Source organism: Microbacterium sp. LMI12-1-1.1 (assembly GCF_040676455.1).
Lineage (GTDB): Bacteria > Actinomycetota > Actinomycetes > Actinomycetales > Microbacteriaceae > Microbacterium.
Genome location: NZ_JBEGIA010000001.1, coordinates 1605786 through 1661974 on the forward strand (window position 1 = coordinate 1605786; position 56189 = coordinate 1661974).

The window sequence follows — 56189 nt, forward strand, 5'->3', positions numbered from 1 at the left end:
GCCTGGTCATTCGTGGGCGCGAAATTGATGAGGGGGGCGATGACCGGGGTCGCGCCCTGACGACGGAGAGTGGCCGCGACACCGTCGCCCCAGGGGCCGCCCCGAGGGACGAGAACGCGCCAGCCGGTCAATGGTTTGAGGGACTGGTGCTGAGCTGCGGCGGTGTTCATAAGGGGGTCGACTCTCGATGGTGCTCAGTCGGCCGCTCACCACGTTCGAGCAGCCGATGCGCGATTCGAATCGGGTTCGCGCGATCGGCAGCATACGCACCGTTGCACTGCCTTGCCTCCCGAGCATACCCCTCATCCCGGAAGCAGTGCCCCTCACCTGTGGAGAGCGCGGGAAGCGGCGGGATCAGCGCGTGTACAGGCGGACGAAACCCCAGACGGCGGCGCCGATCGCAACGGCACCCACGATGACCGCTGCGGCGGCGAGCGTAGGGTTGCTGCGCTGGAAGGCGCGAGCCTGCTCGACACCGTCGTCCACGGCCCGGCCGACGCGCCGTGGCACGTTGGCCTTCTCTTCGATCGCGGCGAGCGCGGCCTTCAGCTCGGTGCGCGCCTGCACGACGGGATCGCCGATGCCGAGCGGGACGGCGGTGCGGGGCACGGGCACGGGCACGACGGCGTCAGAGCTCATCGCGCACCTCCTTCACATCCAGGGCGATCGACTGCACGGGGTTCTGACGCTCGCCGATCTTCTTGAAGCGGAGGATGCCGAGCCAGGCCAGCACCGCCGTGATGACGAGCATCGCGAAGAAGACGACGAGCGCCGAGAGCCATACCGGCCACCACGACGACAGCCCTGCGATCACGAAGGTGCCGAGGACGGGCACCGACCAGAAGAGCACGAACAGGGCGGCGAACACCCACAGCGCACCCCACCCGCCGTCCTTCGCGGTGCGGGAGAGCCACGCCTTGGCGGCGTCGATCTCCGCGATGACGAGGTTGCGGATCAGCTCCGGGATCTCGCCGATCAGCGTGAGCAGGCTGTCGTCCGCGCGGTCGCGGAAGCCACGCGGCGTGGTCATCACGTCAGGCCCCGCCGCGGCCGTTCTGCGACGCGTCGTCGATCGCATCCTCGACGGCGTCCTTCACCGCCTTCGCCGAGGTCTGCGCCGCCTTCTCCACGTCGTCGGCCGAGTCCTGGCCGACCTTGAGGGCGGCGTCGAGCTTCTGCCCGGGCGTGCCCTTCGCTCCGGCGGCCTGGGTGACCTTGACCGCAGACTCCCACAGCGTGGACGGCAGCGCCATCGCCTGCGACTTGGCAAAGTCCTTCACCTTGTCGACCTGCGCCTTCACGGGCTCGGCGTTCCACACCTTCAGCCACTGCGCCTTGATCTGCTCGTACCGCTCTCGGCCCGCCCGCGTACCGAGGACGTACCCGATCGCAAGTCCGACGACCAGTCCTGCCTTGCCCTTCATGAGGTCTCCTCACGCTTCGGTGTGCACCTGACGACCCTCCCAGGGTAGCCCTGTATGCCGATTCCGGCATCCACCCTTGACACCGGTCGTCACGGCGTGCTCATTCCGTTGCGGCTGCGCCCCACAGCACCCGGCGGCGCAGCCGGTCGGTCTCCTCGCGCGCGTCGGCGACCACCTGGGCCAGCCCGCTTCCCGAGAGCCACGCACCGACCGTCGCCAGGCCGTGCGCACGCTCGACCGCAGCGCGCACGCCGGCCGCGCGATCGCGGTGTCCGAGGGCCGACGCGGGCGGGGCGAGGGTGAACGCGCCACGGTGCGCGCCGACGGTCCGGTCCACGTCGAGAGCCACACCGAGGAGGGCGGATGCCTCTGCCACGGCGAGAGCGGCCGCATCGGCGTCGTCCAGTCCCGCGGTGGCGGGCACGACTCCCGGTGCGCCGAAGGCGACGCGGAGGACGTGGCGGCCGGGCCCGACCTCACGGGCGAGCCACTCCCAGCGCGCGGTCTCCTGGACGAGCCCCGTCGCTCCGCGCCCACGGGGCACGGCGTGCACGTGCGCGCCGCGCGGAGCCGCGTCGAGCTCGGGGGCGTCGACGACCAGCGTCACCACCTCCCGTGCGATGCCTGCCGGCGGCACGTCGGCGAACTCAGGGGCGCCGAGCGCAGGAGCCACGAGGGCGCGCGCGGCGGCTTCGCCGGTCGCGATGACGACGGCGTCGGCCGGGAGGTCTCCCGGGAGTGCCGGGTCCGGCTCGGCGGACGTCGCGGCCGAGCTCGTCGGCGCCGCGGCCGTCTGCGCTGCGAGGCCGACTGTCCAGGTCTCGCCGCTGCGCACGAGGCTCGCCGCCCGCGCGTTCGTGTGCAGCACGACCCCGCGCTCCGCCAGCCGTTCCGCCAGAGCGGCCACGAGCTGCGGCATCCCGCCGTCCAGCCCTTCGATCGCGGCACCCGAGGCACCCACGCGGACGTCGGCGACGGCGCCGCCCAGCCAGCCGGTGCGGGTGAGCGCGTTGCTCAGTCCCGGCGCCGCGATCTCGACGTCGACGTCGTCGGGGTCGAGGCCGAAGCGGTCCACGGTGAGCGGTGCGACGAGACGGTCGCGCACCTTGGCGCCCATGCGGCTCTGCACAAGGCGGCCGAGGCTGCGCTGGGCGCCGATGGTCAGCGGCGGACGCAGCCGGTCGAGGTAGGCGCGCCACGTGCCGTCCCAGCCGATCAGCCGGCGCACGTCCTCGTCCCACGGATTCGCCGGGATGCCGAGCACCTGCTCCGTCGGCAGCGGCGCGGCGCCGCCTTTCACGAGGCCGGCGATCCACTCGCGCTCGTCGCGCGGCGTCACGATGGTGGCCTCCGGCAGCACCTCGTCGACCAGCCGTCGCACGGCGCCGCCGCGAGTGGACCAGCAGGTGACGCCGGTCTCGAGATCGTGGTCCCCGATGCGGGCCGAGCCGATCGTGCCGCCGAGGCGATCGGATGCCTCCACGAGCGTGACGCCCATGCCGACCTTGGCGCACTCCCAGGCGGCGACCAGCCCGGCGATGCCGCCGCCGATCACCACCACGCGTGTGTGGCGGGCATGGTCGACGAGGTCCTGGAGCGGTTCGGCGGCCGGGCCTACCCGCCCGGCGGCTCGAGGTGACGCGCCGGCGGCGTCGGGAGAGGGCGTGGGGACGGTCACGGCATCCATCCTCCCATTCGCGCCCTGCCGCGCCGGGGGCCGCGGGTGCGAGACTGGGGCCATGACGCTCCACATCACGGGCGACGACGACGCCGATCGCCTGCTGACCGACGACCCGCTCGCCCTGCTCATCGGCATGCTGCTCGATCAGCAGGTCGCGATGGAGACCGCGTTCGCCGGTCCGCTGAAGATCTCGGAACGAGCGGGAACCCTGGATCCCGCAGCGCTGGCGAGCTTCGATCCGGAGGCGTTCGCCGCACTGTTCTCGGCAACGCCCGCCGTGCACCGGTTCCCGGGATCGATGGCCGCACGGGTGCAGGCGCTGTGCGCGGCCGTCGGCCAGGACTGGGGCGGCGACGCCTCGGCGATCTGGACGCGCGACGAGCCGGACGGCGCCACGGTCCTCAAGCGGCTCAAGGCCCTGCCGGGATTCGGGGAGCAGAAGGCGAAGATCTTCCTCGCGCTGCTGGGCAAGCAGTACGGGTACACCGGCGACGGATGGCGAGAGGCGTCCGCGCCCTACGGCGAGAACGATTCGTTCCGCAGCGTCGCCGACATCGTCTCGCCGGAGTCGCTGACGAAGGTGCGCGAGCACAAGCGCGCCATGAAAGCAGCCGCGAAGTCGGGTGGCGGGGGCGTGTGATGAAGAAGACCGGTGGTGATGTCGACGAGTTCCTCGCGGCCGTGAGCTCCCCCAAGCGGCGCCGGGATGCCGCGACGATGGTCGCTCTCATGCGCGATGTCACCGGGCGCGAGCCCGAGCTGTGGGGCACGATCATCGGCTTCGGGTCGTGCCACTACCACTACCCGACCGGCACGGAAGGCGACGCCCCCATCAGCGCGTTCGCCCCGCGCCGCCAGGCGACGACGGTCTACCTGCTCGACGCCGGGGCGCACGGCGAGCGGCTGGCGAGACTGGGCCCCCACGAGATCGGTGTCGGCTGCCTGTACCTCAAGGACCTCCAGTCGATCGACGCCGAGGTGCTGCGAGAGATCGTGGCCGAGGACTACCGGCGTGTGATCGTCGGAGACACGGGCTCCGCGACGCTCACCGTCACCGACTGACGCGCCCGACGCGCCGTCACGGCGCTGTCAGGCACTGTGCGGGCGCGCGGTCCGCTCATCTGCGGCATCCCACCGGTCGGTTCAGCGCAGCACGCTCCCGCTGACCGTCAGCGTGAGCCGCCGCGGCATCAGACCGGCGAGCTTCGCGCTCACCGCATTCGCCCAGCCCGACACCACGCTCGGGCGCCGACCGCGATCGAGCTCGCGCACCGCGAGGCCGACCACCTGCGCCGGCGTCTGGAAGCTTCCCACCGCGGCGTCCTCCGTGCCGACCACGTCGAAGAACTCGGTGCGCGTGGCGCCCGGGCTGACCGCCAGCACGCGCAGCCCGCTCTCGCGGGTCTCGTACGCGAGCGCCTCGGTGAAGCTCAGGACGAAGGCCTTCGTGGCGCCGTACACCGCCATGTTCGGGCACGGCTGGTAGGCGGCCGTGCTCGCGATGTTCACCAGAGCGCCCCGACCGTCGGCGACGAGATCCGGCAGGAGCTCGCGCGTCACCCCGACCAGGTTCGCGACGTTGACCTGCACCATCTCCGCGATGCGGCCGGGATCGGCGTCGGCGAACGCGCCCTTCATGCCGAAGCCGGCGTTGTTGACGAGAGTCTGGACGCGGATGCCGCGCTCGTCGAGTGCCGCCCGGAGGGCGGCGGCGGCATCCATCCGCGAGAGGTCGAGCGGGATCACCGTCGCCGTGATGCCGTGCGCCGCCTCGAGCCGCTCCGAGAGTTCGCGGAGGCGCTCCTCGCGCCGGGCGACGAGAACGAGATCGGCGCCGCGGGCGGCGAGCTGCTCGGCGAACTCGGTGCCGAGCCCGGCGCTGGCTCCGGTGATGAGGGCGGTCGTGCCGCGGTACGTGATGTCCATGTCGCCAATGTAGACACTGACAGCATTGTTGTCAATGCCAACATCACGCTAAGGTGGTGACCGTGACGGAGCGTTCGTACCACCACGGCAATCTGCGCGCGGCGCTGCTGGACCGTGCGTGGGACGTCGTCGACGCCGAGGGCGCCGACGCCCTGTCGCTGCGGCAGCTGGCCCGCGACCTGGACGTCAGCCACGGGGCATCCGGCCGGCACTTCCGCGACAAGCAGGCCCTGCTCGACGCCGTCGCGGTGCTGGGGTTCACGCGCCTGAATGCGGCGCTGTCGGATGCGGTCGAGACCGCGGGGCCGTTCGCCGACCGCTTCCGCGCCGCCGGCGACTCCTATGTGGGCTTCGCGGTGCGGCATCCCGCGATCCTCCGCACGATGTACTCGGCCAAGCACCACCCGGCGGTGTCGCCCGAGCTCGTCGACGTGAGCCACGTCGCGATGCCCGCGCTGGTCGCCCTCTTCCGCGCCGCCCAGAACGCCGGCGAGCTGCCGCCCCGCCCGCCCGAGGAGGCCGCGCTCGTCGCGTTCGCCGCGGTGCACGGCGTCGCGACGCTCGCGACCGACGACCTCCTCGACGGCGTGCCGTGGGAGGACGCCACCGCCGCGACCATCGCCGCCGTGTGGCGCGGCCTCGCCTCTCCGCCGCTCCACTGAAGGCCGCGGTCGGCGACGACATCAGGTGATCTCACGAGCGCAGGACGATCCGCTCGGAATCGGCCTGCGCTCGTCACATCACCTGTTCCGAACACCCACACCGGAGACGACGGATGCCGCGACCCGGCCAGGTCGCCGCATCCCGGCGGTCGGCGACGACATCAGGTGATCTCACCAGAACAGGACGATTCCGCCAGGATCAGCCTGCGCTCACCACATCACCTGTTCCGGCCACACCCGTCCAGGCGCCGGAGACGACGGATGCCGCGACCCGGCCAGGTCGCGGCATCCGATGTACTGCCGGTCAGGCGCCGGCGAGGCGCTCCGCGAGGTAGGCGTGCAGGCCCTCGAGCGGCACGCGCTCCTGGCCCATCGTGTCGCGGTCGCGCACCGTGACGGCGCGGTCGTCGAGCGAGTCGAAGTCGACCGTCACGCAGAACGGCGTGCCGATCTCGTCCTGCCGACGGTACCGGCGGCCGATCGCACCGGCGTCGTCGAAGTCGATGTTCCACTCGCCGCGGAGCACCTCCGCCACCTCGCGGGCGATGGGCGAGAGCTGCTCGTTGCGCGACAGCGGCAGCACGGCGGCCTTGACGGGTGCGATGCGCGGGTCGAGCTTGAGCACCGTGCGGGTGTCGGTGCCGCCCTTCGCGTTCGGCGCCTCCTCCTCGTGATATGCGTCGACGAGGAACGCCATCATGGCGCGCGTCAGACCGAACGAGGGCTCGATGACGTAGGGGATGTACTTCTCGCCCGACGCCTGGTCGAAGTACGACAGGCTCTGGCCCGACGCCTCGCTGTGGCTGCCGAGGTCGTAGTCGGTGCGGTTGGCGACGCCCATGAGCTCGCCCCACTCCTTGCCGGCGAACCCGAAGCGGTACTCGACGTCGATCGTGCCGTCGGAGTAGTGCGCGCGGTCCTCTTCGGGCACATCGAACCGACGCATGTTGGCCGGGTCGATGCCGAGGTCGACGAACCAGTCCCAGCACGCCTCGACCCAGTGGTCGAACCACTCCTGCGCATCGGCGGGCGGCACGAAGAACTCGATCTCCATCTGCTCGAATTCGCGCGTGCGGAAGATGAAGTTGCCCGGCGTGATCTCGTTGCGGAACGCCTTGCCCACCTGGCCGATCCCGAACGGCGGCTTCTTGCGGCTCGCGGTGAGCACGTTCGCGAAGTTCACGAAGATGCCCTGCGCCGTCTCGGGGCGGAGGTAATACAGGCCGCTCTCGTCGTCGACGACGCCGAGGTAGGTCTTCACGAGGCCCGAGAACGCCTTGGGCTCGGTGTACTGGCCCTTGGTGCCGCAGTTCGGGCACGGCACGTCGGCGAGGCCGTTCTCGGCCTTGCGGCCCTTGCGGGCCTCGAAGTCCTCGATGAGGTTGTCGGCGCGGAACCGCTTGTGGCACTGCAGGCACTCGACCAGCGGGTCGGTGAAGGTCGCGACGTGACCGGATGCCTCCCACACGCGCTTGGGCAGGATGATCGACGAGTCGAGGCCGACCATGTCGCCGCGGCCGCGCACGAACGTCTGCCACCACTGGCGGCGGATGTTCTCCTTGAGCTCGGTTCCGAGGGGACCGTAATCCCACGCCGACCGGGATCCGCCGTAGATCTCACCCGCCTGGAACACGAACCCGCGATGACGGGCGAGGGCGATGACTTTGTCGAGGCGAGACTGCTCGGCCACGGTGGCTCCAATGGTCGGGAGGGGGGATGCACGAAGGTGCGGATGCCACGAATCGCGGCATCCGTCGATTCTAGTCGCCGTGCGGCAGGGGGCCGGTCTCGCCGTCCGCCCGCTCGAACGCGCGATCCCAGTCCTGCAGCTCCTTGCGCCGGCCCATCAGCCCGTCGAGCGAGACCTGGAAGTGCAGGCCGCGGCGGGCGTTGACCTGCTTGATGTTCTCGACCAGCTCGGTCGAGAACGACGAGAGCGCGGTGCGGACCTCGCGGACGCGCTCGACCGGGTCGTCCCACAGGTCGGGGTGGATGAGGATGTCGAGCAGATAGTCGCGGTCGAGCGCCCCGGTCAGCTTGCGCAGGGTCTCGCCGTACTCCACCGCCGCGATGGGGCGCTGGCCCTCTTCGCCCTTGCGATCCAGGCGTCCGAACAGCTCCGTCGTGTTCTGGGCGATGAGTCCGACCTGCGCGGCGACCTCGCCCGCCTGGGCGACGCCGGCCGCGCCGGCGCGCGCGTACTCGGCGGTCAGCGCCTGCAGTGTCTGCACGTGGGTGCGCACCGGCTCGGGGAGCGCGTGACGGCCGACGGCAGGTCGGTTTCGACGGCGGGAGCGGGAACGGACGATGCCGAAGACCGCACCGCCAGCGGCGACGAGCACCGCCAGGCCGATGGCGATGCCGACGAACGGCCCGGCGTCGGTCGAGCCCGCGGGCGATTCCGGCGTCGCCGCGATCACGCCCTGGATCGTCTCGGTGAGCGCAGCGTCGACGTCATCCGCCTGCCCCTCCGCCTGATTGGCGATCCGCATGGCCTCGCCCTGCTCGAGCACGCGCGATCCGGCCGACAGGTCGTCGCCTACCGCCACGATGATCGTCTGGCACTCGGGATGCGCCGCGGCGAGCTGCGCCACGATCTCCGGACCGGATGCCTCGATCCCGGCGTTGTCGGAGAACACCGCGACGCCGATCGACTCATCGCCGATCTGCGCCTCCAGCTGGTCTTCCAGCGCCGCCGCGTCCGGCACCTCGGACGAGACGTAGACGCCGTCCTCTCCGATGCCCTGGACGGCATCGTCCACGTACCCCTGCCCGTCGGTCGCCACGATCATCCGGGTCACGCCTAGAAGTTGTTGATCACGGATGCGAACACGAGGTCGATCTTCGCGGCATCCGACGCGTCGAACCACTGCCCGCCGGTCGCCTCGGCGATGCGCTGCAGCGCGGCCGTGTCGGCGCCCTCGCCGTACGCGATCGGGAAGATCCGCACGGGCGCCTCGTCGCCGCCTTCGCGCGCGGACGCCCCGATCCGGGCGACGAGGGAGTCGAGCGAGATCGACGAGTCGGTGTCCTGGCCGTCCGACAGCAGGACGATCGCATTGATGCGGCCGGGCTCGGCGCGCGCGATCATCTCGTCGTAGGCCGCGGCGATGGCGTCGTAGAGCGGGGTGCCGTCGCGATGCGCGAACCGCAGGTCGTCGAGCGAGGCATCCACCGATTCGCGGTCCGACGCGAGCGGCTCGACATCGCGGAGCACCACGATGTTCTGGCCCGCCTCGGACTCCACGCCCGTCGTGAATGCCCAGACCCCGACCTCGTCGGAGGCGCGGAAGTGCCCGAGCGTGGACTGCGCGCCCTCGATGGCCCCGTCGAGCTTCGAGCGGCCGTCGCCGATCGCCTCGTCCATCGAGCCCGAGATGTCGATGACCTCGAGCACCGACGACGGCTTGCGGATCTGGGTCCACTGATCGATCGCCGCCGACACCACGTCGACCGCAGGCTTCGGGAGCGTCACCGCGGGGCCGGCCGGGTCGACGCCGTACTCGGTCGTGAAGAGCTCGCCGAGGGGTGCTGCGCCATCCAGCGGGCGGAAGCCGTAGTCGGGCAGGATCTCCTGCGCGGCGTCGGTCTGCAGGAAGGCTGCGAAGGCGGCGCCCGCGGTGGCCTGCACGTCGGTCACCCAGTCGGCGCCGAGCACCGTGATCGGGTTGTCGGACCACATCGAGCCGCCCGAGGGATACACCGCGACGAGCTTCTCCTTCGGCGGCGTCAGCGTCTCGCCCGGCTGCACCGTGTGCGAGTCGGGGTTGCCCTGGTTGTAGTTCAAGAGCGAGGTCTCTTCGAGCGCCACGGCCGACACGTAGCCCGAGCCGCCGGCACCGTTCTGGGTCTCGTCGTACAGCCGCGTCAGCACCTTGCCGGTCGTGTCGCCGTAGTGGATGACGCACTCCTCGAACACCCGCGAGAACTCGGCCGCGGCGGCCACATCCTCGGCGGTCAGGTCGGAGGTCTTGCCGGATGCCTCGTAGGACTGCATCAGGATCGCCGAGAGCCCGGTCGTCGAGGTGTTGGGGTTGGTCTTCGAAATCTTGAACGAGCCCCAGAGCGGCTTGCCGACGCTGGCCCAGCCCTGCGGGTCCTGGCAGAGCGCCTCGAAGTCGGCGATGCCGATCTCGGTGCCGGGCCAGCCGAGGGCCTTGGCCATGGTCTCTGGCACCCCGAACACGACGGGCGTGTGGGTGAACGACTCGGGCTCGCCGACGAGGGACGGAGATGCCGCCGCCGCGACCCGGTCGGTCCAGACCGTCGATGCGGGCGACCACATCGTGGGCCAGCGCCGGGTGTCGTCGTCGGGCCAGTCGCCGCCTGCCGTGAGGAAGCGCGTCGCGTCGCCCGAGGAGACGTTGATGGGCCGCACCGTCGCGCACTCGTCGAGCTGCTCGTGCTGCGGCGACTCCTTGAACGCGTCGGCCAGCGCGTCGAGCATGTTGACCTTCTCGGACGAGGTGGCGACGACCACGCTCGTGCAGCCGTCGTCGGCGAAGTCGCCGTCGCCGAGTTCGCCGCCGTCGGGAGTCGGGCCGAAGCAGCCGGTGAGCATCACGGCCACCGCGATCAGCGCGGCTCCCATCCCCGTCGCGCGGGCGGCACGACGGCCGCTCGCGGTCGGCGTCGACGGAGCGGAAGGGGCGGACGGTCGCGGAAGGCGAGGGACCATGGGTACAGAGTAAGTCCCCGGGCCGACGCGGTGCACGACAGAGCGGACGGGCTCTAGATCGCGCGCAGCGCCTCGCGCCCGACCTCGGCGATCGAGGTGTGCCCCGACAGCCCCAGCGTGATGTCGAACTCGGCCAGCACGTTGCGCGTCGCCTCGCGCACCCCCGCCTCGCCGGCGATTCCGAGGCCGTACGCGTACGGCCGGCCGAGCGCGACGGCGGTCGCACCCAGCGCGAGCGCGATGAAGACGTCGGAGCCCTGTCGCACGCCCGAGTCGAAGATGATCGGCGCGCGGCCCGCCACCCGCTCGGCGATGGTCGGCAGCACGTCGAGCGTCGGCACGGACTGGTCGATCTGCCGCCCGCCGTGGTTCGAGATCCAGATGCCGTCCATGCCCGCGTCGAGGGCGCGGATCGCGTCGTCGGGGTGCACGACGCCCTTGAGGATGACGGGCAGCGACGTCCACTGCCGTACCTTGGCGAGGTCGTCCCACGTGAGCGCGGGCGTCGAGAACACGTCGAGGAAGGTCTCGACCGCGGCGCGCGGCAGCGGTGAGCGCAGGTTCTCGCGGACGCTCTTCGAGCCCGTCAGCGCCGCGCCCTTGCGGGCGATGCGCACGCCGGCGGCGACCGCCTGGGGCGTCAGCCGCACCGGCGGCGCGGGCTCGGCCGCGGCATACGCTCCCCCGGCGGACGACGCCGCCGACGCGCGCGACCGCTCGCGCACGAGCTGCTGGAAGACGGGGTCGCTCGTGTACTGCGCGATGCCCATGGCGCGCGTGAACGGCAGGTACGCGAGGTCGAGATCCCGGGTGCGCCAGCCCAGCAGGTGGGTGTCGAGCGTCACCACGATCGCTTCGCAGCCGGATGCCTCGGCCCGCCGCAGCAGCGATGCGTTCAGCTCGTCGGAGGCCGACCAGTAGAGCTGGAACAGGTGCGATCCGCTCGGCGCGGCATCCCGCACCGCCTCCATGGGGACGGATGCCTGGTTCGAGAGGGTGTACGGGACGCCGAGGGATGCCGCGGCCCGCGCGACCGCGAGGTCGGCGTCGGGGTGCGCCATCTCCATCACGCCGAGCGGGGCGAGCAGGAGCGGCGTCGGATGGCGCACGCCGAGGAAGTCGATCGACAGGTCGCGCGACGACACGTCGCGCAGCGGTCTCGGCCACACCTGCCATCGGCCGAACGCGGCGCGGTTGGCGGCGACGGTGCGCTCGGCGCCCGCTCCCCCGGCGATGTACGCGAAGGCCTCGGCGCTGAGCGCCTTGCGTGCGGCCGTCTCGAGCCTCGCGACGTCGACGGGGACGCGCGGGCGGGTGCCGCTGATGCCGGCGCGATAGATGTCGGACTGGGTCCGGCGCGAGATGCCGCGGGATGCCGCGGCGGGGTCTTCGGGAGCGGCGCCACTGTGAGCCATGGCGCCAGCCTAACCACGGTCCTCCGCGGGCTCCGGGGATGCACGAAGGTGCGGATGCCACGTATCGCGGCATCCGTCGATGCTAGTGATCGAGCAGCCGGTCCAGGTTCACGGCCGCGTTGATGAGCGACAGGTGACTGAACGCCTGGGGGAAGTTGCCGAGCTGCTCACCGGTCAGCCCGATCTCCTCGGCGTAGAGCCCCAGGTGGTTGGCATACGTGAGCATCTTCTCGAACGTCAGGCGTGCTTCCTCGGTGCGTCCCGTGCGCGTGAGCGCGTCGACGTACCAGAACGAGCAGAGCGTGAAGGTGCCCTCCGAGCCGCGCAGCCCGTCGGGCGACGCGGCCGGGTTGTAGCGGTACACGAGGCTGTCCGACACGAGCTCCGCCTCCATCGCCTCGAGCGTCGAGAGCCACTTCGGGTCGCGCGGTGAGACGACACCCATGACCGGCATGATGAGGTTCGCGGAGTCCAGCACGTCGCTCCCCTCGTGCTGCACGAAGGCGCCGCGATCGGCATCCCACGACGTGGCCATGAGCTTCCGGTAGACCTCATCGCGCTGGCCGCGCCATCGCACGATGTCGGCCGGTCGGCCGCCGGATTCGGCGAGACGGATGCCTCGGTCCAGCGCCACCCAGCACATGAAGCGCCCGAAGGTGAACTTCTTCCGTCCCCCGCGGGTCTCCCAGACCCCCTCCTCGGGCCGATCCCAGTTGTCGCAGACCCAGTCGAGCATGCGGCTGACGTCGGACCATTCCCCGTCACTGAGCTGGAAGCCGTGCTCGGCGGCGAGCCGGATGGAGTCCATCGCCTCGCCGTAGATGTCGAGCTGCAGCTGGTCGGCCGCACCGTTGCCGATGCGCACCGGCGACGAGTCGCGGTAGCCGCGCCAGTCCGGCAGTGTCGTCTCTGCGAGATCGGACGATCCGTCGACGCGGTACATGATCTTGAGCGGGCCGGACTCGTCGCCGGCGCTCTCCTGCACCCGGTCGGTGAGCCACTGCACGAAGGCCTCCGCCTCGTCGCGGTAACCCAGGCCGAGCAGTGCCTGCACCGAGAACGATGCGTCACGGATCCAGGTGTAGCGGTAATCCCAGTTGCGCTCGCCCCCGACCTGCTCGGGCAGGCCCGCCGTGGGAGCGGCGACCAGGGCGCCGGAGGGCGCGTAGGTGAGGAGCTTCAGCGTGATGGCCGATCGGTGCACCATCTCGCGCCAGCGGCCCCGGTACGTCGAGCGTCCCACCCAGTCCCGCCAGAACCGCTGGGTCTCGAGGTACATCCGCTCGAGCTCATCGATCGAGACGCGACGCGGCGCAGCGCCGCCCGTCTCGATGAGCACGCCGGTGCGCTCGCCGGCGTGCAGCGTGCCGTGGACGCGCAGGCCGCCTTCGATCAGTTCGATCGTGCCCGCCTGCTGCTCGCCGCGGCGGATGATCTCGCCGACGCGGTGCACAGTGAGCGCCTGATCCCCGCCCCGGAACAGCACACCGTCGCCGAGCGCCGGTTCGACGCCGGTGTGGGCGACGGTCCCGTACGTGAACGCCGGCCTGATCTCGCCGACGAACGTCATGGAACCCCGGACGACGCGGATGAGACGGGCGATGCGGTGCCGGTCGGTCGGTTCGTCGCCCGCGATCGGCATGAAGTCGAGGACCTCGCCGACGCCCTCCTGAGTCATGAACCGAGTGAGCAGGATGGCCGTGTCAGGAAGATACAGCTGCCGCGTCACGTAGTCGTCGGTCTCGGGGCGCACGCGGCAGAAGCCGCCGCGCTGCGCGTCCAGGAGCGACCCGAACACGCTCGGCGAGTCGAACCGCGGCGCGCAGAACCAGTCGATCGACCCCTCGGTGTCGACGAGCGCGGCGGTCTGCAGGTCGCCGATCAGCCCGTGGTCCGAGATGTCGGGATACTCGCTCATCGGTCCGCCCCCTGCTCGTGCCCGCCGTCCGCCGTCGGTGGCGCCGGCACGATGTCGAGCACGTGCGCGGACATGGCGCCAGCCTAGTGGCGCGCGTCCAGCCGGCAGCGGAGCGAGTGCCAGCGAGACGAAACGGGACCTCCAGGCGCGTTTCGTCTCGGTCGCTGGCGCTCCCTCGCTCAACGACCGGGGCTCCCCGCCACCCACACAGCCACCGGTCGCGGAGCGAGCGCCAGCGAGACGCGGCGGCACCTCCAGGCGCGTTTCGTCTCGGTCGCTGGCGCTCCCTCGCTCAACGACCGGGGGCTCCCCCGCCACCCACACAGCCACCGAAGCGTGCGCTCAGCCGGCGAAGCCGCACCAGCCGGCGACCCAGGTGAGGATCCGGCCGCGCAGCTCGTCGCCCACGAAGAGCTCGAACTCGCCGGGCTCCCCCTGGAGCTCGATCCGGACGTCGAAGATGGTGCCGCGCTTGTCCTCCTGCACCGCGTGGGGGTCGCAGCGGAACGGAACGAGCGGGATCTCCACCACCACGGGCTCCACTTCCGCCGCCGCCGCTGACACGTCGATGTCGAGGGGGAACACCTCGTCCTCCGCGGGCGTGCCGGCGAAGTCCAGCAGATTCGTGCGCTCCAGCCCGACGACGGTGCCCGCACCGGTGCCGGTGGGAGTCACCGTCAGCTCGAGGGTCGCAGGCTCCCCGGGAGCCGACGGCCGGAAGCCGGTGAATGCCAGCGTCGCGGCATCCGCCATCCGCTCCTGCAGGCATTCGCGGGCGTGCAGCGGCGCGAGGAAGCCCAGCGCATCCGGAGCGGATGCCGTCACCTCGGCCGACCCGGACTCGCCCACGAGCTCGAGCACCGCGTCGGAATCGCCGTCATCCGGCGTCGAACAGGCCACCGGCGGCAGCTGCACGCGGATGTCGACGGAGCCTCCCGCCGGGATCGTGCTCACGCGGTCGGGCACGACACGCGTCGCCGGGCCGTCGAGTCGCTGATCTTCGACGCGCACCTCCCCCACCGTGATGGCGGCGTCGGACCCGTTCCTCACCCGCAGCTGGGCCTGCCTCGGTGCGACGTCGGCCCGCAGCTGCGCGAGCTCGACGGTCACCCCGGCCGGCAGTGTGGGGACGGGCGCCGCGGTGGTCGCGACGGTCGGCGAGGGCGAGCAGCCGACGAGCCCCAGCGCAACGGCGATCGCCGCAGCCGCCGCGATCCCGGCCTGCACCGACAGCGACCCATGGCGGGAACGGTGGGCAGGCGACGTCCGCACGAGACCTACCGCGTCAGCGTCTCGCGCGCGACGGTGACCTCGTCGAGCGCCACCTGGTCGATCTCGACGCCGAGGCCGTGACCCGTCGGCACGCGCACATGGCCGTCCTCGAGCACCGCCGGCTCGGTCACGATGTCGCGCGTGTAGAACCGGCTCGACGCCGAGACGTCTCCGGGCAGCGTGAAGCCCGGCAGGGCGGCGAGCGCGGCGTTCGCCGCGCGGCCGATGCCGGTCTCGAGCATGCCGCCGCACCACACCGGCACGCCCGCGGCGAGGCATCGGTCGTGGATCCGCACGGCTTCGAGGTATCCGCCGACGCGCCCGGCCTTGATGTTGACGACGGATGCCGAGCCCAGCGCGAGCGCGTCGGCAGCCGCCTTGTCCGAGACGATGGACTCGTCCAGGCAGACCGGGGTGCGCAGCCGCCGGGCGAGCGTGGCATGGTCGACGAGGTCGTCCTCCTGCAGCGGCTGCTCGATCAGCAGCAGGTCGAAGCGGTCGAGCTCGGCCAGGATGTCGGCATCCGCCAGGGTGTAGGCCGAGTTCGCGTCCACCTGCAGCGGGATCGTGCCGAAGGCGTCGCGCACCGCGGCCGTGTCGCCGACGTCGCGGCCGGGCTTGATCTTGATCTTGATCCGGACGTACCCCTCGTCGAGGTAGCCGCGCACGGTGTCGACGAGGGCCGCGGGGTCGCGCTGGATGCCGACGGACACTCCGCTGGGAACGCGGTCGCGCACAGCGCCGACGTACTCGCCGAAGCTGCGCCCCTCGGATCGCAGCGCGGCGTCGAGCACCGCGAGCTCGAGCCCGGCCTTCGCCATGCGGTGGCCCTTGAACGGCTCGAGCGCACCCGCGACCTCCTCCGGCGCCGCACTCCCCCGATCCAGCAGCGCGGGCACGAGGAAGCGCAGCGCGACATCCCACGCGCCCTGCGTGTACTCGCTGGAGTACAGCGGGTCGGCCTGCGTGACGATCTCGCCCCAGCCGTCGCCGTCGCCGGTCAGCGCGCGGACCAGGATGACCTCTCGCACGGTCTCGGTGCCGAACGACGTCGTGAACGGGGCGACGAGCGGCAGGTGCAGCACCCGCAGCTCGAATCCTTCGAGGGCGACGGATGCCGCCGGCCGGGCGATGGGCATGCGCTCAGCGTACGCCCGGCCGCCGTCAGGAGGCGGGTCAGTGGGCGAGGCGCGTGGTAGCGATCTCGCGACGTACCGCGACGTACGTCGACCGTGCACGCCGCGGGCGGCGGCTGCGTGGTTCTGCGGGGGCGGCGTGCTGTGGTGGGTTCCGCACCAAGTCGCCTAGGGCGACGATCAGGGTCTCGATGTGCTCGCGCATGATCTCTCCTCGTTCGAAGAAGAAGAGATGGCGAGGGTGCCGCTGATACAACGCGTGCCTGGTCGCGGCTACAAGGTCGTCGACGACCGGCGCCGCTCCCACGCCGTCGACAACCCCTCCCTCGAACGCGTCCATGACCTCACGGTAGGCGCAGGTTCCGACATCTGAATCGGTGGCAGCCCCCCGGCGGACTCCATGTTCGGTAGGGACTGTCCCGCGGCGATCCCGGACTGCGGTGGGGGGACGGACGCCGTCGCCGCCTCTGCCGCGCCGCGTCAGGCGGGGATCTCGGCGAAGGCGCGCACGGGGAACGTGCCGAAGCCCTCGACGGCGGGCGGCGCCGCCGTGAAACGCGCGCCGCGCGGTGGCAGCTCGCCGAGGTTCGTGAGGTGCTCGACGACATGCACGCCCGCATCGAGCAGCAGGCTGTGCGCGGGCCGCTCGCCGCCCGACTCGGTGTCGTCGATGTTGAGCGAGTCGATCCCCACCAGCACCGCACCGGCGTCGATGAGCCACTGCGCGGCCTCGCCCGTCAGGAACGGCGCGCCGACGCCGTACTCCGGGCGACCGAACCAGCGGTCCCATCCGGTGTGCAGCAGCACGGCGGCGCCGCGCACATCGCGATCGGCGAGCGTGGCCGAACGGATGCCGCGCCGTGAGCCGTCCCACGCGTCCTCGAGGTGGAAGACCTCCGCGCGGAGGCCGACCAGCGACGCCAGGTCGAGGCCCGCCAGGTCGCTGCCGTCGGCGTACCGATGGAACGGCGAGTCGAGGTAGGTGCCGGTGTTGCCGATCATGTGGATGACGTCCATCGCGAACTCGGTTCCGGGCGCGTAGCGGGCGCGCGAGTCCTCGCGGGTGAGGTGCGGCGTGATGGTCGGCGCGGGCAGCCCGGGGTAGGTCACCAGCCCGGCGCGGATCGGGTGGCTGAGGTCGACGACGCGGCCGGCAGAGGCCGCGGCATCCACCGCCTGCTCCACGCCGCGGCTGCCGCGATGCGGCTCCTCGACGACGCGCAGTCCGCGCAGCGACACCTCGTCCACGAGCGCGAGCCCGAGATGCGCGACCAGCAGGCGCGCGATCTCATCCTCCGTGGCCTCGGCGGTCGGCAGGTCGAGCCGGAACCCCGTGCCGGCGAGACCCCCGCCGTTGGCGAAGCTGATGTCGAAGTCGAAGTGCGCGCGGTACTCGGGCATGCGGATCAGCCTAGGGTCGCGGCATCCGGCGACCGCTGGCCGGAACCGCCATCGTCCGTCGGATTTCGGCCGAACCGGTACGCGCGTCTAGCGTGGCCGCTCGGAGCACGCAACCCCGTGCCCCGAGCGGATCCCGCCTCGTAGCGTCGGGCACATGGACACCTTCGACTTCGCGCCGCGGCACGCGATCGTGACCGCCTCGGACTCGGGCATCGGGCAGGCGACCGCACTGGCACTCGCGGATGCCGGACTGGACGTCGGCATCACGTGGCACAGCGACGAGGAGGGCGCCGAGCGCACGGCCGACGGCGTGCGCGAACGCGGGCGCCGGGCCGAGGTGACGCGGTTCGACGCGACCGCCCTCGACGATGTCGCCGGCACGATCGACGGCCTCGTCGAGCGCCTCGGTGGGCTCGACGTGTTCGTCAACAACGCCGGCGGCGGCTCGGGCGGTCCGTTCCTGGACCTCTCGATCGAGGACTGGCGTCAGATCGTCGCCCTCAACCTCGACGGCGCCTTCGCCGGCCTTCAGGCTGCCGCTCTCCACCTGGTACGCGGCGGTCGCGGCGGTCGCCTGGTGGCGATCACGAGCGTGCACGAGACGCAGCCGCGGGTCGGATCGGCGGCGTACGTCGCCGCCAAGCACGGCCTCGGCGGCCTCATCGAAACGATGGCCCAGGAGCTCGGCGAGCACGCGATCACCGTCAACGCGGTGGCTCCGGGTGAGATCGCGACGCCGCTCACGAACCAGGATCCCGAGAACGCCGAGCGCACCCGTCGCCCCGGCATCCCGCTGGGTCGGCCGGGAAGGCCCGAGGAGATCGCGGCGGTGGTGGCGTTCCTCGCCTCGCCGCAGGCGAGCTACGTGACCGGGGCGAGCTGGACCGTCGACGGCGGGATGCTGCAGATGGGCCCGCAGGCCGGCTCGCATCTGAAGAGCGACGAGTGGCGGAGAGGATGACCATGAACGACCACGACGAGACCGACTCCACCGGCATGACCGACGACGAGAAGCGGCGTGACCAGCTCACGTCCGCCCCGGATGCCGTCGAGTCCGACGCCGACCCGCGGATCGACGTGACGCACCACGACGGCATCACGCGGATCGACATCCGCGACGACGCCGACGTGCGACCGGGAGACCCCACGAAGGAGCCACCCGGTCGTTGAGCGAGCGAAGCGAGACGAAACGTCTTCGGCGTGCTCGACGCGTTTCGTCTCGCTCGCTGGCGCTCGCTCGCTCAACGACCGGGGATCGGGGTCCGCGCTCGCTCAACGACCGGGGATCGAGGTCCGCGCTCGCTCAACGACCGGGGATCGGGGGCCGCGCTCGCTCACTCAACGACCAGGGACGAGCAGGTAGCCGCGCGCGTCGTCGAAGCCGCCGATCACGAGGCCGTCGGCGAGGTGGCCGACGAGCTGATCCCGCACGTGCGAGCGCCAGACCGCGGCATCCACCGGTGTCTCGCGGCGCAGGGTCTCGATGTCGTGAGGGATCTCGACCGACGCGACCACCTGCTCGTCGTCGGGGGTGGGCACCGGCGGCGCGGCAAGCGCCCACGACACCATGATGCGGTCGGTCGCGTCGCCGCGATTGACCCCGTCGTCCATGGGTCCGTAGTGGTTCACGAGGTACTCGGTGACCCGCGTGCCGAGCACCCGCAGGTTGAAGTGGGCATTGCGGGCGACCAGCGGGTCGAACGTCCACGTGATGTGACCGACGTCGCGCGCGAGCGCCCACTCGCGCTGGTGCTGCTTGAGCACCCGGCCGAGACCCTGCGACTGGTGGCCGGGCAGCACGCCGGTGATGTGGCTGTGCATCGAGCGCGCCGCCGGAGCCGCGAAGAACGCGACGGACGCCCCCACCATGAGATCGCCGTCGTACAGGCCGACCGCGTAATTGCCGGAGTGCGCGAGGGCGCGCAGCAGGTTCGGCGGCATGCCCCCGCGGTCGCCGCCCCACACCTCGGCGAGCACGTCGGAGGCGCGGTGGACCTCCTCGACGGTGTCGAGCGGACGGATGTCGATGCCGGGCGGCGTCGCGGTCTCGGCCATGTGCCCAGTCTGCACCCGCGGAGCCGCGTGCCGTCAGCGCGCACCCGCGGAGCCCGCGTACCTGCAGCGCCGATAGCCTGAAGTGATGGGAACGGGTGACGAGGACGCGAGAAGAAGACTCACCCGGATGCCGCGTCAGGGCGCCATCGTCGCCGTGCTGGCGGTCGCGGGCCTGTGCTCGTCGTTCATGTTCACCCTCATGGTGCCCATCCAGTCGAAGCTGCCGGAGCTGCTGAACTCCAGCCGCGAGGACACCGCGTGGGTCGTCACCTCGACGCTGCTCGCCGCGGCCGTGATCACCCCGATCTCGGGGCGCCTCGGCGACATGTACGGCAAGCGCCGCATCGTGCTCGTGCTCGTCGCGGTGATGGTCGCGGGCTCCGTCGTCGCGGCGCTGTCGCCGGGCATCGTCGGGATCATCGTGGGGCGCACGCTCCAGGGCGCCATCGTCGGCGTCGTGCCGCTCGGCATCTCGATCATGCGCGACGTGCTGCACGAGGACCGTGTCGACTCCGCGATCGCCTTCATGAGCGCGACGCTCGGCGTCGGCGGCGCGCTCGGCCTGCCGATCAGCGCGCTGATCACCGAGCGCAGCGACTGGCATCTGCTGTTCTGGATGGCCGCAGGTCTCGGCGTCGTCGTGTTCGCCCTCGTCCTCTGGATCGTGCCGGTGAGCGTCCTGCGCACCGCCGGCCGGTTCGACTATGTCGGCGCCGCCGGACTCGCCGTCGGGCTCATCGGCATCCTGCTGGCGATCTCGCGTGGCAACGAATGGGGCTGGGGATCGCCGGCGGTGCTGGTGTGCGGACTCGGCGGTCTCGTCGTGCTGCTGCTGTGGGGATGGTTCGAGCTGCGCATCGACGAGCCGCTGCTCGACCTGCGGGTCGCCGCCCGGCCCGCCGTGCTGCTCACGAACATCGCCTCGGTGGCGATGGGGTTCTCGCTCTTCGCCTCGAACGTCGTGTACCCGCAGATGCTCGAGCTGCCGGTCGCGACCGGCGCCGGGTTCGGGCTGTCGCTGCTGGTCGCGAGCCTGATCGTCATGCCTTCGGGGATCGTCATGATGCTGCTCTCGCCGATCGCCGGTCGCATCGCGTTCCGCACCGGTCCCAAGCTCCTGCTGCTGCTCGGCGCGCTCTCACTGATCGCCGCGTACGGGTTCACGCTGCTGTTCTCCTCCGAGGTGTGGCACATCCTCGTCGCGAACATCCTCATCGGCGCCGGCATCGGCTTCGGGTACGCCTCGATGCCGATGCTCATCATGCGCTCCGTGCCGCAGAGCGAGACCGGCGCGTCGAACGGTCTCAACGCGCTGTTCCGGTCGCTCGGCACCAGCACCGCGGCCGCGGTGATCGGCGCGGTGCTCGCCACGTACACCGTCGACTTCGAGGGGGTACCGGTCCCGACGACGACCGGCTTCACGCTGTCGCTGATCCTCGGCGGGGCCGCCGCGATCGTCGCCCTCGTGGTGGCATTGTTCATCCCGCGTCATCACGCGCCCGAGGAGCGGCATCCGTCCCTCCGCGAGTGAGCCGGCCCGGAGTCACCCTCGCAGCAGGGCGAGACGCGGCGAGTCCGGGGCCAGACGCTCGGCGACGGCGACGGCCGACAGGATCGCGCTCTCGTGGGAATCGGCATCCGCGGTGTAGAGCCCGGCGAGCGAGACGCCGTGTCGCGCCTGCAGGGGCCGCAGCCGCCGCTGCGCGTCGAAGTACGCCGTGTCGATCAGGCCGTGCCGGTAGGTCGCGGTGGCGTAAAGGGGCTGCGGCAGCTCGGCGTCGTAGGTCACCCAGCTCTTGAAGACCGGGATGCCGCGCGCGGGGCTCCAGATCGACAGCGAGCTGTGCGCGTCATCCGCACGCACGTTCACGACCGACCACGCGGCCTCGTCGCGCGGCATGAGCCGCCGGTCCCCGTGGATCGCGATCGTCGTGTCGAAGAAGCCGAACCTCGAGAGCTGCTGCGTCATGTCCGCGAGCTCGGGGAGGGGCACGAGCAGGTCGTGCGCCTGGCGCGCATCGCACGCCAGGACGAGATGGTCGAACGGATGCCGCACGCCGGCCGCGCCGACGAGCAGCGAGCCGTCGGCATCCCGTGCGACCGACTCGACGGCCGCGCCGGTGCGCAGGTCCACCCGCGCGAGTGAGCGGACCAGGGCGTCGATATAGACGCGGAGTCCGCCGGGGATCTCGCTCTGATCGGGCGGCCGCAGTCCCCGCGGGAGATTGGCGCCCAGATAGTACAGCGCGTTGTAGGCGGCGAAGCGGCGGAAGTCGGCGAGGTCGACGCACCAGAACGCGAGCAGCAGCGGGAACAGGAAATCATCGACGAACGACCTTGGCAGATGCTTGCGCTCGACGTACTCCGCGATCGTCAGCATGGTGTCGTGCTGAGCGAGGAACGCGGGGATGCCGGACAGGAACGCACGGAACCGCAGGAGGTGCATGATCGCGCGCGGAGTGAGCGACGACCAGACCGGGCGGCCTCGCCGGAAGGGCGGCATCACGACCGGCCGGGTGCCGTCGGCGCGAGAGACGGTGAGGGTCGCCGGGTAGGTCGTGCGGGGCACATCGAGGGCGTCGAGCAGGCGGTTGAAGGTGGTATACGCCGCGCTGCGGGCGAAGAATTGGAACCCGGCATCGACGCTGAGCGGCCGGCCCCCGACGTCGATGTCGACGGTGTGCGCGTGACCGCCGAGCCGATCGTCCTTCTCGAAGAGCGTGACGTCGTGATCCTGCTCCAGCAGCCACGCGGTCGCGAGACCGGCTGCACCCCCGCCGATGATGCCGATCCGCATGTCTGCGCCGTCCTCTGAGTCTGCGCTCAGACTAGGGGTCGCGGGTCGGGGGCTTTCGCCCGTGCGTGCGCCATCGCTAGCCTGACGGTCAAACCGGGGGCGACGGGAGCAGACGATGAGCGGGCGGGATCAGGGCTTTCAGGGTGACGAGCCGGCGCGGGGCGAGCGCAAGCCCGAACAGGTTCCGGTCGGCCCACCCGACGGCGCGACCGCCGCGGCCGATGCGACGAGGACCGGCACGGTGGCTGCCGCGAGCGGGACCGACGCCGCCGGCACCACAGGCACGGAGGACGGCGCAGACCACGACACGAGGTTCTTCGGTCAGCCGTGGTCGCTCGCGCACATCTTCGGCGTGGAGATGTGGGAGCGGTTCAGCTTCTACGGCATGCAGGGCATCCTGCTCATCTACATGTACTACTCCGTCGCGGAGGGCGGGCTCGGCATCCCCGAGGCGACGGCCACCGGCATCGTGGGCGCGTACGGCGGCACCGTCTACCTGTCGACGATCCTCGGCGCGTGGGTCGCCGACCGCCTGCTGGGCTCGGAGCGCGTGCTGTTCTTCAGCGCGTGGGTCATCATGGCCGGTCACATCGCCCTCGCCGTGCTTCCGAACGTGTGGGGCCTCGGCGTCGGGCTGGTCCTGGTCGCGATCGGCTCGGGCGGACTCAAGGCCAACGCCACCGCCGTGGTCGGGACGCTGTACTCCCCCAAGGACCCGCGACGCGACGCCGGCTTCTCGCTGTTCTACCTCGGCATAAATCTCGGCGCGTTCCTGGGGCCCATCGTCACGGGGTTCCTGCAGAGCAACGTGGGCTTCCACTGGGGCTTCGCGGCCGCCGCGGTCGGCATGGCGATCGGCCTCATCCAGTACTCGTTCGGGCGCAAGCAGCTGCCGGCCTCGTCGCGCGTCGTCGCGAATCCGCTCCCCGCGAACCGCAGGGGCATGGCGATCGGCATCGGCATCGCCGGTCTGCTGGTCCTCGTCGTGCTCGTGCTCACCGGCGTCATCCGCGCCGACAACCTCGCGGGCGTCGTGATCCTCGTCACGCTCGCAGCGGCGATCGCGTATTTCTGCGTCATCATCGCGTCGCGCCACATCAGCGGCGACGAGCGGTCGCGCGTGATCGGGTTCATCCCGCTGTTCATCGTCAACGTGGGGTTCTGGTCGCTGTACCAGCAGCAGTTCACCGTCCTGACGATCTACTCCGACCAGCGTCTCAATCGCTCGATCTTCGGCTGGGAGATGCCAGTGTCGTGGGTGAACTCCATCAACCCGATCTTCGTGATCATCCTGTCCGGGGTGTTCGCCGCGATCTGGACGAAGCTGGGGAACAGGGCACCGTCGGCGCCGGTGAAGTTCTCCCTCGGCGCGATGATCATGGGTATCGCGTTCCTGCTGTTCCTCCCGTGGGCGAACGGCGCCCCCAACTCCACGCCGCTGCTGGCCATCGTGCTGATCCTGCTCGTGTTCACGATCGCCGAGCTGTTCATCTCTCCCCCGGGCCTGTCGGTGACGACCAAGCTCGCCCCCGAGCGTTTCCACACGCAGATGGTGGCGCTCTACTTCCTGTCGGTCGCTCTCGGCACCGCGATCGCCGGCTGGCTCGCGCAGTTCTACGACCCGACGAACGAGGTGCCGTACTTCACGATCCTCGGCGTCATCGCGATCCTCCTGGGCCTCGCGCTGCTCGCCTCGGTGAGGCCCGTGCTGAAGCTGATGCGCGGCGTGCGCTGAGGCTCGGCGCGGTTCATATCTGTCGCACCGCGATCCGCTCGCGTCGTCGGATGGGCGACCGCCGGCGGTGTCACCGTCCGCCGAGCCCGATCACGTGGGTGCTGCGCCCCGACTCGAGCGCGACTATGTGACCGCCGACGACGAGATGCGCTGCCACCCCGAACGGCACGTCGACGGTGACGGTGACGGTGACCACGATCCCTCCGCGTGCCACCCCCGCGCCCGCCGAGCGCGTCCACTCCACGCCCAGCCGCCCGAACGGCGTGCCGACATGGGCGCGCACCGCGTCGACGCCCGCATCGAATTCGGGCTCGACCACCGCGGTGCGGAAGCCGGGCGAGGTGGAGCGGATGCCGGCGACCCGGCGGTACAGCCAGTCGTCGACGCTGCCCGGCGCGTAGTGGTTGAAAGACATGGGCCGGATCTCGCCGTCCGGCGAGATCGCATCCCACGCCTCCCAGATCGTCGTCGCGCCGCGGTCGACCTCGTAGAGCCACGACGGCATCTCGGACTGCCACAGCAGCGCGCGTGCGACGTCGGAGTAGCCGTTGTCGCACAGCACGTCGAGCAGGTACGGCGTGGAGAGGAACCCGGTGTCGAGCCGGTTCCCCCGCTCGCGGATGAGCTCCACGAGCCGCGCCGCCGTACGGGCACGCAGCTCGGGCGGGACCATGTCGAAGGCGAGCGCGAGGACGTACACCCCCTGCAGACGCACCGGGAGGTCGCCGTCGACATCGACGTACTCGGCGGCGAAGGCCGCGCGCACCTCGGCCGCCCGCGCGGCGCAGGCTGCGGCATCGGCGTCCCGCCCGAGAACCGCCGCCACCTGCGCGGCGAGCGTCAGCGTCCGCGCCTGGAACATCGGCGCGAGGTACTCGCTCGTGAGCGCGGGGGCGATGCCGATGGCCTCGTGCGTCGGGCGGCCTTCCATCGTGCTCGGGGTCAGCCAGTCGCCGAAATGCAGGCCGGTGTTGTAGAGCAGCGACTGCGCGCGCCGGCGCTCGTCCGCCAGATCGGTGCCGGCGAGCGACTCGGGCAGCTCCGCCGCGGCGGTCGTGCGCTGGAACTCGATCCACCGCAGCATCGCGTCGTAGTTCTCCTCGAGCACGCGGCGGTCGCCGGTGCGCTCATAGAGGGTCCACGGCACGATCGCGATGGCGTCGCTCCAGCCGGCCGCGACGACGATCGAGCCGATGCCCTGCGCCGCGGCCGCCGCCTCCGCGTCGAACGGCGAGCGCGGCGAGAAGATCGGGATCCGCCCGTCGGGCAACTGATCGGCGCGCAGGTTGTCGAGCCAGCGCGAGAGGAACGGAACGACCTGCGCGTTGTCGGTCGCGGTGCCGACGAATGCCTGGATGTCTCCGGTCCACCCGGCCCGTTCCCGCTGCGGGCAGTCGGTGGGCACCGAGAGGAAGTTGCCGCGCTGACTCCACACCACGTTCTCGTGCAGGCGGTTCAGGCGGAGATCGGATGACGCGAAGGAGCCGGTCTGCTCCAGATCGCTGGCCAGCACCACGGCGACGACGTCCTCGGCGACGAGCGTGGACGCCAGTCCGCTGATCCTCGCGTACCGGAAGCCGTGGAACGTGAACTCCGGCTCCCACTCTTCGGTGCCCTCTCGACCGCCTTCGCCGAGGCCGCCCGCGGCGACGTAGACATCGGTCTGCTCCTTGTTGATGCCGACGATGTTCGCGAACCAGGAGCCGTCGGCGGCGAGCGTCTCGGTGTGCTCGAGCACGATCTCCTGCCCGGGCGCCGTGTCGCGCAGCCGCACCCGCAGCCGTCCGACCAGCACCTGACCGAAGTCCACGATCGTGCCGTCCGCGGTCTCGACCAGTGCGACGGGCGCCACCTCGAGCACGCGGCGACTGGGCTCGCCGCGGAAGGGCACGAGAAGCCGGTGGTCGGCGCCGGCCTCTGCCACCGGCATCCATCCGCCGTCGTCGAATCCCGGACTGCGCCATCCCACCGGCTCGGCGCGGCGGTCGAACCGCTCGCCGACGAACAGGTCGGCGTACGCCCAGGGCCCGGTCGCGCCGCGCACGTCGGAGCCGGATGCCACGACCTGCGTCGTACCATCGGCATAGTCGATGTGCAGCTGCCAGATCGCCGACGTGCGGGAACCGAACTGCGCGCTCGAGCCGGTGAGACCGATGCGGCCGGCCCACCAGCCGTCGGCCAGCGCAATGCCGAGCACGTTGTCGCCCTCGGTCAGGGCCGCCGTCACATCGGACGACGAGAACGAGATGCGGTGCTCGTAGCTGTCGAAGCCCGGCGCGAGCACCTGATCGTCGGCAGCGCAGCCGTTGACGAACGCTGAGTACACGCCGCGAGCCGTGGCGAACAGCCGCGCACGCACCACGCCGGGGCCGACCTCGAACCGCTGCCGCAGCAGCTGCGGCGGCCGCAGCCGCTCCTCGGGCGGCGCCTCGGGGCCGAGCCCTCGGACCCAGTCCACGATGCTCCACCGTTCGACGACGGCCTGCTGCTGCGCGGGTTCGACCCATGCCGCCGACCAGTCAGCGGGATCCAGGAGCGACATCTCGAACGTCGACGCCGCCCACTCCGACCACTCACCCTCGGACGACCTGCTGCGCACCCGCCATCGGCAGGCGCTGTTCGAGGCGAGCCGCTCCCCCGCGTAGGCGACGAGTCCGCCGTTCGGGCCGTTCACCGGACCGCTCGCCCAGATGACGCGTCCGCCGGTGGACACCTCCAGCTCGAAGGCGTCCTGGACGTGGTCGACGAGCCACGAGAATCGGGGCTCGCGGGCACCGACGCCGATCGGCGCGTGGAGGTACTCGACGCGCAGGTCGTACGGGGTCATGGTTCCTCGCATGATGTCGGGCTCCTCGGCAGGCTCAGCGACCGGGCGGTGGGGGGCGCTTCGACCAGCTCCGGTCGTTGAGCGAGGGAGCGCCAGCGACCGAGACGAAACGCAGTACACGAGGTCGTTCGTGCGATCGAGGCGTTTCATCTCGCTCGTTCCTCGCTCGCTCAACGACCGGGGGCTCAGCTCAGCGACCGGATTCCCGAGGCACTGAACCGCGTGGTGAGCGTGCCGATGCCTTCGATCTCGCTCACCAGCACGTCGTCGGGCGTGAGGAACCGCGGCGGCGTGCGGCGGTTGCCGATGCCGGCCGGCGTGCCCGAGAAGATGATGTCGCCGGGCAGCAGGGGGCAGACGGCCGAGATCCGCACGAGCAGCTCGGGCACGTCGTAGAGCATCATCGACGTCCGAGAGGACTGCATCGTCTCGTCCGACAGGCGGCACGAGATGGCGAGGTCGTCGCGCTCGGCGAACTCGTCGGGGGTCACCAGCCACGGCCCGGTCGGCCCGAAGCCGGGGAACGACTTGCCGAGACTGAACTGCGGCGCCGAACCCTGCAGCTGGGTGATGCGCTCCGAGAGATCCTGGCCGATGGTCAGCCCGGCGACGTGATCCCAGGCGCTCTCGCGATCGACCTTGTGGGCCTCGCGCCCGATCACGACGACGAGCTCGACCTCCCAGTCCACGTTGCCCTCGGGCAGTTCGACCGCGGCATCCTGCCCCACGATCGACGACGGGAACTTGGTGAAGGTGACAGGCAGCGCGTCCGGCGGGTAACCCGCCTCGGCGGCGTGCTCGGCGTAGTTCAGGCCGATCGCGAACACCTGCCGCGGGCGCGGCACGGGCGCGCCGAGCGCGGCTTCGTCGAAGAAGACGGATGCCGGGGCCCCAGCATCCGCCGTCACCGTCGACGCCGCCCACTCGACGAACGCCGGCCAGTCGTCGAACAGCGCCTGGGGATCGGGGCCGAAGCGTCCCCCGGATGCCGTGGCGACGTCGATCGCGGCCACTCGCCCTGAGCTCGTCGAAGGGACGACGATGACGGCACGGCCGGCGAGGTTCGCGATCTTCACCGGACGACCCTCACCAGTCGACCCGCTGCGGCGCGGGCTCGCCGTAGCGGTCCTCCCAGCTGATCACCCGGTTGCGGAGAGTGCCGATGCCGGTGATCTCGGCCTCGATCTCGTCACCGGGCTTGAGGTAGAAGTCGAACGGATTCGGCTGCACGGCGGCGACGCCCGAGATGGTGCCGGTCGTGATGAGGTCGCCCGCGGTGTAGGTCTGCGGCGAGTGGTAAGCCACCAGGTGCGGGAACTTGATGCGGGTCTGGTTGGTGTTGCCCTGCTGACGCACCTCGCCGTTCACCCGCAGCTGCATCGGCAGCTCGTGCATGTCGGGCACCTCGTCGCGCGTGACGATCCACGGGCCGATGGGGCAGAACGTGTCGATGGCCTTCGAGAACGAGAAGACGCCGGACTCCATCTCCTTGCGCTGGATGTCGCGCGCGGAGATGTCGTTGAACACCGTGAAGCCCGCGATGTAGTCGTCGGCCTCGTCGGGGCCGAAGAACTTGCCGGACTTGCCGATCACGATCGCCAGCTCGAGCTCGTAGTCCATCTCCTTGGTCAGGTGATCGGGGTACACGATGTCGTCGTCCGGGCCGATGATCGCGTCGACGTTCTGGAAGAACACGATGCCCTTGTGCACAGGGTGCGACCAGTCCACGGCGGTCAGCTCGTTGTGGTGGTCGGCGAAGTTGCCCGCCGTGTGGAAGAACTTCTTGGGGCGGATGGGGGCCTCGAGCTTCATGTCGGCGAAGGCGAGACGCTCGCCGGTCTCAGTGACGTTGCCGCCACGCTCGAAGTACTCGCGGGTCGAGGGCACGTCGAGCTCGATGACGACGCCCTCCTCGAGTTCCAGACGGCCCACGCGGCCGCCGTCGAAGGTGATGAGCTTCATTGTTCTTGTCTCCTTGGTTCTTGCGTTTCGTCTCGCTGGCGCTCGCTCAACGACCGAGCGGTCCGGGCTCAGGCGCCGACCATGTTGAATCCGCCGTCGGCGAGCATGTAGCCGCCGGTCAGATGGGCTGCCTCGTCGGTCGCGAGCCACAGGCAGGCGCCGGTGACGAACTCGGGCGGCGGGATGACGCCCATCGGCGTCTGCGAGAGCAGCACCTCGCGGCGGCCGTTCTTCCAGTCCTCGCGGTTCAGCAGCCGCTCGGTCTCCATGAATCCCGGCGCGAAGGTGTTGACGCGCACCGCGGGGGCGAACGCCTTGGCGTAGGACTTCGTGATGCCGAGGATCGCGTACTTCGCGGCCGCGTACTGCGGTGCGCGCGCCGAGCCCCGCACGATCACGGTCGAGCCGACCTGGACGATGTTGCCGTGCCCCTGGTGCAGCATCCGCTCGCCGAACTCGTGGGTCATGAGGAGCGTCCCCTTGACGTCGATGTCGATGACCGCGTCGAGGGCCTCCTGCGTGAGCTCGTCCCAGTTCATCTGCTCGCTCGAGACGTCGCCGACATTGTTCACGAGGACGTCGAGAGTCCCGAAGGCCGCCCACACCTCGTCGGCCATGCGCTTGATCTGGTCCCACGAGCCGATGTCGGCCCGGACGAGGATGCCGTCGCTGCCCGCCTCGCGGATACGCTGCAGCGTCGCCTCGGCCCCCGCCTTCGACGAGCGGTAGTGCACGGCGACCTTCGCGCCCTCCTGTGCGGCGCGGACGGCGATCTCGGCGCCGAAGCCGGTGCCGGCGCCGGTGACGAGCACGGTCTTGCCGGCGAAGCGCGGAAAGATCTGCGGGTCGGTCATTGGTGTCTCCTTCGTTCCGTCCCTCGATGTGCTCGGGGACCGGCAGTTGTCAGACGAGCGTGCGCCCGCCGTCGATGTACATGACATGGCCGGTGACGAATCCGGCATGACGTGAGGACAGGAAGAGCGCCGGGCCGGTGAGCTCGTCCGGCGTGCCGAGCCGGCCGGCGGGGACGAGGCTCTCCAGCTCCTCGCGCTTGCCGGGCTTGGACAGGTGACCCGCGGTGAGCGGCGTCTCGATGTAGCCGGGGGCGAGCGCGTTGACGGTGACGCCCGCCGACGCCCACTCGCGCGCCATGACGCGCAGCAGCTGGTTGATGCCGCCCTTGGACGCGGCGTACGGACCGTGCGAGTGGTGCGCGAGGAGCCCCGAGACGCTCGACAGCGCGAGCACGCGACCGTGCCCCTGGCCGACCATGTGCCGCCCCGCGGCCTGGGCGAGCCCGAACAGCGACGAGAGGTTCACGCGGAGGATGTGGTCCCACTCGTCCTCGGTGAACTCGAGGATCGGGCGGCGGTCGTTGACCCCGACGGCGTGCAGCAGCACATCGAGCCCACCGAGCCGTTCGACGACGTCGGCCACCACGCGCTCCCCCGCGCCGTGCTCGGTGAGATCCGCCTGGATCAGCTCGAACCGCGGGCCGGTCGCCGCGAGCTCCGCGCCGATCGCGTCGAGCGCGGGCTGATCCCGGTCGACGACGGCGACGGATGCCCCGGCACCCGCATACGCGAGCGCACACGCCCCGCCGATGCCGCCGGCTCCCGCGACGAGCACGCGCGATCCGGCGAGCCCGAGCCAGTCGTGGTTCATGCGTTCGCCCCGGCGGCGCGCTCGTTCAGGAAGCGCGAGATGCGGTCGGCGGTGCGTGCGGCGGTGACGTCGCCGACCACGTTCAGGTATCCGTGGATCGCGCCGCGCTCCTTGACGTACTCGACGTCGACGCCGCTGCGGGCGAGATCCCCGACGTACGCCTCGGCCGACGGTCGCAGCTCGTCGCCCTCGCTGGCCACGATGAGCGCCGGCGCCGCTCCGCGCACATCGTGCCCGCCGGGGAACGCGTAGAGCTCGTCGGGCGACGCGCCGCCGAGGTAGTTCGCGTTGATCGCGCGCGTCGCCTCCGGCGGGAACCGCAGCGCGGGCGGCTGCTGCGCGAGGATCGCCGCAAGCTCGTCGTCCGCCTCGGGGAGCACCGCGTGCAGCACCGGGTACACGAGCACCTGCGCCAGCAGACCCGCGCCGCCCCGGTCGCGCAGCCGCAGTGCCGCGCCGGCTGCGAGATTGCCTCCGGCGCTCGCACCGCCGATGGCCACGGCATCCGCCCGCCCGCCGAACTCCGCCGCATGAGCGCGCGCCCATTCGAACGCGGCGACGGCCTGGAGCGACGCGACCGGATACGGCGCCCGTGCCCGGTCGCCACCGAACGACGCGATGAGCTCTTCGGGGGACGGCATCCCCTCGACCGGTTCGGGCGCGGGCAGCGCCGCGATCGCATCGGTCGGCGCGAGCGTGTAGTCCAGCGAGACGACGGTCGTACCGCGGCGGGCGAGCTGCCTCGCCGTCTCGTCGGCCTCGGGCATGTCGATGTCGCCGAACATGAAGGCGCCGCCGTGGAGCCAGACGAGCACGGTGCCGTCGGGCTGCGGAGCGGGATAGACGCGCAGGCGGAAGTCGTGCTCCGCCGCGGTGAGTTCGACGTCCGTGACGGGAAGGGTGTCGGCCATGACACTTCTCTCAGGTGAGTTCATTGAATGAAAGTGAGTTTCGTCTACCGAATGTATGCTGATCCGAGCGGTCCGTCAAATGAAGGAGCCCGATGACCGAGCGCCTGCCCCCGTTCCCACCCGACGCCCTTGCCGGCGCGCAGCGCGACCTGTACGACGCCATCACCGGCGGGCCGCGCGCCCAGGGCCCGCAGCACTTCGCGCTGACGCGCGCCGACGGCTCGCTGCGCGGTCCCTTCAACGCCTTCCTCCTGGCGCCCGAGCTCGGCGGCGCGCTGCAGGACGTCGGCGCGGCGATCCGGTACCGCGGTGCGCTCAGCTCCCGCGCCCGGGAGATCGCGATCCTGCTCGTCGCCGCACGGTGGGACAGCGAGTTCGAGCGAGAGGCACACGAGGCCGTCGGGACCGCGGCGGGGCTCACGTCCTCCGAACTCGCCGCTCTGCGCGCCGGCGACACGACGTCGTTCGCCGGCGACGAGGCCGCCGTGGCGGCTGCCGCCCAGCAGCTGCTCGAGGGAGACCTCGACGACGATGCCTGGCACGCGGCATCCGTCGCCCTCGGCCCCGAGGTCGTGTTCGAGCTGACGGTGCTCGTCGGCTACTACGCCACGCTCGCGCTGCAGCTGCGCGTCTTCCGCGTGCGCCCGTGACATTGCAGCAGCCCTGACCAGAAGATACGGTTTCACACGATGAAAGCACCGGACGAGTCGCCCGCCACCGGGGACGGCGACAAGGCCCACAGTCGCTACCGCATCGAGGCCCTCGCGAAAGGCCTCGACGTCCTGCGACTGTTCGACGAGTCGGTGACCTCGCTCAAGCTGCGCGAGATCTGCGATCGCACGGGCATCCCCATGCCGACCGCCTTCCGCGTCGTCGCGACGCTCGAAGAGGGCGGCTATCTCGAGCGCCTGCCCGACGGCAGCATCCGTCCCGGCGTCGCCGTGCTCCTTCTCGGATCCGCGGCGCTGCGCGGATCCAGCCTCGTCCAGCTCAGCGAGCAGCCGCTGCGCCACCTCGCCGAGGAGTCCGGCGAGACCGTGAACCTCGGCGTGCTCGTCGGCGACCAGGTGCTGTACCTCGCGCGACTGCGCAACTCCGATCTCGTCACCGCGAACATCCAGGTGGGCTCGACGCTGCCCGCCGCGTACACGTCGATGGGCAAGCTGCTGCTCGCCTACCTCAGCGACGCCGAGCTCGCGGCGACGCTGGCTGGCCACGATTTCGGAGCGGATGCCGGACCCAACGCCGCGGCCTCGCTCGACCAGCTGCGCGAGCGCCTCGCCGTGATCCGCGAGCAGGGCTACGCGCTGCAGGACGAGGAGGTCGCGGCCGGCCTGCGCTCGGTCTCGGTGCCCGTGTTCGGGCGCGACGCGAAACCCGCTGCTGCCATCAACATCGCCGTCGCCGCGTCGCGCCACGACCTCGCGTCGCTGCGCGGCCCGCTGCTGACCCGTCTGCGCGCGACCGCCGACGAGATCTCGCGGCTGCTGCGCGCGACCTGAGCGCACCGCCCTCACCCCGGCTGCACGCGCGCCGTGACGCGCGCGGCGAACTCGATGGCCCGGTCGAACACCGGACCGGTGTCGTCGAGCCCCTGCCAGAAGTGCCGGCCGCCGTCGACGGGGTGGAACTCGACGTCGACACCGGCGGCGCGCAGCGCTCGCGCGAACGACGCGCTCTGCGCGAACGGCACGTGCTCGTCGTCGGTCCCGTGGGCGATGTGGAACGGCGGCGACCCGGCATGCACGTGGGCGATCGGACTCGCCCGGAGTGCGGCATCCGGGATCTCCGTCGCCGGAGCGCCCAGCCAGCGGGCCTCCCGCGTCTCGGCCGGCGGCTCGCCGGTGTCGTGCTGCGCCAGGGCGATCAGGTCCGTCGGGCCGAACCAGTCCACGACTCCGCGCACGTCGTCGCGGCCGAGCCCCGTGAGCGCGGCCAGCGTCGCGCCTGCCGACACGCCCCACAGCACGAGGCGGGAGGCGTCGACGCCGTGCTCCGCCCCGTGCGCGTGAAGCCAGGCCAGCGCCGCCGCCACGTCGTCCAGCTGCGCCGGGAACAGCGCCTCGCCGCTCAGCCGGTACTCGCACGAGGCCACCGCGAAGCCCGCGGCCACGATCCGGTCGAACGACTCGGCGGCCCCGATCCCGGGCGTGAACACCTTGCGGCTGCCGCGGAGCCACCCGCCGCCGTGCAGGAACACGACGACGGGGGCGGCGTCCGCGGCCGAGGGAGTCCGCAGATCGAGCGACAGCGGACGGAACCCGGGCGGCTGGGCGAAGTCGATCTCGAGGATCGTGGACATGGCGCGGTCAGTCGCGGAACCGGAACTCGGGCATGAAGATCGTCGCGTACTTCTCGCCCGCCGCGCGCATCACCGAGAAGTCGGGCACGAAGACGCCCTGCGGCTCGGTCGCGTCGGTCTTCTGCCCGATGGCGTGGAAGAACCGCTCGAAGCCCGCGCTGCCCGCGCCGAACACGGTCGTGGTGTTCTCGATCTTGAAGGCGTGGACGATCCCCGCCGGGACGTAGGCGAAGTCGCCGGTCGTCAGCGTGGTCTTGGAGTGGTAGCCGGCCTGGTCGTCCATCCACACCGAGATCTCGCCGTCCACGACGTAGAAGAACTCGTGGGTCTTGAGGTGGACGTGCGCGGGGATGCGGTCGCCCTGACGCGCCTTCATCGTCCACGCTCCGAACTGGTCGTCGGTCTCGTCACCCGACAGCAGGATCTCGAACAGCTGGTCGAAGACGAGGGACTTCTCGCCCTGGCCCTCGCCGAGGACGAACGGACGTGGCCCCGCGGGCAGGACACCGGTGAAGGCGACCTTGTCGGGGTCGTCGACGGGGAAAAGAGTCATGCTTACCTCCTCGTAAAGCAGTGCGTGCCGTTAGGCAGCCGGAACTGTCGGGCCATTCCGATCGGGTGTTCCGGACCTCTCCAGTCTCAGCAGGATGCCGGGAGGAAGGAAGTTCGACATCCCTACCCGGCGTTAGCCACAGGCTAAGATCCGAGCATGGATGTGCCTATCCACGTGATCCGGTACTTCTGCGTGCTCGCCGAGGAGCTGCACTTCGGCCGGGCCGCGGAGCGCCTCAGCATCACGCCGCCGTCGCTCAGCCAGCAGATCAGTCGTCTCGAGCAGCAGCTCGGCGTGAAGCTGTTCGACCGGAGCCCCCGCAAGGTCGAGCTGACACCCTACGGCCGGGACCTCCTGCCCCTCGCCCGGCGCGTGCAGGACGACCACGACCAGCTGCTCAGCTGGGCTCGTTCGGTGAAGCGGGATCGAGACGCGCCGGTGCTTCGGGTGGGCGTCGTCGCGGCCGGCGCCGGCACCCTCACGACCGCCGCCATCGCCGCGACCATGCAGGCGATCCCGCAGGCGAGGATCGAGATGCGGCGCCTGGGGTTCTTCGACGTCGCCGAGGATCTCGAGGGCGGACGCGTGGACGTGGTCTTCGCCCCGTGGCCGATGCACCTGCCGCCGCGCGTGCGCGCCGAGCCGCTCTGGCGCGAGGCACGCGTCCTCGTGGTCCGTTCGGATCACCCGCTGGCGCAGCGGGAGTCGCTGTCGATCCTGGAGACGGGCGACGAGGTGTTCGTCTCCGTCGCGAAGGGCGTGCCCGAAGTGGTGGACTGGTGGATCGTGGATCCTCGCCCGGACGGCACGCGCCCACGACGTGGACCGACGGCCGACAGCGTCGAAGGCCTGCTCGAACTCGTCGCGGCGGGCGCCGGCGTCAACATCGCGGGCGAATCGGCCAGCCGTCACTACCGGCGCGAGGAGCTGGCGTTCATCCCGATCCACGACATCGAACCGGCCACGATCGTGCTCTGCAGCCTCACCGACAGCCTCAACCCCATGGTCGACACCTTCCGCGAGACCGCGCAGGCGCTCTCACCGCTCGTCGACGCCACCTTCCACTGACCGGCACTCGGGCTGCAGGCCGGCGCCCAGTCCGGTCACCTCCCCTCAGGCGGCCGTGGCGGCGGAGGCCTTGAGCTCCCGCCACGCCTCCCGGCGGCGCGCCTGCTCGTCAGGATCGGGAACCGGGGACGCCGCCATGAGCACGCGCGTGTAGTGCTCGCGCGGGTTGCGCATCACCTCCAGCGTCGGCCCCTCCTCCACGACGCGGCCGCGGTTGAGCACCACCACCCGCTGGGCGAGGAATTCGACGACGGCCATGTCGTGCGCGATGAAGAGATAGCCGAGGTCCTTGCCTGCCCTCAGGTCGGCGAGGAGGTTCAGCACCTGCGCCTGCGTGGACAGGTCGAGCGCGCTGACGGCCTCGTCGCACACCACGAGCCGCGGGTCGGTGACGAGCGCCCGCGCGATCGCGATGCGCTGACGCTGCCCGCCGGAGAACTGGCGGGGGTACCGCGCTTCCGATCCCGGCGCGAGGCCGACGGCGTCGAGCACCTGCTGCACGCGCTGGTCCCGTTCCGCGCGCGGCACACCCGCCACGCGCAACGGCTCGATGATGGCGTCGCCGATCGGACGCCGTGGGTCGAGCGACGAGAACGGATCCTGGAACACGGCCCGCAGGTCGCCCTGGAGGGCACGGCGCTGCGAGGCGCCGAGGCTCGTGATGTCGCGACCCTCGAACAGGATCCGGCCGCTCGTGACCGGCTGGAGGCCGAGGATGGCGCGGCCGATGGTGGTCTTGCCGGACCCCGACTCGCCGACGAGGCCGAGGGTCTCGCCGCGTGCGATCGTGAACGACACGTCGTCCACGGCGGCCGGGCCCTTCCTGCCGTAGCGGACGACGAGGTTGCGCACCTCGAGAAGCGGGGCGCCGACGGCGTCCACTCGATCCTGCACGGTGCTCACAGGTCTCCTCCTCCGACGGCGACGGGCTGTCGCCATTCCTCCTGGCGGCCCAGGACCTCGTCGCGCCGGACGCAGCGCACGCCACCCTCGCCCTCGGCACGCGGCAGCAGCGGGATCGCCGTCATGCACTCGTCGCGGGCGAAGCGGCAGCGCTGGGCGAACCGGCATCCGGTCGTCCACGAACCGGGCAGCGGAACCTGGCCCGGGATCGATGCCAGCCTCGTCGTGCCCTCGAACTCGACGATCGCGTGCGGATCCGCGGCCAGGAGCGCCATCGTGTACGGGTGCTCGGGCCGCACGAGCACGTCACGGACGGTGCCCGTCTCGACGATCTGGCCGGCGTACATGACCGAGACGTCGTCGCAGAGGTCGGCGACGACGCCGAGGTCGTGGGTGACCAGGATGATCGACATGCCCCGCGCGGCGACGAGTCCTCGCAGCAGGGCGAGGATCTCGGCCTGGATGGTGACGTCGAGCGCCGTCGTGGGCTCGTCGGCGACGAGCAGCCGCGGCGAGCCGGCCAGGGCGAGGGCGATCGCGACGCGCTGCGCCATGCCCCCCGAGATCTGATGCGGATAGCCCTGGAGCACCCGCGGCACGTCGACGATCCCGACGTCTTCGAGGAGGCCAGCGGCGATCCGCCTCGCCTCGCGCGATGAGACTCCCCGCAGTCGCTTGACCGCGGCGCCGAGCTGCCACCCGACCGTGAACATGGGATCGAGCGCGCGACCGGGCTCCTGCGAGATGAAGGCGATGTCGTGGCCGCGCACCTTGGCGAGAGTGCGCTCGTCGGCCTGGGCGAGGTCGGTCGCACCCCACTGGATGCGGCCGGAGCGGACCGCGAGGCCGGGCGAGAGCAGACCGAGGATCGCGTAGGACGTCACGCTCTTGCCGCATCCCGACTCGCCGACGAGGCCCATGACGCGGCCGGGCTGCACGCGCAGCGAGACACCCGTCACGAGCGCCGGGCCAGCCTCGACGCCGAGCACGAGGTCCTTGATGATGAGCTCGCCGTCGGCGGCGGCCCGGGCGGGCGTGCGGTCGGTCAGATCCGGCGCGCTGGTGCCGATGTTGTCGGCCGGCAGCGCGGCGACGACCTCGGGCAGATCGGCGGACGTCTCGACGGGGAACAGCGCCGTCGCCTCGGCCGGGAGGGATGCTCCGGCACCCGCGGGCGACAGCGCCACGAGGTACTGGTCGTCCGACGCGGTCTTCTTCTTGCGCCGCCGGAGGGCGACCAGCGGCGGCGGCGTGGCCGCCCCGCCCGACAGCACGTCGGCGAGCGAGTTCGCCGCGATGATCGTGAGCGCCAGCACGGCGCCGGTGGGCACCATCATCCAAGGCTGTTGGAAGATGAACCGGGCGGCGGTCTGGATCATGCCGCCCCAGGTGGGCTCGGGTGGCTGCGGGCCGAGGCCGATGAACGCGAGGCCGGCCTGCATCATGATGCCGACGCCGAAGAAGAGGACGAACTGCACGATCACCGTCGTGGACATGTTCGGCAGGACATGGCGGAAGCTCGCCGCCGTCGGCCGCACGCCGTCGACCGCGGCGGCCTCGACGAACAGCTGCTTCTGCAGCGCCTTGGCCTGGCCGAAGAAGATCCGGTAGAGGGCGCCGAAGAGGAGCACGCCGAGAAGCGTCATCACGAGCGGCATGTTGGTGCCGACCGCCGCGATGAACGCGAGGATGATCACCGTCCCCGGCAGCGACATCACGATCTCGCTGACGCGATTCATCGTCGCCTCGGCGCGCGGGCTGCGCACGGCCCACAGCGTGACCGGAACGGTGATGAGCACCGCGACGATCGGCGGGATGCATCCGATCGCGAGCGTCGAGGCGGCCGCCGTCACGATGCGCGACAGCAGATCGCGGCCGAGCTCGTCGGTGCCGAGGAGGTGCGCGGCGGACGGGCCCTGCAGCACGGCCGAGAGGTCCTGCTCGAGCGGTCCGTACCGCAGCCACAACGGCGAGGTCAGCGATGCGACGACCAGCCCGATGAGCCAGACGAGGGCGAGGACGGCGGTCGGCGACCGGAACAGCCGGTTGCCGCGCCGCCGCTCGGAACGGCGGATGGTGAGGATGGAGGTGGTCGAGACCGTCATGATGTGCGCAGTTTCGGGTCGAGGGTGCGGTTGAGGGTCTCGAGGACCACGTTGACGATGACGACGACGAGCGTCGCGACGAGCACGAGAGCCTGGACGAACGGCAGGTCAGCCGAGCCGACGGCAGACTGCATGGCCTGGCCGATGCCGGGCAGCGCGAACAGCAGCTCGATCATCACCGAGCCGCCGAACAGCACGATGAACTGGACCGCGATCGTCGCGAGGATCGGCAGGCTCGCGCTGCGCAGCGCGTGGACGTAGATGATGCGCGCGCTCGGGGTGCCGACCGCGCGGAGCGTGCGGATGTGCTCCTGGGCCAGCGCCTCCGCCATGGATGCGCGCGTCTGCCGCGCGATGAACCCCGCTGAGGTGATCGCGATCGTGAGCACGGGGAGCACCAGCGATTTGAACCACTTCTCTGGGCTGACCTCGAACGGGACGAAGCCCGTGGCCGGCAGCAGTCGCAGCTGCACGGCGAAGACGTACACCAGCAGAATGCCGACCCAGAAAGCGGGCAGCGACAGCATGACGCCGGTGAGCACCGTGATGAACCGGTCGACGGCGCCGCGGCGGACGGCGGCGATCACCCCGAGCACGATGCCGAGCACGGCGCTGAGGATCGTGCCCCCGGCGGCGAGCGCCGCCGTGACCGGCAGCCGCTTCGCGATGTCGGGGCCGATCGGGCGCCCGTCGATCAGGGACGTGCCGAGGTTGCCCTGCAGCACCTGCCCGACCCAGACGAGGTACTGCTGGATCCACGGCTCGTACCAGCCGATGGACTCGTTGTAGGCGACCACCTGCTCGGGCGTCGCGGACTGACCGAGCGCCACACCGCCGGGCGTCGAGCCCGAGAGATGGACGAGCACGAACGCGATCCACGACGCGATCAGCAGCGTGAGCAGGGCCCAGGCGACGCGCTTCAGAACGAAGATGAGCATCGGAACTCCTCCTGACGGCGGTGCCGGCGGGATGAGCCCGCCGGCACCGTCATCGGATCAGGATGCGGGCTGGATCGTGGCCAGGATCGGGAACGCCTCGGCGCCCGGGAAGGTGGGCTCTGCCACCTTCGCCGTGTTGTAGGCCCACGGTGCGAGCTGCTCGAACAGCGGGATGAGCCAACCCGAGTCGACGATCGCGCGGTTGAGGTCCTTCAGCGCAGCGGCCTGGGCCTCTTCGTCGCCCGTCGCCGCACCGTAGGCACCGGCGGCCGCCTGGATCTCGGGGTTCTCCGCACCGTGGAAGTTCGCGAAGCCGAACAGCACGCCGAACACGTTGCCCAGGGGGTTGGTCCAGGTCAGCGGCAGCGGACCGCCGAGCGGCTCGGTCTGCACGACCGCGAAGATCTCCTCGGTCGAGGCCGCGTTCTTCAGCGTCATGTTCACGCCGATCGCCTCCCAGTACGGCTGCAGCGCCTCGAGGTCGCGCTGGCTGGCGGACGAGATCGTGAAGGTGAAGTCGAACCCGTCGGGGTAGCCGGCCTCGGCGAGCAGGTCCTTCGCGGCGTCGGGGTCGTACGCGTACTCCTCGTCGAGTTCGGGCAGGTACCCGGCGTTGTCGGCCGGCAGGGCGTTCGCCGTCGGCAGCTCACCGGGGTGCACGGCGTTGACGTACGCCTCGCGGTCGATCGCCATCGAGAGCGCCTGGTAGACGCGCGGGTCCGCCCACTGCGGGCCGAGGGCCCCGGCCTTGTCGAACGCGACGATGTTCTGGACGGTGCCGCCGTTCGCGACGAGCCCGATGCCGGCCGACTCGACCTGCGCCTGCGTGTCGGACGTGATGAACGCCAGATCGACCTCGCCCGAGATCGCCGCGTTCACACGCGCCTGGGGGTCGAGGATCGGACGGAACTCATAGGTGTCGAACGGGTAGTCCGCTGCGGCGTCGTGGTCGTCCTTCTTCACGAGCAGGTACGAGTTGCCCTTGACAGTCGCGTCCTCGTCGACGGTGAGCGGGCCGGAGCCGTCCGGCGTCGTGTCGAGGCTGGAACGGTCCGCGGCCCCCGTGGGGCCGACGATGGCACCCGCGGGCAGCACGAGGTTCGCCTCGAATCCGGGCTGGGCTGCGGCGAAGGTGAGCGTGACGGTGTCGTCGTCGACGACCGTGACGTCCGAGATCTCGCTCTCACCGCCGGCGGCGAACCCGCTGTAGGCCGAGAGATCGGGATTGCCGCGGGCGTCGAGGTTCTCCTTGACGAGGTCGGCGCTCAGGGCGGTGCCGTCGTCGAAGGTGGCCGTGGTGTCGAGATCGAGGGTCAGCTGCGTCTGGTCGTCGTTGTACTCGAACGACGTGACGAGGTCGGGCACGACCTGACCGTCCTCGTCGAGGACGAACAGCGAGTCGTATATGCCCTCGTAGAAGAACCGCTGCCCGCTGCCGTAGCGCACGGGGTCGTAGCCGAGCGCGGCCTGATCGGAGTCGAGGGCGATGGTGAGCTTCGACGTGTCGGCCGCATCTCCGCCGTCGCTGGATTCGGCGGCTCCGCTGCAGGCGGTGAGGGTGAGGGCGGTGGCGGCGACGGCCGCAATGACGGCGGCGCCGCGGGTGGTGTGACGGGACATCCTGATCTCCTGTGATCGGTGTGCTGCTGCGGACTTCGGTGTCGCGGATCGCCGTCGGGTGGCGCGATCCTTGGACCAAGGCTGACCCCGGACGACCCGTTTGGCCATTCGGATTCACCTGCTTCCCGTTAGCGAACGCCTAATGTGAGCGGTCATCTCCGGATCCGCACAGTGAAACATGCTTTTATTGAATGAACAACTGTGGCAGGCTGTGGATGCCGAGAAAGGACTCGCCCATGACATCGCCCGTCTTCCCCTCCGACTTCCTGTGGGGCGTCGCCACCGCCGGACACCAGAACGAGGGCGACAACGTCCACAGCGACACCTGGTTCCTCGAGAACGTGACGCCCACCGTCTTCCAGGAACGCTCCGGCAAAGCGACGAACGGGTGGGAGCTGTGGGAGTCCGACCTCGACCTCGTCGCCGGACTCGGTCTGAACGCCTACCGCTTCTCCGTCGAGTGGGCGCGCATCGAGCCTCAGGAGGGCGAGTTCTCGGACGAGGCGCTCGCGCACTACGAGGCCGTGATCGACGGATGCCTCGCCCGCGGGCTCGCGCCGATCGTGACGTTCAACCACTTCACGTCGCCGCACTGGTTCGCGGCGCGCGGCGCGTGGCTCGACCCCGAGGCGCCGGAGCTGTTCGCCCGGTACTGCGGTGTCGTCATGGACCGCTTCGGCGACCGGATCGCCCTCGCCGTCACCTTCAACGAGCCGGACCTGCCCGAGATGCTGACGTGGGCGCACCTGCCCGAGTTCGTCGCCGAACTGGAGCGTCAGACGCTCGAGGCAGCCGGGCGGGAAGCCGGCGTCGAGACCTACCGCGCCGGCAACGTCATGCTGCGCGAGGACTTCGCCGGCATGCGCGCCGGCATGACCGCCGGCCACCGGGCAGGCAAGGCCGCGATCAAGGCGCGTCGCCCCGACCTGCGCGTCGGCCTCTCGCTCGCGCTGGTCGACGACGTCGCCGGTCCGGGCGGCGAGGCGACGCGCGACCGCAAGCGTGCCGAGGTGTACGAGCACTGGCTCGAACTCGCCCAGGGCGACGACTTCGTCGGCGTGCAGAACTACGAGCGCATCGCGTACGGCCCCGAGGGACAGCTCCCGCCCGAGCCCGGCGCGAGCCTCAACGGCATGGGCACCACTGTCGAACCCGATTCGCTGCGTGGTGCCGTCGAGTACGCCTACTCCGTCGCGCGCGTTCCGGTCCTCGTCAGCGAGCACGGCGTGGGCACGCCGGATGACAGCATCCGTGCCGCGTTCATCGAGCCGTCGCTGGCTGGTCTGGCACAGGCGATCGCCGGCGGCGTGTCCGTGATCGGCTACTGCCACTGGACGCTGATGGACAACTTCGAGTGGATCTTCGGCTACGGCCCGCAGCTCGGACTCCACAGCGTCGACCGCGAGAGCTTCGAACGCACCGCCAAGCCCAGCGCGGAGGTGTACCGCCGGCTCGTGGATCGGTTCCGCTCGGCGGGCTGAGCTCGCGTCGCTCCTGCGCGACGCGACCGCACCGGGCAGCAGGCTGCTGCGGGCCGCGGGAGGGCATCAACGCCATCGATGCGCGCGATCACCGAATCGGTCTTCGCCGATCTCCTCGGAACCCCTTCAATGAGGGTGGAGTCAAAGGAGATTTCAATGACGAAGCCCAACCTCGAGGTCGCCCAGACGACGACCCCTCGACGCGCCGGAGCCTGGCAGGCAACCCTCCTGCTGGCCGGCAGCTGCATGCCCGTGATGGGGTCGGTCCTCATCACACCGGTCCTGCCCCAGCTCTCGGAGCACTTCGGCGACCAGCCGGGTGCCGATGTGCTGGTGCCGATGATCGTCGCGATCCCGGCGCTGATGATCGCGCTGTTCGCGCCGTTCGCCGGGCAGATCATCGACCGCACCGGTCGCAAGACCCTGCTGGTCGTGGCGATGTTCGCCTACGCCGTGGCCGGCACCGTGCCGGCGTGGCTCGACAACCTGACCGGCATCCTGATCAGTCGTGCGTTCGTCGGCCTGTTCGAAGCGGCCATCATGACCGTCTGCACGACGCTCATCGTGGACTACTTCCACGAGGAGCACCGCCGCAACAGGTACCTCAGCCTGCAGACCGTCGCGACGACCCTCGGCGCGACGGTGTTCATCGCCGTCGGGGGCGCGGTCGGCTCGGCGGGCTGGCATGCGCCGTTCTGGATCTACGCCATCGCGATCCCGATCGCCGTCGCCATGGTGTTCTCGCTGTGGGAGCCCGGCCGCGGCGACTCCACCGACCTCCACGTGCCGACCGGCGAGAAGGCCCGCGTGCCGTGGCGCATCCTCGGCCTGCCGCTCGTGGTCACCCTCTTCGGCGGCTTCACCTTCTACGTCATGATCATCGAGGTCAGCTACCTCGTCGTGGGCACCGGCGTGGCCGCCGACGACACGGCCACGATCGGCCTGGTCGCGGCGATCGCGTCGCTCGCCACGGCGGCCGGCGCCTTCACGTTCCCGCGCATCGCGAAGGCGGGCACGCGGCTGCAGCTCCCGCTGGCGTTCGGGCTCCAGGCCGTGGGCATGGTCATCGTGTGGCTCTTCGACGGCTTCGCCGGGGTGCTGGTCGGCGCGATCGTCGCGGGCTACGGCTCGGGCATCCTGCTCCCCTCGCTCGTCACGTGGGTGGTCTCGCGGACCCGGTTCGAGGAGCGCGGCCGCGCGACCGGCTGGTGGACCGCCGCCTTCTTCTTCGGGCAGTTCGTCACGCCGCTCCTGATGGGCGCGCTCACTGCCGGCACCGGCGCGCCGCTGCCGGTCGCCGTGGGCATCGTCGGCATCGCGGCCGCGATCGTCGCCGCGATCCTCGCATTCGTCCTGCCCCGGCAGCAGCCCGCCCCGGTGACGGCCGCCTGATCGATCCGGAGAGCGGATGCCGCGGCATCCGCTCTCCGGAATCACCAGGTCGCGGCGAGTCCCCTTCGACCGTCGCGGCCACGTGGCTGAGTCCCTGCCGGCAAGCGACTGCCGCACCCGCGGGTCCCGTGCTCAGGCGGTGGCGGGCCGCGGCTCGACCGTGGCCGAGGCCTCGTCGGACAGCCGCCCGTGCGGCAGCAGCACTGCAGCCACGATGCCGAGCGCGTACACGGCGGCGAGCGCGAGGAAGACGGGCGCGAACACGTCTCGGTAGATGCCCGCGACACCGGCTTGAACCGCGGGCGACGCGGCCTGCACCAGCGCAGAGGTCAGCGTCGCGGCATCCATGGCGGAGGGCAGCAGTGCGGCCACGCCGAAGCCGATGACCGCGCCGATGATCGCGGTCGTCACGGTGGAGCCGACCTGACGGACGATGTTGACGCTCGCCGTGACCGCCCCGATGTCCTTCGGCGGTGCCGCGCTCTGCACGACGGCGACGATGAGGCTCATGAACGCGCCGGTGCCGAGGCCGACGACGGCCATCACGACCATCGGCACCCACAGCGGCATGCCCACCGGAAGGAGCGCCATGACCAGCAGGCCGAGGGCGCCGAGCGTGGTGCCGAGGATCGGGTACACGCGGTAGCGGCCGGTACGGCTCGCGAGGAATCCGCTCAGCAGGTTGCTGACCAGCATGCCGAAGACGGTCGCGATGGGGACGAGCCCCGACACGGTCGCGCTGGTGCGGTATGCCATCTGGACGTAGGTCGGCAGGTATGCCGTGATCGAGAACAGCCCGATGCCGATGATCGCCGAGAGCGCCGTTCCCGCCGCGATCGTGCGGTCGGCGAACAGCCGCAGCGGCACGATCGGCTCCGCGGCCCGCCGCTCGACGAAGAAGAAGGTCATCAGCGCCAGCAGAGAGACGGCCAGCGCCCCGAGGGCGCCGGCGCGCGCGGCCGGATCGGCGAACCAGGTCACTGCCAGCACGAGCGCGACGAGCGCGACGGTGAAGGTCGTGGCCCCCGCCACGTCGAACCGGCCGCGAGCGCCGCCCTCGATGTGCGGCACGGCGATGAGGGCGAGCACGAGCGCGGCGACGCCCACCGGAAGGTTGATCCAGAACACCCACGGCCAGCCCCAGTAGTCCGTGATCAGTCCCCCGACCAGCGGGCCCACCAGGATCGCGATCGGGAACGCCGCGCCGATCACGGCCATGTACTTCGGTCGCTCGCGGGGGGTGCTCACCTTGGCGACGATCGTCTGCGACATGAGCTGCAAGCCGGCCGAGCTCGCGCCCTGGATCACGCGCGCGACGATGAGCCACGCCATGTCGGTGGCGAAGCCGCACAGCAGCGAAGGGATCAGGAACGCGACGAGCGACGTGTGGAAGACGGCACGTGGGCCGAGAACATCGCCGAGCTTGCCGAACACGGGGAGCAGCACGGTGCTCGCGAGCGTGTAGCCCACGACCACCCAGCTCATGTGCTCGAGGGCGCCGAGCTCACCCGCGATCGTCGCGAGCGAGGTCGAGACGATCGTGTGATCGAGCGCGCCGAGAAAGCCGACGACGAGAAGGGAGGCGACGAGCAGTCGCGTTCTGGTGGGAGAGAGTGGCATACGGGGCGCCCGACCGATCGGGCCGTCGACGCGACCGGATGTGCCCCGGCCGCAACCTCACGGACGGGATCGAGTTCGGCAGAACCCCAACGTCACGTCGATTCTAGTCCGACTTCTGCTCTTTTTCAACTAAAGATGCCGCCGACGCCGCGACGCCTGCTCGAATGCGATCGCTCATGTACTTGGCGGCACCGGCCGCGGTGAAAGCACCGTCGACGGGGATCTCGGCGCCCGACACGTAAGCCGCGGCATCCGACAGCAGGAACGCGACCACCTGGGCGACCTCGCCCGCCTCGCCGAACCGCTCCAGCGGTGTGAGCTCGAGCTGCGCGGCACGCATCGCCGGAGGCGCTGCGGCCGTCATCTCGGTCTCGATGAAGCCGGGGTGCACGATATTCACCCGGATGCCGCGCGGCCCGTACTCGTTCGAGGCGACGTGGGTGAGCCCGCGCAGGGCCCACTTCGACGTCGTATAGGCGGCCGTGTAGTGGGCGGTGAGCCCGGCGGCCGACCCGACGTTGACGATCGATGAACCGGCGCCCATCAGCGGCGCGAGATGACGGATGCCGAGCATCGGCCCTGTCGTGTTCACGGCGAGCACGCGATCCCAGTCGGCGCGCTCGGTCTCGGCGAGGCGGGCACGGTGGGTGATGCCGGCGTTGTTGACGAGACCGCGCAAAGACGATCCGCCGAGCGAAACGCGCAGCTCGGCCGCGAGCTCGATCCAGGCCGCCTCGTCGGTCACGTCCAGCCGACGATACGCAACGCCGGTGCCCTCGTACGCCGGCATGATGTCCGCCAGATCCGTCGCGACGACACGCGCACCCGACGACGCGAGCAGCAGTGCGGCCGCCGCGCCCTGGCCGCCGGCCGCGCCGGTCACGACGACCGTGCGCCCCTCGAGACCCGGCAGGTGCGTCATCGTTCCTCGCGCCGCCGCAGCCGCGGCCGCGGGCGCGCCGGTGGCACATCGGGCGCCGGCACCGCAGGGCCGACGGTGCCGACGAGCTCGCCGATGCCCTCGACCACCATGCGCACTTCGTCGCCCTCTCGCAGCGGCGGCGGCACGAGGCCGCCGTTGCGTCCCCACAGCTCGCCGAGGCATCCGCCGTTGCCCACCGTGCCGCTGCCCAGCACATCGCCCGGCACGACGCGCGAATTGCGCGACGCGTACGCGACGAACTCGGGGAACGGCCAGCCGGCATTGGACACCAGGTCTTCGCCGATGAGCTCGCCGTTGACGTAGACCTCGGCGCGGATCGCGAGGAAGCCGTCGGCGTCGAGGAAGGGCTCGAGCTCGTCGGCCGTGACGATCCACGGGCCGAGCGCGGTGCCGAAGTCCTTGCCCTTCGCGGGGCCGAGGCGCACCTTCATCTCGCGGCCCTGCAGGTCGCGGGCCGACCAGTCGTTCATGATCGTGTACCCGAAGACGACGGATGCCGCGTCCTCCGACGTCAGGTTGGACTCGCCGACGTCGCGCGTCCCGCCGATGATCACCGCGACCTCGAGCTCGAAGTCGAGCCGCTCGGTGACGGGAGGGCGCAGCACGTCACCCGGACCGAGGATCGTGTGCGGGTTCGTGAAGTAGAACGTGGGAGCCTCGTACCACTCGTCGGCGACGTGGCTCTTGCCTTCCACGCCCGCGCTCACGCCCTCGACGTGCTCCTCGAAGGCGACGAAGTCGCGGACGGATGCCGGCACAAGGGGTGCGAGCAGCCGCACATCGGAGAGCGGCGTGCCGGCGTCGTCGTGCACCCGCGCGAACGCCGCGCGAGCGGCATCCACTCCCCCGGCGAGGATGTCGGCGACGGTCAGCCCGTCCGGGAACGCGACGACGCGGTCGTCAACGACGAAGCCCTCGCCGACGGTGATCTTGTGACTCCAGCGTGCGATCCTCATGCGGACCCCTTCTCTCCTGCCGTCAGCCTGTCAGGCGCGGCACTCCAACGGCTGGGCGCCGTTGTACTCGTACATGTCCTGCCACGCGGAGGGGATGTCGGGCTGCCCGCCCTCCACCTCGGCCATCGCGCGATGCAGGTTCCCGACGATCCGCTCCCGCTCGGCGAGCCCGGAGAACCGGCCGAGGTCCAGCGTGCGCGCCGCCTCGAGCGGCGAGAGGCCGCGGGAGCGGGCGTCGGCGGCGGCGTCGATGAGGAACCGCAGGTATTCCGCCACCGGAGCGAACAGCTCGGGTCCGCCGACCGGGCCGTGCCCGGGAACGACGATCTCGGGCTGGAGCGACGCCATCTGCTCGAGGGCGCGCAGCCAGCCGGCGGGCGAGCCCGACAGCGCGAACGGGGTGCCGCCGTGGAAAACGAGGTCGCCCGTGAAGAGCACGCGCTCCGCAGGAAGCCAGACGTAGGCGTCGCCCGTCGTGTGCGCCGGCGTCCCCGGATGCCGCGCGTCGATCCGTCGCCCCTCGGGCGCGATCGTCAGGTGATCGTCGAACACGATCGTCGGCAGCCGCGGTGTCGCGGCGCCTTGGACGAACGGCGCGAAGATGTGCGGTGCGAGCCGGTGCGGTACCCGCAGATCGTCGGCCACGCGGCGGTGCGCGATGATCTCGGCATCCGGCAGCAGCGATGCGCCGTTGCAGTGATCCGGATGTGAGTGGGTGAGCACCACCCGCCGGATCGGCGAGGACGCGACCTTTGCGGCCGCGGCGAGGTACGCGCGCGTCCTCGCCTCCGTCGAGGCGACATCGATGCTGGTGGCACCGCCGGCATCGTCGACGAGCCCCGTGTTGTTGATCATCCACCCGCCGTCGGGCTGGACGTACGCCCAGACCCCGTCGGCGAGCCGCTGCATGCGCGGCGCATCGGTCACGCGGCGCTCTCCTTCGAGAAGCGCGGCAGCGTCAGGAGGATGACCGTGGCGATCACCATCATGGATGCCGCGGTGATGAGCGGAATGCTGTAGCTCCCGGTGGCATCGAACGCGAAGCCGGCGGTGACCGGGCCGAAGGCGCTGCCGATCATGAACACGCTGTAGACGATGCTGTAGAGGGTGCCGAAGGCGCGCGGGCCGAAGTAGCGCGAGCTGAGGTACCCCATGAGGTCGATCTCGGCGCCGAATCCGATGCCGATGAGGAGCGCGGTCAGCGGGGCGAAGCTCGGGCCGGCCCACAGCAGGAGCAGGCACCCCAGCGCGGCAGCGAGGAAGAGGGGGACGGCGACATAGGTGGCGTAGAACCGGTCGAAGAGCCAGCCGATCAGCGGCCGGGCGATGACGGTCCCCACTCCGACCAGCGACGACAGGAACGCGGCCCGCACCGGATCGACTCCGGAGTCGATCAGCAGCGGAACGAAGTGGGGCACCATCGTCAGCAGCGCCCAGCCGAGGAGGAAGAAGACGACGCACAGGCTCCAGAACGCCCGGTTGCGCAGGGCGGTCGCGACCGTGAGTCCCGGCAGTGTGGAGCGGTCCACCGCCGCGACGGTTGCCGGGGCGCTGAGGCGGGCGAAGAACACGAGGACGAACGGCAGCGCACCGAGCAGCGCCATCGTGAGGTAGGCCGCGCGCCAGCCGTTGTCGGCGATCACGATGCCCATGAGCGGCGGCAGGAACAGACCGGCCGCGCCGAGCCCGCCGGCGACGATGCCCAGGGCGATGCCGCGGCGACGGTCGAACTTCTCGACGACGGCCTTGGAGTACGTCACGGCCGAGGTTCCGGCGCCCAGGATGCCGGCGAGCGCGTAGAACGCGAGGAAGGTCGCCAGGTTCGTGGTGAACAGGCCGATCATGACGAGCATGAGCACGAAGAGCGGGATCGAGATGACCGCGACGCGCTTGACGCCGAACCGGTCGAGGAATCTGCCGACGAAGGGGAGGGCTGCCGCGAGGCCGAGCGAGCTCATCAGTGACGCGAGGTTGATCTCGCCGCGCCCCCAGCCGAACTCCGCCTGCAGCGGCACGACCATCGTGCCCAGGATGTAGCCCAGCGAACTGAGGCCCACCGCCGCGCCGAACGTGCTGAACACGAGCGTCGGCCATCCGCGGCGGAACTCGCCGGATGCCTCGGCCTGGGATGGGCTGGGTGACGTGATGGTCTCGGCCATTGGGGTACTGCTTCCTTCAACGGTGAAGTCGGATGCCGCGCGTCCGCGCGCGACGCTCCATGCTTTCAACGGCGTAGTATTCATGCAATCTGCAATCGGGCATGCGTGGTATCCACGCCATGGATAGGAAGGCGGCAGTGGCGACGTTTGATCTGAACCTGCTGCGTCCGCTCCTGGCGCTGCTCGAGGAGCGCAACGTCACGCGCGCCGCCGAGCGGCTGCATCTGAGCCAACCCGCCACCTCGGCCGCGCTGGCCCGGCTGCGCCGGCACTACGACGACGACCTGCTGGTGCGCGCCGGTCGCACGATGCAGCTCACGCCGTTCGCACGGGATCTTCTTCCAGCCGTGAGTCGCGCCGTGCGCGAACTGGAGCCGGTGATCGACCGGAAGGAGTCCTTCGATCCCGCCCAGACAGAGCGGCGCTTCGTCATCGGTGCGACGGACTACATGACGGCGATCCTCGCGGGGCCCCTGCTGCGGACGCTCTCGGAGGAGGCCCCCCGCGCGTCCGTCGACTTCGTGCCGCAGCCGGAGCGCGACGGAACGCTCAGTCCGTACAGTCGGCTGGACGTGATCGTCGGACCGGTCGGCTTCAACATCCCGGGACACAGCCAAGAGCTGTTCACCGATGACTTCGTGCTCATCGCCGATCCCGGGAACGCCGCACTGTCCGCTCCGGAGCCCAGTATCGCCCGCCTGTCGGAACTGCCGCACGCGATCGCCTACCTGAACGACCCCGACCACGACAACATGCAGGACGTCCTGCGCAGGGCCGGCATCGATCATGTCGTCGGCGCGCGGCTGTTCGGTCTCGCATCTCTCCCGCTGCTCGTGTCGGGCACCGAGATGGTGGCGCTCGTGCCCCGGATGCTGGCCGCGAAAGCGTCGCGCACCCTTCACCTGGCGATCTTCGAGCTGCCCGAGGGAATCACGATCCCGATGACGGAGTGCGTCTACTGGCACCCCCGCGACGAGGATGACGCCGCCATCGTCTGGCTGCGCGAGGCGCTGATGCGCACCGTCCCCTCGCTGTCGCGCGAGCCCAGCGGACCGCTGCCGAAGCGCCTGCGCCTGACACCGTGACGATCGGATCAGGCGCCCCCGTCCCCTGCGCGGGAACCGCCCGCGCACCGGGCGATCCTCATGCCGGCACCTTGGTCGCGAGGAGCGCGGCGGCGTTGCCGCCGAGGATGCGCTGGGTGAGCTCGGCGGGCAGGCCGGCGCCGCGCACGAACGAGACCGGGTCGTCCAGGCCCATGTCGAACGGGAAGTCGCTGCCCAGCAGCACGCGCCCCGCGCCGGCCGCTTCGACCAGGTGCCTGAGCGCGACCGGGTCGTGCACAACGGTGTCGAACCAGAGCTTCTTCAGGTAGCTCGACGGCTCGTGCACGCAGCCGTGGGCCTCTGGCCGCACGCGCCACGCGCGGTCGGACCGGCCGATCGCGAACGGCAGGTAGCCGCCGCCGTGAGCGGCGACGATCTTGAGGCCGGGGTGGCGGTCGAGGACGCCCGCGAAGATCAGGTGCGACAGCGCGACCGCGTTCTCGGTGGGCTGGCCGACGGTGTTCGACAGGTAGAACCGGTCGAGCCGTTCGTCGAGGCTGCAGCCGAACGGGTGCAGGAACACGATGCAGCCGAGTTCGGCCGCGCGCGCCCAGAACGGCTCGAGTCGTTCGTCCGACAGTTCGACGTCGCCGGCGAAGGACGAGATCTCCACGCCGGCGAGTCCCCTGCCGAGCACGGCGTCGTCGAGGTACTCGACGATCCGCGACGGATGCTGCAGCGGCACGACGCCGAGCCCGGTGAGCCGGTCGGGCGCCTGCGCGACGTGCTCGGCGATGAGGCGGTTGGTCTCCATGGCGACCCACACCGCAAGACCCTCGGGCGCCCACGGGTAGAAGTGGTTGGGGGACACGCTGACCCACTGCCGCTCGACGCCCTGCGCGTCCATCGCAGCCAGCCGAGCGTTCACGTCGGTGAGCTGCGGGATGCGCGCGCCGACCATCGCCCCGGAGGCCTGCAGGCTCTCGACGCCGTTGCGGCGACGCTCGAGGTCGGCGGCCTCGGCCACGCCCTCCGGCGCCCGCCGCTCCACCTCGGCATGCAGCGCGGGCAGGAGCAGGTGGGCGTGGACATCGGTGACCGCGGTGCCGGTGATCGCCCCGGCTTCGCCGGCGCTCATGCGGGCTGCGCCATCTTCTGTGCGATGCCGAAGATCAGCCCGCCGGCGTCCGCGTCGCGGTTGCCGTCGATCTGCCACTGGCCCAGCTGGACGGATGCCTCCACCACCGCGGTCGCGCGCGGCAGCCGTCGTGCGTGGAACTCGTCCCACAGCCCCTGGTCCACGGCGTCGCGCGAGGTGAGCAGCTCGGTCAGCACGAAGGCGTCTTCGAGGCCCTGCGCCGCGCCCTGGGCGATCGTCGGCGGGCACGAGTGCGCGGCATCCCCGATGATGACGACCCGCCCGCGGTTCCACGGCTCGGTCACGATGTGCTGGGTGAACCAGGTGTAGTTCGCGTGCGCTCCCTTCTCGAGGTCGGCGCGGATGGCGTTCCAGGGTCCGCCGTACGCGCGCGACTCCTCGAGCATGATGCGCGTGGCGTCGTCGTCCGAGACAGCGAAGCGATCCTGCGCCTTCTCGACGAGGAAGGCGTACATCGTGTCGTCGCCGGTCGGCGTGTAGCCAGCGATGTAGACCGGGCCGCCGTAGTACAGCTCGCTGCGCACGACGTCGGCGGGGCGCGAGACGAACGTGCGCCAGATGCCCATGCCCGTCGACTGCGGCTTCTCTTCGATGCCGATGAGCTCGCGCACGGTCGAGTGCAGCCCATCCGCGCCGATCACGAGGTCGTACTCCCCCGCGCTCTCACCATCGACGATCACGTTCACGCGGTCGCCGGCCGCGTCCTCCAATGCGGTGAGCTTCACGCCGAAGCGCACCCGAGCGCCGGCCTTCTCGGCATGGGCCAGCAGGATCTGCGCGAGAGCGGGCCGCGGCATCCCCATCGCCGCCGGATAATCCGGCCCGCCCGTCTTGACGTCCGGAAGCTCGGCGACGATCGGCGCGGCCGGACCGGGCGCACGCAGGTTGAGGCCTTCGAAGGGGTAGCCGGCAGCGCGGATGTCGTCCCACGCGCCCAGCGCGTCGAAGACCCGCAGGGCGTTGCCCTGCAGCGAGATGCCGGAGCCCAGCGCGCTGAGCTCCGGCTTCGCCTCGAAGACGTCGACCTCGACGCCCGCCTTCGCGAGCTGGATCGCGGCGGCGAGGCCGGTGACTCCGGCGCCGATGACGGCGACCTTGTGTACGGCGGTCATGTCAGAACCTCTCTGTTCTTCAGGATGATGTTCGGGTCAGAGGATGGCCACGGGGTTGATCGGCGAGCCGACCGCTCCAGTGATCGGCAGGGGTGCGGCCGAGAGCAGGAAGTCCCAGCGGCCTCGCGCGGCGCACGCGGCGCCGAGCTCTTCGAGGTTCCACATCTCGCCGATCGTGAGCCCCATGTTCGGGATGACGATCTGGTGCAGCGGCTGGAACGCCGGCGCGTCGAACTCGTTGGGCCGAACCTCGAAGCCCCACGTGTCGGTCGCGATGGCGGCGATCTCGGTGCGGTGCAGCCATCCCGCCGTCGTCAGCGAGAGCCCCGGCGCCGGGCCCCCTGCGTAGTCGCCCCAGCCCTCGCGGCGCGCGCGGCTGTACTGGCCGGTGCGCACCAGGACGATGTCGCCGCGTCCGACGGCGCTCGAGGCGCCCTGCGCCGCGATCGTCGCCTCGATGTCGGCGACGGTGACGGCGTAGCCGTCGTCGAGCTCACCCGATTCCGGGTCGATGTGCCGGCCGACGTCGAGCAGCACACCACGGGAGACGATGACGGATGCCGCGTGCTCGATGCCCGTGACGAGGTCGCCCTCGCTCGTGACGACGTCGCCGGCACGGCGGCCGTTCCAGGCGTTGCCGTGGTCGAAGATGTGCCCGAGACCGTCCCACTGCGTCGAGCACTGCAGTGGCATCGCGATCACGTCGTCGGCGCCGCCGATGCCGTGCGGAAAGCCCTGGTTGCCCCGCTCGGCGTCGACGCCCGTGTCGGTCATGGTGTGCACCGGGTTGGTGCGTCGACGCCAGCCCTTCTGGGGACCGTTCGTGTCGAACGCTTGCGCGAGCGAGATGACCACACCGTCGCGCACGAGCGCCGCGGCATCGACGCGCTGGGCGGGGTCGATGAAGTTGAGCGTGCCGAGCACGTCGTCGTCGCCCCAGCGACCCCAGTTGCGGTAGGCCGCCGCGCGCGCGGCGATCTCACCCTCGGGGTTCCTGCGGTCGAGGTCGGCCGGGTTCTCGGAGGGTGCGGCACTCATGCCTCGCTCGATTCCCGGTCGTTGAGCGAGCGAAGCGAGACGAAACGTCGCGAGCCGACCTCGCTCGCCGGTCCGAGGCGTTTCGTCTCGGTCGCTGACGCTCCCTCGCTCAACGACCGGGGGATCTGGCGCTGGATCACCGCGCGGCCTCCTCGGCGACGCAGCGGACGACCTGGGTGCCGAGGTGGGCGATGGTGCCGGTCATGACGTCGCCGTCGCGGAGGAACCGCTTCCAGTGCTGTCCGTTGCCGGCGGGGCTGCCGGTCAGCAGGATGTCGCCCGGCAGCAGCGGCATGGTCTGCGACGCGCCCGACACGAGAGCGGGGATGTCGAAGAGCAGGTCGCTGGTCGAGGCATCCTGCATCACCTCGCCGTTGAGCTCGAGCCGCACACTCAGGTCGGACCCGTCGACGAACGTGGCCGGCACGAGGAACGGCCCCGTCGGCAGGAAGCCGGGGGCGTTCTTCGCCCGGTACCAGTCCGTCCCGATCTCCTTCATGTCCTTGCGGAAGACCAGATCGCGCGTGGTGATGTCGTTGACGATCGTGTACCCGGCGACGTGGTCGAGCGCTTCTTCGCGAGAGACGCGGAAGGCCTCGCGGCCGATCACGACGGCGAGCTCCAGCTCCCAGTCGTGCACGTCGCTGTAGGCCGGCAGCGTCAGCGGCACGTCATCGCCGACCACGCAGGCGGGCAGGCCTATGAAGAAGTACGGCTCGCCGTTCGCCGCACGGTCGTCCATCACCTTGGCGGCGAACTCGCGCGCCTCCTCGGGGGTGCGGTCGGAGTTGTTGGTGAGCCCGGCCGCCACCAGCTCGATCACGTGCTGCCGGTAGTTCGCGCCGGTCTGCAGCACCTGTCGCGGCTCGACCGGCGCGGTCAGCGTCACGTCGGCCAACGGCATCCATCCGCCCTCGGCGCTCTTCGTGAGCATCGCCAGCCGGTCCCAGTCGGGGGCGGCGAGGAAGTCGTTCAGGCTCGCAGCGCCCAGTTGCTCGGGAGTGAGCGGGCGGGTGCGGTCTGCGGCCACGAGGCCCAGACGCACGGCATCCCCCTCCCGATAGCGGGCGAGGGCGAAGGGGGCATCGGGTCCGGTCGACGTCGTCGTCATGTCTGCTCCTATGGATCGAATGGTGCGGCCGGGGCGGCGCGATCGGCGCCACCCCGGCCGGGTCTCAGCCCTGGCCGTGCTTGGCGTAGGGGTTGAAGAGCGCTTCCTTGATCTCGTCGGGCACGCCCTCCTCGGTCGCCGACGGACCGTCGGCGGGCGGGAACGACTCGGTCATCGACATCGGCATGGCGCTGTTGCGGTAGAAGTTGTTCGAGCCCTGCGAGGGCTTCCACGTGTTGGGTTCCCAGTCGGGCACGTAGTTGCGGTAGCCGCCGGTGTTCAGCTCGATCCGCAGGCTCGACGGCTCGCGGTAGTAGAGGAAGTTCTGCTCGCCGATGCCGTGGATCGACGGGCCGTACTCGATCGGGTAGCCGTTCTCACCCAGCACGTCGGCCGCGATGAGCAGCTCTTCACGGGTGTCGACCCAGAAGGCGTAGTGGTTGATGCGGCCGGCGCGGCTCGAGCCGTCGAGCACGACGCCGAGGTCGTGCGACTTCTCGTTGGTGGTCAGCACCGAGAACACCGAGATCGGCGCCTCGTCGAGGATCGTCTTGGCCATGATGCGGAACCCGAGGACGTCGTTGTACCAGGCGGCGAACGCGTCGACGTCGCTGCACGCGATCGTGACGTGATCCAGCTGACGCGGTGCCCCGGCGACCTTGCTGCGCCGCGACGGACGGTCGGGGTAGATCGAGGCAGCCTCACCCGCGAGCGCGTTCGCGTCGGTGGCGTGGTGGCGCGTGACGTCCCAGTGGAGCGTCATCGAGTGACCCCACGGGCCGGTGAACCGGTAGGCGCGGCCGATCTGGGGCACGTCGTCGAGCCATTCGCCCTCGACGCCGGCGGCCTCGATGCGGCGGGCGGCCTCGTCGAGCGCCTCGGCGCTCGACGTACGCCAGGCCATCGTCTCGAGTGCCGGCTCGTCGCCAGGCACCACGACGACGGAGTACGCGTAGTAGTCGCCCCAGCAGCGCAGGTAGACGGCGCCGTCGACGCGATCGACCTCGATCAGGCCGACCTGGTCCTTATAGAACTCGACAGATGCCTCGACGTCCGGCGACGTGATCGCGACGTACGACAGGTGGGACAGCAGTTTGATCATCTTCGATCGGTTTCCTTTCCGAAGGGGCGGGAGACTCCGATTGGGAACTGCCCCGCACACTACTTTCGTCCGCCACGCGCTATCCAGGAAGCCGATTCTGCCTATGCGACGAATCA

53 protein-coding genes (2 of these 53 cut by a window edge) are annotated in these 56189 nt (G+C 70.8%); 13 read left to right on the forward strand and 40 right to left on the reverse strand.

All coding sequences use genetic code 11. The annotated features are described in order from the left end of the window. The 5 genes from MRBLMI12_RS07475 to MRBLMI12_RS07495 all read right to left on the reverse strand — a co-directional run. On the reverse strand, positions 1-170 hold the start of the coding sequence (locus tag MRBLMI12_RS07475) for a uroporphyrinogen-III synthase (protein WP_363355261.1). 676 nt of this gene lie to the left of the window's left edge; the window shows 170 of its 846 coding nt (coding positions 1-170); its start codon is at positions 168-170; the stop codon falls past the left edge of the window. Positions 171-354: 184 nt separating this feature from the next. Next, positions 355-639 carry a hypothetical protein gene (locus MRBLMI12_RS07480; RefSeq protein ID WP_363355263.1) on the reverse strand — a complete coding sequence of 95 codons (285 nt, stop codon included), beginning with the start codon at positions 637-639 and terminating at the stop codon, positions 355-357. Then, the gene (locus tag MRBLMI12_RS07485; RefSeq protein WP_349425460.1) at positions 629-1030 is read right to left on the reverse strand and encodes a phage holin family protein; all 402 of its coding nucleotides are present in this window, start codon (positions 1028-1030) and stop codon (positions 629-631) included. Before MRBLMI12_RS07485 ends, MRBLMI12_RS07480 begins: the two co-directional genes overlap by 11 nt. Positions 1031-1034: 4 nt before the next feature. After that, positions 1035-1424 (reverse strand): hypothetical protein, encoded by a 390-nt coding sequence (locus tag MRBLMI12_RS07490; protein ID WP_349425461.1) that lies wholly within the window; start codon positions 1422-1424, stop codon positions 1035-1037. Positions 1425-1524: 100 nt separating this feature from the next. Next, complete coding sequence (locus MRBLMI12_RS07495) at positions 1525-3102, reverse strand: protoporphyrinogen/coproporphyrinogen oxidase (RefSeq protein WP_363355266.1); 1578 nt, start codon at positions 3100-3102, stop codon at positions 1525-1527. A 61-nt stretch (positions 3103-3163) separates the two neighbouring features. Between MRBLMI12_RS07495 and MRBLMI12_RS07500 the strand changes: the two genes are divergently transcribed. Further along, entirely contained in the window at positions 3164-3745 is a 582-nt protein-coding gene (locus MRBLMI12_RS07500) for an HhH-GPD-type base excision DNA repair protein (RefSeq protein ID WP_363355268.1), read from the forward strand. Then, a complete protein-coding gene (locus tag MRBLMI12_RS07505; protein WP_349425464.1) occupies positions 3745-4167 on the forward strand; it encodes a DUF1801 domain-containing protein in 423 nt (140 codons plus the stop codon). The genes MRBLMI12_RS07500 and MRBLMI12_RS07505 overlap by 1 nt, the downstream gene beginning before the upstream one ends. Positions 4168-4248: 81 nt before the next feature. Here MRBLMI12_RS07505 and MRBLMI12_RS07510 read toward each other — a convergent pair whose 3' ends face one another. After that, the gene (locus tag MRBLMI12_RS07510) at positions 4249-5031 is read right to left on the reverse strand and encodes an SDR family NAD(P)-dependent oxidoreductase (protein WP_363355270.1); all 783 of its coding nucleotides are present in this window, start codon (positions 5029-5031) and stop codon (positions 4249-4251) included. A gap of 62 nt (positions 5032-5093) precedes the next feature. Here MRBLMI12_RS07510 and MRBLMI12_RS07515 point away from each other — a divergent pair, with 62 nt between their 5' ends. After that, positions 5094-5693 carry a TetR/AcrR family transcriptional regulator gene (locus tag MRBLMI12_RS07515; RefSeq protein WP_363355272.1) on the forward strand — a complete coding sequence of 200 codons (600 nt, stop codon included), beginning with the start codon at positions 5094-5096 and terminating at the stop codon, positions 5691-5693. A gap of 304 nt (positions 5694-5997) precedes the next feature. Here the strand turns inward: MRBLMI12_RS07515 and MRBLMI12_RS07520 are convergent, their stop codons facing one another. The 9 genes from MRBLMI12_RS07520 to MRBLMI12_RS07560 all read right to left on the reverse strand — a co-directional run bounded on the left by MRBLMI12_RS07520 (position 5998) and on the right by MRBLMI12_RS07560 (position 17513). After that, entirely contained in the window at positions 5998-7383 is a 1386-nt protein-coding gene (locus MRBLMI12_RS07520; protein WP_363355274.1) for a glycine--tRNA ligase, read from the reverse strand. Between the two features lie 70 nt (positions 7384-7453). Continuing rightward, positions 7454-8494 carry a hypothetical protein gene (locus MRBLMI12_RS07525; protein ID WP_363355276.1) on the reverse strand — a complete coding sequence of 347 codons (1041 nt, stop codon included), beginning with the start codon at positions 8492-8494 and terminating at the stop codon, positions 7454-7456. A 2-nt stretch (positions 8495-8496) separates the two neighbouring features. Continuing rightward, the gene (locus tag MRBLMI12_RS07530; RefSeq protein ID WP_363355278.1) at positions 8497-10371 is read right to left on the reverse strand and encodes a vWA domain-containing protein; all 1875 of its coding nucleotides are present in this window, start codon (positions 10369-10371) and stop codon (positions 8497-8499) included. Positions 10372-10424: 53 nt separating this feature from the next. Beyond that, positions 10425-11786, reverse strand: a complete 1362-nt coding sequence (locus tag MRBLMI12_RS07535; protein WP_363355280.1) for an alpha-hydroxy-acid oxidizing protein — start codon at positions 11784-11786, stop codon at positions 10425-10427. Positions 11787-11868: 82 nt separating this feature from the next. Beyond that, the gene (locus MRBLMI12_RS07540; protein ID WP_363355282.1) at positions 11869-13704 is read right to left on the reverse strand and encodes a glycoside hydrolase family 15 protein; all 1836 of its coding nucleotides are present in this window, start codon (positions 13702-13704) and stop codon (positions 11869-11871) included. Between the two features lie 342 nt (positions 13705-14046). Beyond that, positions 14047-14976, reverse strand: a complete 930-nt coding sequence (locus tag MRBLMI12_RS07545; protein ID WP_363355284.1) for a hypothetical protein — start codon at positions 14974-14976, stop codon at positions 14047-14049. A 5-nt stretch (positions 14977-14981) separates the two neighbouring features. Next, positions 14982-16115: an o-succinylbenzoate synthase gene (gene menC / locus MRBLMI12_RS07550; protein ID WP_363355286.1), complete on the reverse strand. Its 1134-nt coding sequence runs from the start codon at positions 16113-16115 to the stop codon at positions 14982-14984. Between the two features lie 37 nt (positions 16116-16152). After that, on the reverse strand, positions 16153-16452 hold the full coding sequence (locus MRBLMI12_RS07555; RefSeq protein WP_363355288.1) for a hypothetical protein: 300 nt from the start codon (positions 16450-16452) through the stop codon (positions 16153-16155). Positions 16453-16592: 140 nt separating this feature from the next. Next, positions 16593-17513 carry a cyclase family protein gene (locus MRBLMI12_RS07560; RefSeq protein ID WP_363355290.1) on the reverse strand — a complete coding sequence of 307 codons (921 nt, stop codon included), beginning with the start codon at positions 17511-17513 and terminating at the stop codon, positions 16593-16595. A 154-nt stretch (positions 17514-17667) separates the two neighbouring features. Between MRBLMI12_RS07560 and MRBLMI12_RS07565 the strand changes: the two genes are divergently transcribed. Together MRBLMI12_RS07565 and MRBLMI12_RS07570 are read left to right on the forward strand one after the other, a co-directional pair. After that, positions 17668-18474 carry an SDR family oxidoreductase gene (locus MRBLMI12_RS07565; protein WP_363355292.1) on the forward strand — a complete coding sequence of 269 codons (807 nt, stop codon included), beginning with the start codon at positions 17668-17670 and terminating at the stop codon, positions 18472-18474. 2 nt (positions 18475-18476) lie between these two features. Next, positions 18477-18683, forward strand: coding sequence for a hypothetical protein (locus MRBLMI12_RS07570; protein WP_363355294.1), 207 nt, complete (start codon positions 18477-18479; stop codon positions 18681-18683). A gap of 168 nt (positions 18684-18851) precedes the next feature. Here MRBLMI12_RS07570 and MRBLMI12_RS07575 read toward each other — a convergent pair whose 3' ends face one another. Further along, positions 18852-19568: a GNAT family N-acetyltransferase gene (locus tag MRBLMI12_RS07575; RefSeq protein WP_363355296.1), complete on the reverse strand. Its 717-nt coding sequence runs from the start codon at positions 19566-19568 to the stop codon at positions 18852-18854. A gap of 127 nt (positions 19569-19695) precedes the next feature. Here MRBLMI12_RS07575 and MRBLMI12_RS07580 point away from each other — a divergent pair, with 127 nt between their 5' ends. After that, positions 19696-21099 (forward strand): MFS transporter, encoded by a 1404-nt coding sequence (locus tag MRBLMI12_RS07580; protein ID WP_363355298.1) that lies wholly within the window; start codon positions 19696-19698, stop codon positions 21097-21099. A gap of 12 nt (positions 21100-21111) precedes the next feature. Here the strand turns inward: MRBLMI12_RS07580 and MRBLMI12_RS07585 are convergent, their stop codons facing one another. Next, positions 21112-22365, reverse strand: a complete 1254-nt coding sequence (locus tag MRBLMI12_RS07585; RefSeq protein ID WP_363355300.1) for an FAD-dependent oxidoreductase — start codon at positions 22363-22365, stop codon at positions 21112-21114. Positions 22366-22480: 115 nt separating this feature from the next. Here MRBLMI12_RS07585 and MRBLMI12_RS07590 point away from each other — a divergent pair, with 115 nt between their 5' ends. Further along, positions 22481-24100 carry a peptide MFS transporter gene (locus tag MRBLMI12_RS07590; protein WP_363355302.1) on the forward strand — a complete coding sequence of 540 codons (1620 nt, stop codon included), beginning with the start codon at positions 22481-22483 and terminating at the stop codon, positions 24098-24100. Positions 24101-24170: 70 nt separating this feature from the next. Here the strand turns inward: MRBLMI12_RS07590 and MRBLMI12_RS07595 are convergent, their stop codons facing one another. From MRBLMI12_RS07595 to MRBLMI12_RS07620, 6 genes are all read right to left on the reverse strand, one after another. Beyond that, positions 24171-26927 carry a family 78 glycoside hydrolase catalytic domain gene (locus MRBLMI12_RS07595; protein ID WP_363355304.1) on the reverse strand — a complete coding sequence of 919 codons (2757 nt, stop codon included), beginning with the start codon at positions 26925-26927 and terminating at the stop codon, positions 24171-24173. A 185-nt stretch (positions 26928-27112) separates the two neighbouring features. Next, positions 27113-28003, reverse strand: a complete 891-nt coding sequence (locus MRBLMI12_RS07600) for a fumarylacetoacetate hydrolase family protein (RefSeq protein WP_363355306.1) — start codon at positions 28001-28003, stop codon at positions 27113-27115. Positions 28004-28013: 10 nt separating this feature from the next. Next, positions 28014-28889 (reverse strand): fumarylacetoacetate hydrolase family protein, encoded by an 876-nt coding sequence (locus MRBLMI12_RS07605; RefSeq protein WP_363355308.1) that lies wholly within the window; start codon positions 28887-28889, stop codon positions 28014-28016. Positions 28890-28957: 68 nt separating this feature from the next. After that, entirely contained in the window at positions 28958-29743 is a 786-nt protein-coding gene (locus tag MRBLMI12_RS07610) for an SDR family NAD(P)-dependent oxidoreductase (protein WP_363355310.1), read from the reverse strand. A 49-nt stretch (positions 29744-29792) separates the two neighbouring features. Continuing rightward, entirely contained in the window at positions 29793-30554 is a 762-nt protein-coding gene (locus MRBLMI12_RS07615) for an SDR family NAD(P)-dependent oxidoreductase (protein WP_363355312.1), read from the reverse strand. Further along, positions 30551-31465: an alpha/beta hydrolase fold domain-containing protein gene (locus tag MRBLMI12_RS07620; protein ID WP_363355314.1), complete on the reverse strand. Its 915-nt coding sequence runs from the start codon at positions 31463-31465 to the stop codon at positions 30551-30553. Before MRBLMI12_RS07620 ends, MRBLMI12_RS07615 begins: the two co-directional genes overlap by 4 nt. A gap of 92 nt (positions 31466-31557) precedes the next feature. On the opposite strand from MRBLMI12_RS07620, the gene MRBLMI12_RS07625 reads away from it, so the two are divergent. Together MRBLMI12_RS07625 and MRBLMI12_RS07630 are read left to right on the forward strand one after the other, a co-directional pair. Continuing rightward, positions 31558-32115 (forward strand): carboxymuconolactone decarboxylase family protein, encoded by a 558-nt coding sequence (locus MRBLMI12_RS07625; RefSeq protein WP_363355316.1) that lies wholly within the window; start codon positions 31558-31560, stop codon positions 32113-32115. Between the two features lie 39 nt (positions 32116-32154). Beyond that, positions 32155-32967 carry an IclR family transcriptional regulator gene (locus tag MRBLMI12_RS07630; RefSeq protein ID WP_363355318.1) on the forward strand — a complete coding sequence of 271 codons (813 nt, stop codon included), beginning with the start codon at positions 32155-32157 and terminating at the stop codon, positions 32965-32967. Between the two features lie 11 nt (positions 32968-32978). Here MRBLMI12_RS07630 and MRBLMI12_RS07635 read toward each other — a convergent pair whose 3' ends face one another. Both MRBLMI12_RS07635 and MRBLMI12_RS07640 read right to left on the reverse strand, forming a co-directional pair. Then, positions 32979-33767: an alpha/beta hydrolase gene (locus MRBLMI12_RS07635; RefSeq protein ID WP_363355320.1), complete on the reverse strand. Its 789-nt coding sequence runs from the start codon at positions 33765-33767 to the stop codon at positions 32979-32981. A gap of 7 nt (positions 33768-33774) precedes the next feature. After that, positions 33775-34320 carry a quercetin 2,3-dioxygenase gene (locus MRBLMI12_RS07640; RefSeq protein ID WP_363355322.1) on the reverse strand — a complete coding sequence of 182 codons (546 nt, stop codon included), beginning with the start codon at positions 34318-34320 and terminating at the stop codon, positions 33775-33777. A gap of 156 nt (positions 34321-34476) precedes the next feature. Here MRBLMI12_RS07640 and MRBLMI12_RS07645 point away from each other — a divergent pair, with 156 nt between their 5' ends. Further along, positions 34477-35388 (forward strand): LysR family transcriptional regulator, encoded by a 912-nt coding sequence (locus MRBLMI12_RS07645; RefSeq protein WP_363355324.1) that lies wholly within the window; start codon positions 34477-34479, stop codon positions 35386-35388. 45 nt (positions 35389-35433) lie between these two features. Here the strand turns inward: MRBLMI12_RS07645 and MRBLMI12_RS07650 are convergent, their stop codons facing one another. The 4 genes from MRBLMI12_RS07650 to MRBLMI12_RS07665 are packed head-to-tail and all read right to left on the reverse strand — an operon-like array spanning position 35434 to position 40954. Further along, on the reverse strand, positions 35434-36291 hold the full coding sequence (locus MRBLMI12_RS07650) for an ATP-binding cassette domain-containing protein (protein WP_363355326.1): 858 nt from the start codon (positions 36289-36291) through the stop codon (positions 35434-35436). Then, on the reverse strand, positions 36288-38396 hold the full coding sequence (locus MRBLMI12_RS07655; protein WP_363355328.1) for a dipeptide/oligopeptide/nickel ABC transporter permease/ATP-binding protein: 2109 nt from the start codon (positions 38394-38396) through the stop codon (positions 36288-36290). The genes MRBLMI12_RS07650 and MRBLMI12_RS07655 overlap by 4 nt, the downstream gene beginning before the upstream one ends. Beyond that, positions 38393-39334 carry an ABC transporter permease gene (locus MRBLMI12_RS07660; RefSeq protein ID WP_363355330.1) on the reverse strand — a complete coding sequence of 314 codons (942 nt, stop codon included), beginning with the start codon at positions 39332-39334 and terminating at the stop codon, positions 38393-38395. Before MRBLMI12_RS07660 ends, MRBLMI12_RS07655 begins: the two co-directional genes overlap by 4 nt. A 57-nt stretch (positions 39335-39391) precedes the next feature. Then, on the reverse strand, positions 39392-40954 hold the full coding sequence (locus tag MRBLMI12_RS07665; protein WP_363355332.1) for an ABC transporter substrate-binding protein: 1563 nt from the start codon (positions 40952-40954) through the stop codon (positions 39392-39394). 236 nt (positions 40955-41190) lie between these two features. On the opposite strand from MRBLMI12_RS07665, the gene MRBLMI12_RS07670 reads away from it, so the two are divergent. Together MRBLMI12_RS07670 and MRBLMI12_RS07675 are read left to right on the forward strand one after the other, a co-directional pair. Beyond that, positions 41191-42435, forward strand: coding sequence for a glycoside hydrolase family 1 protein (locus MRBLMI12_RS07670; protein WP_363355334.1), 1245 nt, complete (start codon positions 41191-41193; stop codon positions 42433-42435). Between the two features lie 156 nt (positions 42436-42591). Next, positions 42592-43827, forward strand: a complete 1236-nt coding sequence (locus tag MRBLMI12_RS07675; protein WP_363355336.1) for an MFS transporter — start codon at positions 42592-42594, stop codon at positions 43825-43827. Positions 43828-43959: 132 nt separating this feature from the next. Here MRBLMI12_RS07675 and MRBLMI12_RS07680 read toward each other — a convergent pair whose 3' ends face one another. The 5 genes from MRBLMI12_RS07680 to MRBLMI12_RS07700 form a co-directional block, all read right to left on the reverse strand. Further along, positions 43960-45447, reverse strand: a complete 1488-nt coding sequence (locus MRBLMI12_RS07680) for an MFS transporter (RefSeq protein ID WP_363355338.1) — start codon at positions 45445-45447, stop codon at positions 43960-43962. 103 nt (positions 45448-45550) lie between these two features. Beyond that, positions 45551-46369 carry an SDR family NAD(P)-dependent oxidoreductase gene (locus tag MRBLMI12_RS07685; protein WP_363355340.1) on the reverse strand — a complete coding sequence of 273 codons (819 nt, stop codon included), beginning with the start codon at positions 46367-46369 and terminating at the stop codon, positions 45551-45553. Beyond that, a complete protein-coding gene (locus MRBLMI12_RS07690; protein WP_363355342.1) occupies positions 46366-47346 on the reverse strand; it encodes a fumarylacetoacetate hydrolase family protein in 981 nt (326 codons plus the stop codon). The genes MRBLMI12_RS07685 and MRBLMI12_RS07690 overlap by 4 nt, the downstream gene beginning before the upstream one ends. 30 nt (positions 47347-47376) lie before the next feature. Continuing rightward, positions 47377-48273 (reverse strand): MBL fold metallo-hydrolase, encoded by an 897-nt coding sequence (locus tag MRBLMI12_RS07695; protein WP_363355344.1) that lies wholly within the window; start codon positions 48271-48273, stop codon positions 47377-47379. Beyond that, positions 48270-49505 carry an MFS transporter gene (locus MRBLMI12_RS07700; protein ID WP_363355346.1) on the reverse strand — a complete coding sequence of 412 codons (1236 nt, stop codon included), beginning with the start codon at positions 49503-49505 and terminating at the stop codon, positions 48270-48272. Before MRBLMI12_RS07700 ends, MRBLMI12_RS07695 begins: the two co-directional genes overlap by 4 nt. Before the next feature lie 137 nt (positions 49506-49642). On the opposite strand from MRBLMI12_RS07700, the gene MRBLMI12_RS07705 reads away from it, so the two are divergent. After that, positions 49643-50590 (forward strand): LysR family transcriptional regulator, encoded by a 948-nt coding sequence (locus MRBLMI12_RS07705; protein WP_363355348.1) that lies wholly within the window; start codon positions 49643-49645, stop codon positions 50588-50590. A 58-nt stretch (positions 50591-50648) separates the two neighbouring features. Here MRBLMI12_RS07705 and MRBLMI12_RS07710 read toward each other — a convergent pair whose 3' ends face one another. The 6 genes from MRBLMI12_RS07710 to MRBLMI12_RS07735 form a co-directional block, all read right to left on the reverse strand. After that, entirely contained in the window at positions 50649-51689 is a 1041-nt protein-coding gene (locus tag MRBLMI12_RS07710) for an amidohydrolase family protein (RefSeq protein ID WP_363355350.1), read from the reverse strand. Then, positions 51686-52822, reverse strand: a complete 1137-nt coding sequence (locus tag MRBLMI12_RS07715) for an FAD-dependent oxidoreductase (protein ID WP_363355352.1) — start codon at positions 52820-52822, stop codon at positions 51686-51688. The genes MRBLMI12_RS07710 and MRBLMI12_RS07715 overlap by 4 nt, the downstream gene beginning before the upstream one ends. Before the next feature lie 36 nt (positions 52823-52858). After that, on the reverse strand, positions 52859-53860 hold the full coding sequence (locus MRBLMI12_RS07720; protein WP_363355354.1) for a cyclase family protein: 1002 nt from the start codon (positions 53858-53860) through the stop codon (positions 52859-52861). 136 nt (positions 53861-53996) lie between these two features. Next, on the reverse strand, positions 53997-54971 hold the full coding sequence (locus MRBLMI12_RS07725; protein ID WP_363355356.1) for a fumarylacetoacetate hydrolase family protein: 975 nt from the start codon (positions 54969-54971) through the stop codon (positions 53997-53999). Between the two features lie 64 nt (positions 54972-55035). After that, positions 55036-56073 (reverse strand): VOC family protein, encoded by a 1038-nt coding sequence (locus MRBLMI12_RS07730; RefSeq protein ID WP_363355358.1) that lies wholly within the window; start codon positions 56071-56073, stop codon positions 55036-55038. A 79-nt stretch (positions 56074-56152) separates the two neighbouring features. Next, positions 56153-56189 carry the 3' end of a hypothetical protein gene (locus MRBLMI12_RS07735; RefSeq protein WP_363355360.1) on the reverse strand. Its footprint extends 746 nt past the window's final position, so only the last 37 of its 783 coding nucleotides appear in the window; the start codon falls outside the window, past its right edge — the gene reads right to left on this strand; the stop codon is at positions 56153-56155.

Coding starts and splice junctions, on each gene's coding strand:
- MRBLMI12_RS07480 (WP_363355263.1), bottom strand. CDS start 639: ATGAGCTCTGACGCCGTCGTGCCCGTGCCCGTGCCCCGCACCGCCGTC.
- MRBLMI12_RS07485 (WP_349425460.1), bottom strand. CDS start 1,030: ATGACCACGCCGCGTGGCTTCCGCGACCGCGCGGACGACAGCCTGCTC.
- MRBLMI12_RS07490 (WP_349425461.1), bottom strand. CDS start 1,424: ATGAAGGGCAAGGCAGGACTGGTCGTCGGACTTGCGATCGGGTACGTC.
- MRBLMI12_RS07500 (WP_363355268.1), top strand. CDS start 3,164: ATGACGCTCCACATCACGGGCGACGACGACGCCGATCGCCTGCTGACC.
- MRBLMI12_RS07505 (WP_349425464.1), top strand. CDS start 3,745: ATGAAGAAGACCGGTGGTGATGTCGACGAGTTCCTCGCGGCCGTGAGC.
- MRBLMI12_RS07510 (WP_363355270.1), bottom strand. CDS start 5,031: ATGGACATCACGTACCGCGGCACGACCGCCCTCATCACCGGAGCCAGC.
- MRBLMI12_RS07530 (WP_363355278.1), bottom strand. CDS start 10,371: ATGGTCCCTCGCCTTCCGCGACCGTCCGCCCCTTCCGCTCCGTCGACG.
- MRBLMI12_RS07535 (WP_363355280.1), bottom strand. CDS start 11,786: ATGGCTCACAGTGGCGCCGCTCCCGAAGACCCCGCCGCGGCATCCCGC.
- MRBLMI12_RS07540 (WP_363355282.1), bottom strand. CDS start 13,704: ATGAGCGAGTATCCCGACATCTCGGACCACGGGCTGATCGGCGACCTG.
- menC (WP_363355286.1), bottom strand. CDS start 16,115: ATGCCCATCGCCCGGCCGGCGGCATCCGTCGCCCTCGAAGGATTCGAG.
- MRBLMI12_RS07555 (WP_363355288.1), bottom strand. CDS start 16,452: ATGGACGCGTTCGAGGGAGGGGTTGTCGACGGCGTGGGAGCGGCGCCG.
- MRBLMI12_RS07560 (WP_363355290.1), bottom strand. CDS start 17,513: ATGCCCGAGTACCGCGCGCACTTCGACTTCGACATCAGCTTCGCCAAC.
- MRBLMI12_RS07565 (WP_363355292.1), top strand. CDS start 17,668: ATGGACACCTTCGACTTCGCGCCGCGGCACGCGATCGTGACCGCCTCG.
- MRBLMI12_RS07570 (WP_363355294.1), top strand. CDS start 18,477: ATGAACGACCACGACGAGACCGACTCCACCGGCATGACCGACGACGAG.
- MRBLMI12_RS07575 (WP_363355296.1), bottom strand. CDS start 19,568: ATGGCCGAGACCGCGACGCCGCCCGGCATCGACATCCGTCCGCTCGAC.
- MRBLMI12_RS07580 (WP_363355298.1), top strand. CDS start 19,696: ATGCCGCGTCAGGGCGCCATCGTCGCCGTGCTGGCGGTCGCGGGCCTG.
- MRBLMI12_RS07585 (WP_363355300.1), bottom strand. CDS start 22,365: ATGCGGATCGGCATCATCGGCGGGGGTGCAGCCGGTCTCGCGACCGCG.
- MRBLMI12_RS07590 (WP_363355302.1), top strand. CDS start 22,481: ATGAGCGGGCGGGATCAGGGCTTTCAGGGTGACGAGCCGGCGCGGGGC.
- MRBLMI12_RS07595 (WP_363355304.1), bottom strand. CDS start 26,927: ATGACCCCGTACGACCTGCGCGTCGAGTACCTCCACGCGCCGATCGGC.
- MRBLMI12_RS07605 (WP_363355308.1), bottom strand. CDS start 28,889: ATGAAGCTCATCACCTTCGACGGCGGCCGCGTGGGCCGTCTGGAACTC.
- MRBLMI12_RS07610 (WP_363355310.1), bottom strand. CDS start 29,743: ATGACCGACCCGCAGATCTTTCCGCGCTTCGCCGGCAAGACCGTGCTC.
- MRBLMI12_RS07615 (WP_363355312.1), bottom strand. CDS start 30,554: ATGAACCACGACTGGCTCGGGCTCGCCGGATCGCGCGTGCTCGTCGCG.
- MRBLMI12_RS07620 (WP_363355314.1), bottom strand. CDS start 31,465: ATGGCCGACACCCTTCCCGTCACGGACGTCGAACTCACCGCGGCGGAG.
- MRBLMI12_RS07625 (WP_363355316.1), top strand. CDS start 31,558: ATGACCGAGCGCCTGCCCCCGTTCCCACCCGACGCCCTTGCCGGCGCG.
- MRBLMI12_RS07630 (WP_363355318.1), top strand. CDS start 32,155: ATGAAAGCACCGGACGAGTCGCCCGCCACCGGGGACGGCGACAAGGCC.
- MRBLMI12_RS07635 (WP_363355320.1), bottom strand. CDS start 33,767: ATGTCCACGATCCTCGAGATCGACTTCGCCCAGCCGCCCGGGTTCCGT.
- MRBLMI12_RS07640 (WP_363355322.1), bottom strand. CDS start 34,320: ATGACTCTTTTCCCCGTCGACGACCCCGACAAGGTCGCCTTCACCGGT.
- MRBLMI12_RS07645 (WP_363355324.1), top strand. CDS start 34,477: ATGGATGTGCCTATCCACGTGATCCGGTACTTCTGCGTGCTCGCCGAG.
- MRBLMI12_RS07655 (WP_363355328.1), bottom strand. CDS start 38,396: ATGACGGTCTCGACCACCTCCATCCTCACCATCCGCCGTTCCGAGCGG.
- MRBLMI12_RS07660 (WP_363355330.1), bottom strand. CDS start 39,334: ATGCTCATCTTCGTTCTGAAGCGCGTCGCCTGGGCCCTGCTCACGCTG.
- MRBLMI12_RS07665 (WP_363355332.1), bottom strand. CDS start 40,954: ATGTCCCGTCACACCACCCGCGGCGCCGCCGTCATTGCGGCCGTCGCC.
- MRBLMI12_RS07670 (WP_363355334.1), top strand. CDS start 41,191: ATGACATCGCCCGTCTTCCCCTCCGACTTCCTGTGGGGCGTCGCCACC.
- MRBLMI12_RS07675 (WP_363355336.1), top strand. CDS start 42,592: ATGACGAAGCCCAACCTCGAGGTCGCCCAGACGACGACCCCTCGACGC.
- MRBLMI12_RS07680 (WP_363355338.1), bottom strand. CDS start 45,447: ATGCCACTCTCTCCCACCAGAACGCGACTGCTCGTCGCCTCCCTTCTC.
- MRBLMI12_RS07685 (WP_363355340.1), bottom strand. CDS start 46,369: ATGACGCACCTGCCGGGTCTCGAGGGGCGCACGGTCGTCGTGACCGGC.
- MRBLMI12_RS07690 (WP_363355342.1), bottom strand. CDS start 47,346: ATGAGGATCGCACGCTGGAGTCACAAGATCACCGTCGGCGAGGGCTTC.
- MRBLMI12_RS07700 (WP_363355346.1), bottom strand. CDS start 49,505: ATGGCCGAGACCATCACGTCACCCAGCCCATCCCAGGCCGAGGCATCC.
- MRBLMI12_RS07710 (WP_363355350.1), bottom strand. CDS start 51,689: ATGAGCGCCGGCGAAGCCGGGGCGATCACCGGCACCGCGGTCACCGAT.
- MRBLMI12_RS07715 (WP_363355352.1), bottom strand. CDS start 52,822: ATGACCGCCGTACACAAGGTCGCCGTCATCGGCGCCGGAGTCACCGGC.
- MRBLMI12_RS07720 (WP_363355354.1), bottom strand. CDS start 53,860: ATGAGTGCCGCACCCTCCGAGAACCCGGCCGACCTCGACCGCAGGAAC.
- MRBLMI12_RS07725 (WP_363355356.1), bottom strand. CDS start 54,971: ATGACGACGACGTCGACCGGACCCGATGCCCCCTTCGCCCTCGCCCGC.
- MRBLMI12_RS07730 (WP_363355358.1), bottom strand. CDS start 56,073: ATGATCAAACTGCTGTCCCACCTGTCGTACGTCGCGATCACGTCGCCG.